48 protein-coding genes and 3 pseudogenes (1 of these 51 only partly in view) are annotated in these 56754 nt (G+C 72.9%); 17 read left to right on the top strand and 34 right to left on the bottom strand.

Annotated elements, in window-relative coordinates; all coding sequences use genetic code 11:
- Positions 1-114 precede the first annotated feature (114 nt).
- Together IG05_RS0123705 and IG05_RS0123700 are read left to right on the top strand one after the other, a co-directional pair.
- On the top strand, positions 115-1557 hold the full coding sequence (locus IG05_RS0123705; protein ID WP_030345558.1) for a PspC domain-containing protein: 1443 nt from the start codon (positions 115-117) through the stop codon (positions 1555-1557).
- Entirely contained in the window at positions 1544-1759 is a 216-nt protein-coding gene (locus tag IG05_RS0123700; RefSeq protein ID WP_030345556.1) for a hypothetical protein, read from the top strand. Before IG05_RS0123705 ends, IG05_RS0123700 begins: the two co-directional genes overlap by 14 nt.
- Here IG05_RS0123700 and IG05_RS0123695 read toward each other — a convergent pair.
- The 3 genes from IG05_RS0123695 to IG05_RS0123685 form a co-directional block, all read right to left on the bottom strand.
- Complete coding sequence (locus tag IG05_RS0123695; RefSeq protein ID WP_078894405.1) at positions 1750-2277, bottom strand: DoxX family protein; 528 nt, start codon at positions 2275-2277, stop codon at positions 1750-1752. The genes IG05_RS0123700 and IG05_RS0123695 overlap by 10 nt on opposite strands.
- Positions 2278-2403: 126 nt before the next feature.
- Positions 2404-3684, bottom strand: coding sequence for a hypothetical protein (locus IG05_RS0123690; RefSeq protein ID WP_030345553.1), 1281 nt, complete (start codon positions 3682-3684; stop codon positions 2404-2406).
- Positions 3685-3933: 249 nt separating this feature from the next.
- A complete protein-coding gene (locus IG05_RS0123685; protein ID WP_030345551.1) occupies positions 3934-4728 on the bottom strand; it encodes a class II aldolase/adducin family protein in 795 nt (264 codons plus the stop codon).
- 139 nt (positions 4729-4867) lie between these two features.
- Between IG05_RS0123685 and IG05_RS0123680 the strand changes: the two genes are divergently transcribed.
- Positions 4868-5335 (top strand): pyridoxamine 5'-phosphate oxidase family protein, encoded by a 468-nt coding sequence (locus IG05_RS0123680; protein WP_030345550.1) that lies wholly within the window; start codon positions 4868-4870, stop codon positions 5333-5335.
- A gap of 3 nt (positions 5336-5338) precedes the next feature.
- On the opposite strand, the gene guaA is transcribed toward IG05_RS0123680, so the two are convergent.
- A complete protein-coding gene (gene guaA, locus IG05_RS0123675; RefSeq protein WP_030345548.1) occupies positions 5339-6919 on the bottom strand; it encodes a glutamine-hydrolyzing GMP synthase in 1581 nt (526 codons plus the stop codon).
- A gap of 282 nt (positions 6920-7201) precedes the next feature.
- Here guaA and IG05_RS0123670 point away from each other — a divergent pair, with 282 nt between their 5' ends.
- Entirely contained in the window at positions 7202-7540 is a 339-nt protein-coding gene (locus IG05_RS0123670; protein ID WP_234335981.1) for a chorismate mutase, read from the top strand.
- Positions 7541-8138: 598 nt separating this feature from the next.
- Here the strand turns inward: IG05_RS0123670 and IG05_RS0123665 are convergent.
- The 7 genes from IG05_RS0123665 to IG05_RS0123635 all read right to left on the bottom strand — a co-directional run bounded on the left by IG05_RS0123665 (position 8139) and on the right by IG05_RS0123635 (position 21479).
- Positions 8139-9944: a GMC oxidoreductase gene (locus tag IG05_RS0123665; protein WP_030345544.1), complete on the bottom strand. Its 1806-nt coding sequence runs from the start codon at positions 9942-9944 to the stop codon at positions 8139-8141.
- Between the two features lie 38 nt (positions 9945-9982).
- Complete coding sequence (locus IG05_RS0123660) at positions 9983-11596, bottom strand: succinic semialdehyde dehydrogenase (protein WP_030345543.1); 1614 nt, start codon at positions 11594-11596, stop codon at positions 9983-9985.
- 135 nt (positions 11597-11731) lie between these two features.
- Positions 11732-12718 carry a serine/threonine-protein kinase gene (locus IG05_RS0123655; RefSeq protein ID WP_030345541.1) on the bottom strand — a complete coding sequence of 329 codons (987 nt, stop codon included), beginning with the start codon at positions 12716-12718 and terminating at the stop codon, positions 11732-11734.
- A gap of 77 nt (positions 12719-12795) precedes the next feature.
- Positions 12796-14496, bottom strand: coding sequence for a serine/threonine-protein kinase (locus tag IG05_RS0123650; protein WP_030345539.1), 1701 nt, complete (start codon positions 14494-14496; stop codon positions 12796-12798).
- Between the two features lie 109 nt (positions 14497-14605).
- A complete protein-coding gene (locus tag IG05_RS0123645; RefSeq protein ID WP_030345538.1) occupies positions 14606-16390 on the bottom strand; it encodes a serine/threonine-protein kinase in 1785 nt (594 codons plus the stop codon).
- A 162-nt stretch (positions 16391-16552) separates the two neighbouring features.
- A complete protein-coding gene (locus IG05_RS0123640; RefSeq protein WP_199808368.1) occupies positions 16553-19273 on the bottom strand; it encodes a protein kinase in 2721 nt (906 codons plus the stop codon).
- A 133-nt stretch (positions 19274-19406) separates the two neighbouring features.
- Positions 19407-21479, bottom strand: coding sequence for a serine/threonine-protein kinase (locus IG05_RS0123635; RefSeq protein ID WP_030345534.1), 2073 nt, complete (start codon positions 21477-21479; stop codon positions 19407-19409).
- 170 nt (positions 21480-21649) lie between these two features.
- Between IG05_RS0123635 and IG05_RS42485 the strand changes: the two are divergent.
- Positions 21650-22704: pseudogene (locus IG05_RS42485) on the top strand (serine hydrolase domain-containing protein).
- Positions 22705-22821: 117 nt separating this feature from the next.
- Here the strand turns inward: IG05_RS42485 and IG05_RS0123625 are convergent.
- Complete coding sequence (locus tag IG05_RS0123625) at positions 22822-24528, bottom strand: glycerol-3-phosphate dehydrogenase/oxidase (RefSeq protein ID WP_030345532.1); 1707 nt, start codon at positions 24526-24528, stop codon at positions 22822-22824.
- A 281-nt stretch (positions 24529-24809) separates the two neighbouring features.
- Between IG05_RS0123625 and IG05_RS0123620 the strand changes: the two genes are divergently transcribed.
- Entirely contained in the window at positions 24810-26018 is a 1209-nt protein-coding gene (locus IG05_RS0123620; RefSeq protein WP_030345530.1) for a nucleotide sugar dehydrogenase, read from the top strand.
- A gap of 165 nt (positions 26019-26183) precedes the next feature.
- Here IG05_RS0123620 and IG05_RS0123615 read toward each other — a convergent pair whose 3' ends face one another.
- The 4 genes from IG05_RS0123615 to IG05_RS0123600 all read right to left on the bottom strand — a co-directional run bounded on the left by IG05_RS0123615 (position 26184) and on the right by IG05_RS0123600 (position 31369).
- Positions 26184-27308 (bottom strand): GuaB3 family IMP dehydrogenase-related protein, encoded by a 1125-nt coding sequence (locus tag IG05_RS0123615; protein ID WP_030345529.1) that lies wholly within the window; start codon positions 27306-27308, stop codon positions 26184-26186.
- 145 nt (positions 27309-27453) lie between these two features.
- The gene (gene guaB, locus IG05_RS0123610; protein WP_030345527.1) at positions 27454-28962 is read right to left on the bottom strand and encodes an IMP dehydrogenase; all 1509 of its coding nucleotides are present in this window, start codon (positions 28960-28962) and stop codon (positions 27454-27456) included.
- Positions 28963-29126: 164 nt separating this feature from the next.
- Positions 29127-29714 (bottom strand): sigma-70 family RNA polymerase sigma factor, encoded by a 588-nt coding sequence (locus tag IG05_RS0123605; RefSeq protein ID WP_030345526.1) that lies wholly within the window; start codon positions 29712-29714, stop codon positions 29127-29129.
- A gap of 1043 nt (positions 29715-30757) precedes the next feature.
- A complete protein-coding gene (locus tag IG05_RS0123600; RefSeq protein ID WP_003948568.1) occupies positions 30758-31369 on the bottom strand; it encodes a response regulator transcription factor in 612 nt (203 codons plus the stop codon).
- Between the two features lie 381 nt (positions 31370-31750).
- Here IG05_RS0123600 and IG05_RS0123595 point away from each other — a divergent pair, with 381 nt between their 5' ends.
- Positions 31751-32080, top strand: a complete 330-nt coding sequence (locus IG05_RS0123595; RefSeq protein ID WP_030345524.1) for a WhiB family transcriptional regulator — start codon at positions 31751-31753, stop codon at positions 32078-32080.
- 126 nt (positions 32081-32206) lie between these two features.
- On the opposite strand, the gene IG05_RS0123590 is transcribed toward IG05_RS0123595, so the two are convergent.
- Complete coding sequence (locus IG05_RS0123590) at positions 32207-33115, bottom strand: LysR family transcriptional regulator (RefSeq protein WP_030345522.1); 909 nt, start codon at positions 33113-33115, stop codon at positions 32207-32209.
- 80 nt (positions 33116-33195) lie between these two features.
- On the opposite strand from IG05_RS0123590, the gene IG05_RS0123585 reads away from it, so the two are divergent.
- From IG05_RS0123585 to IG05_RS50655, 4 genes and pseudogenes are all read left to right on the top strand, one after another.
- The gene (locus IG05_RS0123585; RefSeq protein WP_030345521.1) at positions 33196-33864 is read left to right on the top strand and encodes an MOSC domain-containing protein; all 669 of its coding nucleotides are present in this window, start codon (positions 33196-33198) and stop codon (positions 33862-33864) included.
- Between the two features lie 74 nt (positions 33865-33938).
- Complete coding sequence (locus tag IG05_RS0123580) at positions 33939-34712, top strand: SDR family NAD(P)-dependent oxidoreductase (RefSeq protein ID WP_030345519.1); 774 nt, start codon at positions 33939-33941, stop codon at positions 34710-34712.
- A gap of 73 nt (positions 34713-34785) precedes the next feature.
- Positions 34786-35493 carry an ester cyclase gene (locus IG05_RS0123575; protein ID WP_030345517.1) on the top strand — a complete coding sequence of 236 codons (708 nt, stop codon included), beginning with the start codon at positions 34786-34788 and terminating at the stop codon, positions 35491-35493.
- A 48-nt stretch (positions 35494-35541) separates the two neighbouring features.
- Positions 35542-35895: pseudogene (locus IG05_RS50655) on the top strand (DUF7008 domain-containing protein); the annotation flags it as partial.
- A gap of 49 nt (positions 35896-35944) precedes the next feature.
- On the opposite strand, the gene IG05_RS0123565 reads toward IG05_RS50655, so the two are convergent.
- Positions 35945-36145, bottom strand: a complete 201-nt coding sequence (locus IG05_RS0123565) for a DUF397 domain-containing protein (RefSeq protein WP_030345514.1) — start codon at positions 36143-36145, stop codon at positions 35945-35947.
- Entirely contained in the window at positions 36142-36984 is an 843-nt protein-coding gene (locus IG05_RS0123560; RefSeq protein ID WP_030345512.1) for a helix-turn-helix domain-containing protein, read from the bottom strand. The genes IG05_RS0123565 and IG05_RS0123560 overlap by 4 nt, the downstream gene beginning before the upstream one ends.
- Before the next feature lie 227 nt (positions 36985-37211).
- Here IG05_RS0123560 and IG05_RS49445 point away from each other — a divergent pair, with 227 nt between their 5' ends.
- Entirely contained in the window at positions 37212-37886 is a 675-nt protein-coding gene (locus IG05_RS49445; RefSeq protein ID WP_234335980.1) for a hypothetical protein, read from the top strand.
- A gap of 82 nt (positions 37887-37968) precedes the next feature.
- Here IG05_RS49445 and IG05_RS0123550 read toward each other — a convergent pair whose 3' ends face one another.
- Together IG05_RS0123550 and IG05_RS0123545 are read right to left on the bottom strand one after the other, a co-directional pair.
- Entirely contained in the window at positions 37969-38403 is a 435-nt protein-coding gene (locus tag IG05_RS0123550; protein WP_030345509.1) for a hypothetical protein, read from the bottom strand.
- Between the two features lie 24 nt (positions 38404-38427).
- Positions 38428-40065 (bottom strand): restriction endonuclease fold toxin-2 domain-containing protein, encoded by a 1638-nt coding sequence (locus tag IG05_RS0123545; protein ID WP_030345508.1) that lies wholly within the window; start codon positions 40063-40065, stop codon positions 38428-38430.
- Positions 40066-40283: 218 nt separating this feature from the next.
- Here IG05_RS0123545 and IG05_RS0123540 point away from each other — a divergent pair, with 218 nt between their 5' ends.
- From IG05_RS0123540 to IG05_RS47055, 3 genes are all read left to right on the top strand, one after another.
- Positions 40284-40730: an ATP-binding protein gene (locus IG05_RS0123540; RefSeq protein WP_051790149.1), complete on the top strand. Its 447-nt coding sequence runs from the start codon at positions 40284-40286 to the stop codon at positions 40728-40730.
- Between the two features lie 423 nt (positions 40731-41153).
- Positions 41154-41402, top strand: coding sequence for a hypothetical protein (locus IG05_RS45590; protein WP_078894403.1), 249 nt, complete (start codon positions 41154-41156; stop codon positions 41400-41402).
- Positions 41336-41764, top strand: coding sequence for a hypothetical protein (locus IG05_RS47055; protein ID WP_030345505.1), 429 nt, complete (start codon positions 41336-41338; stop codon positions 41762-41764). Before IG05_RS45590 ends, IG05_RS47055 begins: the two co-directional genes overlap by 67 nt.
- 232 nt (positions 41765-41996) lie before the next feature.
- Here IG05_RS47055 and groL read toward each other — a convergent pair whose 3' ends face one another.
- The 4 genes from groL to IG05_RS0123510 form a co-directional block, all read right to left on the bottom strand.
- On the bottom strand, positions 41997-43619 hold the full coding sequence (groL, locus tag IG05_RS0123525; RefSeq protein WP_030345504.1) for a chaperonin GroEL: 1623 nt from the start codon (positions 43617-43619) through the stop codon (positions 41997-41999).
- A gap of 117 nt (positions 43620-43736) precedes the next feature.
- A complete protein-coding gene (gene groES, locus IG05_RS0123520) occupies positions 43737-44045 on the bottom strand; it encodes a co-chaperone GroES (RefSeq protein ID WP_004955293.1) in 309 nt (102 codons plus the stop codon).
- 245 nt (positions 44046-44290) lie between these two features.
- Positions 44291-45103 (bottom strand): polysaccharide deacetylase family protein, encoded by an 813-nt coding sequence (locus IG05_RS0123515; protein ID WP_030345503.1) that lies wholly within the window; start codon positions 45101-45103, stop codon positions 44291-44293.
- On the bottom strand, positions 45100-46020 hold the full coding sequence (locus IG05_RS0123510; RefSeq protein ID WP_030345502.1) for a polysaccharide deacetylase family protein: 921 nt from the start codon (positions 46018-46020) through the stop codon (positions 45100-45102). The genes IG05_RS0123515 and IG05_RS0123510 overlap by 4 nt, the downstream gene beginning before the upstream one ends.
- A 90-nt stretch (positions 46021-46110) precedes the next feature.
- Between IG05_RS0123510 and IG05_RS0123505 the strand changes: the two genes are divergently transcribed.
- On the top strand, positions 46111-47277 hold the full coding sequence (locus tag IG05_RS0123505) for a THUMP-like domain-containing protein (protein WP_030345500.1): 1167 nt from the start codon (positions 46111-46113) through the stop codon (positions 47275-47277).
- Here IG05_RS0123505 and IG05_RS0123500 read toward each other — a convergent pair.
- The 5 genes and pseudogenes from IG05_RS0123500 to IG05_RS0123485 form a co-directional block, all read right to left on the bottom strand.
- The gene (locus IG05_RS0123500) at positions 47225-48544 is read right to left on the bottom strand and encodes an RNA polymerase sigma factor (protein ID WP_051790146.1); all 1320 of its coding nucleotides are present in this window, start codon (positions 48542-48544) and stop codon (positions 47225-47227) included. The two genes, IG05_RS0123505 and IG05_RS0123500, sit on opposite strands and share 53 nt — an antisense overlap.
- 33 nt (positions 48545-48577) lie before the next feature.
- The gene (locus IG05_RS0123495) at positions 48578-48934 is read right to left on the bottom strand and encodes a YciI family protein (RefSeq protein WP_030345497.1); all 357 of its coding nucleotides are present in this window, start codon (positions 48932-48934) and stop codon (positions 48578-48580) included.
- Between the two features lie 351 nt (positions 48935-49285).
- Positions 49286-49363: pseudogene (locus IG05_RS50650) on the bottom strand (hypothetical protein); the annotation flags it as partial.
- Between the two features lie 247 nt (positions 49364-49610).
- The gene (locus tag IG05_RS0123490; protein WP_030345495.1) at positions 49611-50951 is read right to left on the bottom strand and encodes an endo-1,4-beta-xylanase; all 1341 of its coding nucleotides are present in this window, start codon (positions 50949-50951) and stop codon (positions 49611-49613) included.
- A 90-nt stretch (positions 50952-51041) separates the two neighbouring features.
- The gene (locus tag IG05_RS0123485) at positions 51042-52073 is read right to left on the bottom strand and encodes a LacI family DNA-binding transcriptional regulator (protein WP_030345493.1); all 1032 of its coding nucleotides are present in this window, start codon (positions 52071-52073) and stop codon (positions 51042-51044) included.
- A gap of 138 nt (positions 52074-52211) precedes the next feature.
- On the opposite strand from IG05_RS0123485, the gene IG05_RS0123480 reads away from it, so the two are divergent.
- Positions 52212-54506 carry a glycoside hydrolase family 3 N-terminal domain-containing protein gene (locus tag IG05_RS0123480; protein ID WP_030345490.1) on the top strand — a complete coding sequence of 765 codons (2295 nt, stop codon included), beginning with the start codon at positions 52212-52214 and terminating at the stop codon, positions 54504-54506.
- 253 nt (positions 54507-54759) lie between these two features.
- On the opposite strand, the gene IG05_RS0123470 is transcribed toward IG05_RS0123480, so the two are convergent.
- The 4 genes in view from IG05_RS0123470 to tsaB are tightly spaced (at most 29 nt apart) and all read right to left on the bottom strand, a layout consistent with a single transcriptional unit that may run on beyond the window.
- The gene (locus IG05_RS0123470) at positions 54760-55017 is read right to left on the bottom strand and encodes a hypothetical protein (RefSeq protein ID WP_030345488.1); all 258 of its coding nucleotides are present in this window, start codon (positions 55015-55017) and stop codon (positions 54760-54762) included.
- Positions 55014-56114 carry a tRNA (adenosine(37)-N6)-threonylcarbamoyltransferase complex transferase subunit TsaD gene (gene tsaD, locus IG05_RS0123465; RefSeq protein ID WP_030345486.1) on the bottom strand — a complete coding sequence of 367 codons (1101 nt, stop codon included), beginning with the start codon at positions 56112-56114 and terminating at the stop codon, positions 55014-55016. Before tsaD ends, IG05_RS0123470 begins: the two co-directional genes overlap by 4 nt.
- Positions 56107-56607 carry a ribosomal protein S18-alanine N-acetyltransferase gene (gene rimI, locus IG05_RS0123460; protein WP_030345484.1) on the bottom strand — a complete coding sequence of 167 codons (501 nt, stop codon included), beginning with the start codon at positions 56605-56607 and terminating at the stop codon, positions 56107-56109. The genes tsaD and rimI overlap by 8 nt, the downstream gene beginning before the upstream one ends.
- A 29-nt stretch (positions 56608-56636) precedes the next feature.
- Positions 56637-56754: the 3' portion of a tRNA (adenosine(37)-N6)-threonylcarbamoyltransferase complex dimerization subunit type 1 TsaB gene (gene tsaB, locus IG05_RS0123455; protein ID WP_030345482.1), read on the bottom strand. Its footprint extends 539 nt past the window's final position; only the last 118 of its 657 coding nucleotides appear in the window; its start codon lies off the right edge, out of view; it ends in the stop codon at positions 56637-56639.

Genomic DNA, 56754 nt, shown 5'->3' with positions numbered 1-56754 from the left:
CGGCTGGTACGGGCCGGTCGAACGCTTCCCCGTCTCGTCTCAGGGCCGATTTCAGGGTTCGCCCAGGGTCGTCCCGACTGCCGTCGCGGCGGCCGGGCCGTCACCATGGAACGCATGACGGATCACGAGCACGCCGCGACGGGTCCGGGACCCGGCCCCGGCCCGCGCCCGGCCCCGGGCACCGGGCCGACGGATGCCGCGCCCGCCGCGACGGAGGAGACGGGAGCGGCCGGCGCCGGCACCCACTCCCCCACGGACGAGCCGGCGCAGCAGGAGGGTGCCGGCGGCCCCGGCCGGCTCCGGCGCGACCGCCGGCACAAGATGATCGCGGGCGTGTGCGCGGGGCTGGGCCGGCAGACCGACATGGACCCGGTGATCTTCCGGATCACGCTGGCCGTGCTGTCGGCGACCGGTGGCCTTGGTCTCATCTTCTACGGCTTCGTCTGGCTCCTGGTGCCGTACGAGGACGAGGAGGAGAACGAGCTGCGCAAGCTCTACACGGCCCGGGTCGACGGCCAGGCGCTGGCCGCCGTGCTGTTCACGCTGGTCGGCTGCGGGATCCTCCTGACCCTGCTGAAGAACGGCGGGGTGCTGGCGTTCGCCACGGTGCTCTCGCTGCTGCTCGCGGGCGCGGGGTACTGGTCGCCGCGCCGTGGTGCCCCGGGTCCCGACCCGCTGGCCGCACAGGCCGCCGCCGACGCCCCGCCGGAGGCCCAGGCGCCGCCGGTCGTCACCAGCTACCCCTCGTGGTGGCGGGACCCGATCGTCAAGGACGGCTCGCACGTCGGCGGGACGGGCTATCTGTGGGGGCCGGGCGATGCCCGGGAGCGGGATCTCGTCTCGGTCGTGGACGTCGGCATGGACGCTTCCTGGACGCACCCCGGGGCGATACGGCGGCCGCACACCGCGCCGGAGAGACCGCGCGGCCCGCGCTGGATCGGCGGCTGGGTGTTCCTGCTGGCCCTGCTGGCGGGCGGTGCGGTCACCGGGCTCGGCTGGCACACGCAGCCGCTGGGCACCAGCCTGCAGGCCGGCCTGGCGAGCGCGCTGGCGGTGTTCGGACTGGGCGTCGCGGTCAGCGCGGTCCTGGGCCGGACCGGTGCCGGGACGGTGTTCCTGGCGCTGGTCACGGCGGCGCTGCTCGCCGGGGCGGCGGCCCTGCCCCGGGACATCACCACCGACTGGCGCAAGGCGTCCTGGCAGCCGGCCGCGGCGTCCCGGGTGCGGTCGGGGTACGACCTCGGCACCGGGCGGGGCACCCTGGATCTGACCCGGGTGCACCCGGGCAGGGGGCAGACGGTCTCGACGGACGCCCGGGTGGGGGCGGGAGAGCTGAAGGTGGTCGTGCCGGCGGACGCGACCGTGCGGATGAGCATCGACGTGGGGATGGGCGACATCCGGTTGCCCGGGGACAGCACGCGGGACGTGGACGTGCGTCCGGGCAGGCACAAGGAGCTGACGCTGGCTCCGGCCGAGGGTGCCGGGAAGGCCGGCACGCTGGATCTGACGCTCGGCGTCGGAGTGGGACAGGTGGAGGTCAGCCGTGCTGCGTCATGAGTTCCAGCCCGGGAAGCTGGTCGCCGGGCTCTTCCTCACCGCCACCGCCGCGGTGTACGCGGGGGACGCGGGCGGTCTGTGGGAGGCCCCCTGGTTCGCGGTCGTACCGCTGGTCGTGGGCGGGCTGTGTCTGGCCGGGGCGACGGCCGCGCTGACCCGGGGGATACGCAGACGGAGCAGGGCGGAGGGCGGTCAGAGGTAGCCGTGGGACCTTCGGCGCCGGGCCCGCCAGGCCGCGTCCACCGAGAGGTAGGGGGCGCCGGCGAGGACGAGGGGGATCCAGGCCATCAGGTAGGCGAGGTCGTTGCCGTAGTAGTAGGGGGTGCTGGCCCAGCTCACCGTCAGCCAGAGGCTGAGTGAGATCAGTGCGCCGCCGAGTGCGGCCAGCCGGCCGAACAGTCCGATGAGGGTGCCGATACCGACGGCCAGCTCGCCGAGGGCGATGGCGCAGCCGAAGCCGACCGGGCCCTTCAGGGCCAGGTCGACCAGGGCGGGGATGGCGGCGGAGTCGCGGGCCGCGCGCATGGTCTCGCCGATCGAGCCGGTGCCGGCGGAACGCATGAACGCACTGTCGGTGAGCTTGTCCAGGCCGGCGTAGATGAAGGTGACGCCCAGGAAGAGGCGCAGGGGGAGCAGGGCGTAGTGGGCGGCGGTGTCCCGCCAGGTGCGGGGTCCGTGCAGCCCGGTGGTGTGTGTCTCGGTCCGCATGCCGTGAGTCATCGCCGCAGCCGCCTCTCGCCCGCCGTGCCACCCTCGATTGACCATACGTATGACGAAGGGAGTCGGTTCAATCCTCTCGCGGATGATTTTCCGGATTTCGGGCGCCTGCGCGAGTCCGTCCGGTGCTCACTCCGCCACCTGGAGCGGGTACCGGTTGGTCGCCACACCGGCCGCGGTCACCACCTGGATGTCCACGGCGCCGGGCTCCACGTCCGCGGGTACGGGCACGGTCAGCGCGTGGTCCGTGGGGTTGCGGAAGCCACCGGCGACGGGGACCAGGGGGACGTGGACGTCGACCGCGCCGATCCGGACGACCATGCGGGAGAGCCGGTCGGCGGTCTGGGCTCCGGGCGGGACGAAGCCGCTGCCGCGGATCTCGATGTCGTCGCCGGTGCGGATCGGGCCGTCCAGGTCGCCGGGTTCGCGGGCGCGGACCACCGAGAGGATCACCGGCCGGCCGCCCTCGGCGTACTTGCCGGCCAGGTAGGTCGCGGCGGAGATCAGCACGACCACGGCCAGGCCCCAGGGCAGGTCGGGCAGTCGGTCGGGGCGGCGGGCCAGCCGTACGGCGGCGAACAGCAGGGCGACGGCGCTGATGGCGACGTACTGGATGTCGGCGAAGGCGCCCTTGCCGGAGTCGTCGGTGAGCAGGTCGGCGGCGCGCGGGCGGTGGGCCGACACCTTCTGCAGCCGCTGGCCGAGGACGCGCAGGCCCACCACCCGGCGGACCAGGACGGCGATGCCGCACACCACGGCGAGGACGGTCACCGCGCCCGCGCCGCGCGCCAGATCGAGGCCGGAGATCAGCGCGTCGCGTCCGGCGTGGTCGGAGGCGGCGGCCAGGCGGGCGGCCAGCAGCAGGACGGCGTAACCGACGAACAGGATCCAGCAGGCGGCGACGGTACGGGAGGTGGAGATGCGGTTGTCCTCGCCGATCACCGGGGCGAGCGCTCCGCCGCGCGCCCGGTGCAGGAAGCAGGCGGCGGTCAGCGCGCCGGCGACGGCCAGTGCGGCGAGCAGGGCGGCGGTGCGGGCGCCGGTCCAGCCCGCACCGATCGCGGTGAGCGCCTCGCCGAGCAGCAGCGCGACGACCGCGCCCCACACTGCGTACACCGTGCGCAGCCACAGCCGGGCGAGCCGGGCCGCGCCCTCGGCCCGGCTCTGCTCGGCGACGGCCTCGGCCCGCTGGGTCAGTTCCTCGGAGACCCATTGGCGGGACGCCGAGGCGGAGTGCGCCACGGCCGCCGGCAGTCCCCGGCCGGCGGCGAACTCGTCGCGCCGGCGCAGGAACGCGGCGACGGCCCGCCGGTGTCCCTCCCGGGCGCCGTGCGGGCAGTCCCCGCAGGTGCAGCCGCCCTCGTGGACGCCCTCGGCATCCGTGTCCCCTCTCGCCTCCTGCACCGCCACGCCCGACGCCCGCCTTCCCCACGACCTGCCGGTCCGGCCGCCCGCCCCGGCGGGGCGCACGACGGCCGGGCAACTCCCCGGTGACGAGAGCGAATTGTGCCCTACGGCGGGCCCGTCCGGGCGCCCGGACGGGGTCACCGCGAGGGTGAGGCGAAGACCGCCGTGTTGACCCGGCTGCGAGAATCGCCGTACGGCCGGGCTCATCCAGCGGGACGGGGCCTCGTCTCGGGGACTTCGGCTGCGGCGGGCTCAGCTGAGCAGGTCGGGTTCGCCGCGGCTGATGTCCTGCCACAGCGGCTGGTAGTTGATCCAGGCCACCAGGTCGCCGCCGAGCTGTTCGCGGGTGGCGACGGCGAGCTTGTGGTCGATGAGCACCGGCCGGCCGGCCGCCTTCGCCAGCAGCTGCACCTGGCAGGACCGTTCCAGGGACAGGAACCACCAGGCCGCCGCGTCCACCGAGTCGCCGACGGTGAGCAGGCCGTGGTTGCGCAGGACGAGCGCCTTGCGGGAGCCCAGCGCGGCGGCGATCCGGCGGCCCTCCTCGGCGTCCACGGTGACGCCGGTGTAGGCGTCGTAGAGGGCGAGGTCCTCGTAGAAGGCGCAGCTCTCCTGGGTGAGGGGGTCGATGAGGTCGCCGAGGGCGGCGAGGGCGCGGCCGTGCACGGAGTGGCAGTGCGCGACGGCGACGACGTCGGGCCGGGCGGCGTGCACCTGGGCGTGCACGGTGAACGCGGCCTGGTTGACGTGGTAGCGGCCCTCGACGACCTGGCCGTCCTGGTTGGCGAGGACGAGGTCGCTGACGGTGACGTGCTTGAACGGCATGCCGAACGGGTTGACCCAGAAGCAGTCCGTGAACTCCGGGTCCCGGGCGGTGATGTGTCCTGAGACCCCGTCCTCGAACCCGGCCCGGCCGAAGATCCGCAGGGCGCCCGCGAGCCGTTCCTTGCGGTGCCGGCGTTCGTCCTCGACGGACTCGTGCATCGGCGGCATGGCGAACCGCAGCCGGTCGGTGGGCAGCGGCAGGGGCGGCGTGGGCCCGTGCATAGATCCTCCCGTGCGGGAATTCCGGTACGGCCGGAAGGTACCTTCGGCCGGCGCAAAAGGGCAGTGCTGTTCTGTGAAGATGCCGTGCGTCACGCATACCCGACAGAAGGTGTCGGGATTCCGGGCGAGACTGCCCCGCATGAACTGGGCAGACTTCCGCACCGCCGTACCCGATCTGGCACGGACCGCCGAGGGGCGCTTCGGCGCGTACCGGCACCACGTCCTCGCGACCCTCCGCGGGGACGGCTCGCCCCGCACCTCCGGGATCGAGGTCCGGTTCCTGGGCGGGGAACTGTGGCTCGGCATGATGCCGGGCTCCCGCAAGGCCCTCGACCTGCGCCGCGACCCGCGTTTCACCCTCCAGGCCAACCCCGGCGAGGGGACGGGCATGGGCGGCGGCGACGTCCGGATCGGCGGACGGGCTTACGAGGTCGGGGACGGAGGGGCGAAGGCCGCGTACGTGAAAGAGGTGGAACCGCCGCAGCCGTTCCACCTCTTCCGCACCGAGCTGACGGAGGTCGTACGGACCTGCGTCGAGGACGACACGTATCTGGTCACCCAGGTCTGGAAGCCCGGTGAGCCCCTGCGCACGCTCAGGCGTGCCTAGGACCTACTCCCACTCGATCGTCCCCGGCGGCTTGGAGGTGATGTCCAGGACGACCCGGTTGACGTCCCGGACCTCGTTGGTGATGCGGGTCGAGATGCGGCCGAGGACGTCGTACGGCAGCCGGGACCAGTCGGCGGTCATGGCGTCCTCGGAGGACACCGGGCGCAGGACGATCGGGTGGCCGTAGGTACGGCCGTCGCCCTGGACGCCCACGCTGCGGACGTCGGCGAGCAGGACCACCGGGCACTGCCAGATGTCGCGGTCCAGGCCGGCCGCCGTCAGCTCCTCGCGGGCGATGGCGTCGGCCTCGCGCAGCAGGTCCAGGCGCTCCTTCGTCACCTCGCCGACGATCCGGATGCCGAGGCCGGGGCCGGGGAAGGGCTGGCGCTGGACGATCTCCTCCGGCAGGCCCAGCTCCTGGCCGACCATGCGGACCTCGTCCTTGAACAGCTTGCGCAGCGGCTCGATGAGCTTGAACTCAAGGTCCTCGGGCAGGCCGCCGACGTTGTGGTGCGACTTGATGTTGGCGGTGCCGGTGCCGCCGCCGGACTCGACGACGTCCGGGTACAGGGTGCCCTGGACCAGGAACTCCACGGCCGGGCCCTCGTCGGCGATGATCTCGGCCTGCGCCTGCTCGAAGACGCGGATGAACTCCCGGCCGATGATCTTCCGCTTCTCCTCGGGGTCGGAGACCCCGGCGAGCGCCTTGAGGAAGCGCTCCTCGGCGTCGACGACCTTCAGCTGGACGCCGGTGGCCGCGACGAAGTCCTTCTCGACCTGCTCGGTCTCGCCCTTGCGCATCAGGCCGTGGTCGACGTAGACGCAGGTCAGCTGGGAGCCGATGGCCTTCTGGACCAGGGCGGCGGCCACGGCGGAGTCGACACCGCCGGACAGGCCGCAGATCGCCCGCTTGTCGCCGACCAGTTCGCGGATGGCCGCGACCTGCTCCTCGATCACGTTGCCGGTGGTCCAGTCCGGCTTCAGACCGGCACCGCGGTACAGGAAGTGCTCCAGCACCTGCTGGCCGTGCGTGGAGTGCATGACCTCGGGGTGGTACTGGACGCCGTAGAGCTTCTTGTCGTCGTTCTCGAAGGCGGCGACCGGGACGACGTCCGTGGACGCGGTGACCGAGAAGCCCTCGGGGGCGGCGGAGCAGGCGTCGCCGTGCGACATCCACACGTGCTGCTCGTCCGGGGTGCCCTCGAAGAGGGTGGAGGAGTTCTTGGAGACGTGCAGGTCCGTACGGCCGTACTCGCGGGCGCCGGTGTTGTCGACGGTGCCGCCGAGGGACTGGGCCATGAGCTGGAAGCCGTAGCACATGCCGAAGACGGGGACGCCGGCCTCGAAGATCGCGCGGTCGAGGGTGGGGGCGCCCTCCTCGTAAACGGACGAGGGGCCGCCGGAGAGGATGATCGCCGCGGGGTTCTTGGCGAGCATCTCGGCGACCGGCATGGTGCTGGGCACGATCTCGCTGTAGACCCGCGCCTCGCGGACGCGACGGGCGATGAGCTGGGCGTACTGCGCGCCGAAGTCGACGACCAGGACGGTGTCGGGGGTGGCGGCAGACTGGGTCGCTGATGACACGGGGTGCCTTCTGGTGGTCGGGCGGGGGTCTGTACTACCGATTCTAACGGGGTGGCCGCGGGACCTCCGAGACGAGCCACCGTGGCATACTGGCCAGCATGCGCAAGCACTCGACCTTCGTCTTTACCTATGGCACCCGGCCCGCCGGCTGCCATGGTCGTGCTGCTTGAGCGAACCGCCAAGCGACTTCCCAGGCGCCCCGGGCCGACAAGGCCCGGGGCGCCTGTCGTTTTCCGGGTCCTGTCGTCCCGCGGCGGCCGCCTTCCCGACGAGGAGCCCCGCATGAGCACCACCAGCCCCGAGATGACCACCACCGGCCCGGGAACGACCACCACCAGCCCGGAAACGACCACCACCGGCCCGGAGGCGGCCGCCGGCCCGGAAACGGTCATCGCCGGCGCCCGTGAGCGCATCGACGCGCTCGACGACCGGATCATCGGCCTCATCCAGGAGCGGATGGCCGTCTCCGCCGTCGTCCAGCAGACCCGGATCGCCTCCGGCGGCCGACGGGTGCACCTCTCCCGCGAGATGGAGATCCTCGCCCGCTACCGGGACGCCCTCGGCAAGCCCGGCACCAGCCTCGCCATGACGCTGCTGGAGCTGAGCCGGGGTCGTATCTGAGTTCGGCCCCGCTCTCACCCGTACGGCGCGTGACCGGTCCGCGCACCGCCTCGTTGAGCGGGGTGTCCGTGCCAGCCAGGGGCGGGCCCGAAAGAACCACGCGTGGCTCGCTGGGGCGATGAGGCGTACGGGTCGTGCCGTACGCCGTGGGACCTCGCCCCAGGAAGTGACCGGACGGCAGGGGACAGCAGCCCGGTCACCCAAGAGAACGGCCGGCTCCGGGGACGCCCGGGGCCGGCCGGCGGAAAAACTGAAGACAGGCTCCACAGGGCACACGAACACGCGGCGCAACCCCCCGGCGCCGCTCCCGGGCACCGGCGCTGCCCTGACGCCGGTGCTGACCGAGCGAAGGGCCCCGCGGTCTCACCGTTCCGCGGGGCCCTTCGTCATGCCCGCGGCCGGCCACCCGCGTAATGTGACCCACCTCACACGATGAACCGGGACCTTCGAAGCAACCCTTCTCCCTTTTCGCTGATCAAACCTGCCGGATCAAGAAAAGGTGAGAGGGACCTGCTTTCGGAGGGGGATGCAGGTCCCTCTGTGCCGCCGGGCCACCGTCACCGCGGTGCCGCCCGGGCCGCCGCCGTCACTTCCGCCGTCACTTCTTCGGAGGGACCGCCGGCATCCCCAGGAACGGCAGCCGCAGCGCGCCGAACGCGTCCGCCGGGACCACCGGTGTCTTCGGCTCCACCGGCTTCAGCCGCTCGTACGCCGCACCCGGCGCCGGCCGCGGATCCTCCTCACCCTTGTTCGGCCAGAACGACATCGCCCGCTCGGCCTGCGCGGTGATCGTGAGCGACGGGTTGACCCCCAGGTTCGCCGAGACCGCGGCGCCGTCCACGACCGAGATGCCGGGGTGGCCGTGGAGCCGGTGGTACGGGTCGATCACACCGGTATCCGGGGAGTCGCCGATGGGGCAGCCGCCCAGGAAGTGCGCGGTGAGCGGGGTGCCCATCAGCTCGCCGACGTTGCTGCCGGCGAAGCCGTTTATCTCGGCGGCGAGCGCGGAGGCGGCCTCGGTCGCGGCCCGGATCTGCTTGGGATTGGGAGCGCCGTGCCCCTGCCGCGCGGTGAGCAGGCCCTTGCCGACCCCGTCCGGCTTCAGGTACGTGGTCAGCGAGTTGTCCAGGGACTGCATGACCAGGCCGATGATGGTCCGCTCCGACCAGCGCCGGTTGGACAGCGAGCGGGCGACCAGCACCGGGTGCCGGGCCGCGTTCGCCAGCCAGGCGAGGACGCGCGAGGAGCCCTCGGCGTACGGCACCTGGAGGATCGACAGGCCGCCCATGGAGTTGGAGCCCTTGCCGTAGCGGACCGGCTCGATGTGGGTGTTCTCGTCGGGGTGGATCGAGGAGGTGATGGCGACACCCCGGGTGAAGTCGGCCTTCGGCGCGCCGGTCGCCCTGCGGTACCGGCGGTCGTCGGTCTGCGCGCCGACCAGTGCCTCGGAGTTGGTGCGGGTCAGGTCGCCGAGCCGGGCGGACAGGTACGGCAGCTGGCCGCCGGCCCGCATGCGGTGCAGCAGGGTCTGGGTGCCGTAGGTGCCGGCCGCGAGGACCACCCTGCGGGCGGTGAGGAGCCGGCCCTCACCCTTCTTCCTCCGGTCGGTCGGCAGGGTCGCCACCGCGTAGCCGCCCCGCGAGTCGTCGGTGACGGACACGACCGTGGTCAGGGGGTGGACGACCGCGCCGGCCTTCTCGGCGAGGTAGAGGTAGTTCTCGTTGAGGGTGTTCTTCGCGCCGTGCCGGCAGCCGGTCATGCACTCGCCGCACTCGGTGCAGGCGGTGCGGTCGGGTCCGGCGCCGCCGAAGTAGGGGTCGTTCGTCTTCTCCCCGGGCCGGGCCTTCGCCTTGCCGTCGGCGTCCTTCCCGTCGCCGAAGAACACGCCCACCGGGGCGAGGTGGAAGGTGTCGCCGACACCCATCCGCCGGGCCGCCGCCTTCAGGTGCACGTCGGAGGGGGTCATGGTGGGGTTGAGCCGGACGCCGAGCATGCGCTGGGCCTGGTCGTAGTACGGCTTCAACTCCTCCTGCCAGTCGGTGATGTGGCGCCACTGGGGGTCCTCGAAGAATGCCTTCGGCGGGACGTAGAGGGTGTTGGCGTAGTTGAGGGAGCCGCCGCCGACGCCGGCGCCCGCGAGGACCATGACGTTGCCCAGCAGGTGGATGCGCTGGATGCCGTACATGCCGAGCTTCGGGGCCCACAGGTAGTTCTTCAGGTCCCAGGAGTTCCTGGGCAGCGTGGCGCGGGTGAAGCGGCGCCCGGCTTCCAGGACGCCGACCCGGTATCCCTTCTCGGTGAGCCGGAGGGCGGACACCGAGCCGCCGAACCCCGATCCGACGACGATGACGTCGTAGTCGTACCCGTCCTCGTCCCGGGTCTGGACAGACTTCTCCTGCGACACGTGCTCTCCTCGTTGAGAACGGGGTGCTTCCTGGGCTTCTAGCGGAACCGGAACGCCTTCATCAGCTTCAGACTCGTGCTCATGAAGCGGGCGTAGGACTCGTCGTCCATCCCCAGCGAGGGCGCCATCGGCAGCAGCCGTTGCTGGGCCACCGTCTGCGCCTCCGTGTACTTGAGGATGCCCTCGGAGCCGTGGCGGCGGCCGAGGCCGGAGTCCTTCATGCCGCCCATCGGGGACTGGACGCTGCCGTAGGCGGGCGCGTAGCCCTCGTTGACGTTGACCGTGCCGGTGCGCAGGCGGGCGGCGACGTCCCGGCCGCGGCGGGCGTCGGTCGTCCACACGGAGGCGTTCAGGCCGTAGGGCGTGGCGTTGGCGCGTTCGACGGCCTCGTCGTCGCTCTTGAAGCGGTATACGGAGACGACCGGGCCGAAGGTCTCCTCCTCGCAGACCGCCATGGAGGGGTCGACGCCGTCGAGGACGGTGGGCTCGAAGAAGTACGGGCCGATGTCGGGGCGGGCCACCCCGCCCGCGATCACCCTCGCGCCCTTGGCGACGGCTTCCCGCACATGCCGCTCGACGGTCTCCAGCTGGCGTTCGCCGACCAGCGAGCCCATGTCGGCGCCGTAGGCGAGGGAGTTGCCGAGCCGCATGGCCCGGGTGCGGGCGGCGAACCGCTCCAGGAAGGCGTCGGCGACCGACTCGTGGACGTAGAGCCGCTCGATGGAGATGCACAGCTGGCCGGCGGAGGAGAAGCAGGCCCGTACGGCACCGGCGGCGGCCTTCTCGACGTCGGCGTCCTCCAGTACCAGCATGGCGTTCTTGCCGCCGAGTTCGAGGGAGACGCCGACCAGGCGGGAGGCGGCGCCGACGGCGACCTCGCGGCCGGTGCGGGTGGAGCCCGTGAAGGAGACGTAGTCGGCGTGCCTGACCAGCTCCGGGCCGACGACCGGGCCCTCGCCGAGCACGACCTGGAAGACGCCCTCGGGCAGCCCGGCCTCGATCAGCAGGTCCCGGGCCCACAGCGCGGTGAGGCAGGTCTCGGTGTCCGGCTTCATCACGACGGCGTTGCCGGCGGCGAAGGCGGGCAGGGCGTCGCCGACGGACAGCTCCAGCGGGTAGTTCCAGGGGGCGATCTGGCCCACGACCCCGCGCGGGTGGCGCAGTTCGGTGACCTTCGTCAGGGTCGGTATGGCGCCCGCGTGCCGCTTGGGCTTGAGGTACGCGGCGGCCCGGCGGCCGTAGTGGCGGGCCGCGACGGCGACGGCCTGCACCTCCTCGTGCGCGTGCAGGCGGGCCTTGCCGGTCTCCAGCTGGACCAGGTCGAGGACCTCGCCCTGCCGCTCCAGCAGCAGGTCGTGGAAGCGGAGCAGCACGGCGGCCCGCTGCCGGACCGGGACCTTCGCCCACACGGCCTGGGCGGCGCGGGCCGCCTCGAAGGCCTTGCCGACGTCCTCCGGGGTGGACTCGGGCAGGTCGGCCAGCTTCTCGCCGGTGAACGGGGTGTGGTTGGCGGTGCGGCCGGAGCCGACGACGCCCTTGGCGAGCCGGGCCACCAACTCCGGCGTGACCACGTCGGCGGCGGTGCGGGCGCCTTCCGGGGCGGGCGCGAGCGGGTTGGTACCGGCTATGTCCGGGGCCTGCGTGTCCGTCATGACGCGCAGGGTATGCCGCGGCGGGGGCTTTGTGTACCCGTCGGTAACGGGGATTCACCGACCGCTCACACAGTGCCAGCGATCACTGGCAGAGAACGCGCTGATCAGGGCGTTGAGGGAGACGAGCGGAAACGATCAGTCGACTTCGGTTTTTCTCGACAGGAGCAGGCCGAGCGCGGCCAGCGGCGTGCGGCGGGACGCGGGCGGCCCGGGGTCGGGGGTGACGGACTCGGAGCCGGCGGGGGCGGGGTCCGGGCCGGCGAGGGCGGGCGCGCGGTCGGGGGTGGTGGGCTCGGAGCCGGCGCCGGCGGGCGCGGGGACAGGAGTGGCGGGCTCGGAACCGGCGGGGGCGGGCGCCGGTTGCGGTGCGGCGGTCTCGCCCAGGTGGTCGCGGAGTACGGCCTCGACCTCCGCCGCGTCCGGCCGCGCCGCCGGCTCGTCGGCCGCCAGCCGGTCCAGCAGCGGGCCCAGCGGGCCCAGCGGGCCGGGGTCCGTGTCCCCCACGGCGGCCCGCAGCAACGCGCCCAGGGACCACAGATCGCTCGCCGGGCCGGCCCCGGGACCCGCCGCCCGCTCGGGGGCGGCGAAACCGGCGGGCACGTCCGGCGCGTGCCCGCCGCCGATCCCGAAGTCGGTGACGACGACCCGCCCGGTGCCGGACTCCAGCAGCACGTTGGCCGGCTTGACGTCCCGGTGCACGATGCCGACGGCGTGGGCGGCGCGCAGCGCGCCGAGCACCGCGAGCCCGATCCGCGCGGCCTCGGCGGCCGGGAGCGGCCCGCGCCGCAGCACCTCGCGCAGCGACTCGCCGGACACCAGCTCCATCACGATCCAGGGGATACCGGCCTCGGTGACGACGTCGTACACCGTCACGGCCGAGGGGTGCCGCACCCGGGTGGCGGCCCGGGCCTCGTGGTGCAGCCGGTGCGCGAGGCGCCCGCTGTCCTCGTCGGCGGCCGGATCGCCCGGCAGCAGCGGCTCCTTGAGGGCGACCTCCCCCTCCCCCTGCTCGTCCCGGGCACGCCACACGATCCCGGCCGGGCCGGCCCCGAGACGTCCGGTCAGCCGGTAACGGCCGCCGATCAGACGTGCGTCGGGCGGGTGTTCGCCGTCTTCGGTCATGCCACATGAGTACCGTGCGCGACGGGCCGTTGTCGAAGCGGGGCGTCAGCGGGGCCCGTTGGCGGGCGGCGGGCCGGTCACGCGTCCGGGGCCGAGAAGGTGTCGACCGCCACGTCGAAGTACTCCCGTGCCTCCTGCACCTTCCCGACCGGCGCCGAGACCCACACGTCGTACAGCAGCCCGTTCTGCTCCCAGCACAGGTCGTAGGTGTGCCGGGGGCCCTCGGCCGCGCTGAAGCCGTCCCAGGTGAACTCCCAGAACGCGGCCGGGTGGCCGTCGTGCGTGGTGCGGGTGACCCGGCCGTCGTGGTAGCCGGGGTTGGTGGACGGGCCGGCGGCGGCCGAGCGGTTCATCACGCTCTCGGGGCCGCCCGGCTGGGGCGCGCCGATCCTGACGCCCAGGCGGAAGATCTGGCCCGGCGAGAGGTAGAAGACGCGCTGCCCCTGCGGGCTGCGGGTGAAGTCCTCCGGTACCGCGAGGGAGAAGCCGGCCGGGTCGCGGGCCGTGCGGTAACCGGAGGGCGCGGTGTGCGAGCCGCCGGCACCGGGGGTGGGCGCCGGCGCCGGCCGGGTCCCGGTCGGGGTGGGCGAGCCGGCCGTACCTCCGGTACCGGTCCGGGTGGCCGGGGACGTCGCCGTACCGCCCGGCGTGCCGCCGCCCCCGCCGCCCCGGTGCACCAGCAGCGCGGCTGCCGACACGCCGGCCCCGGCCAGCGCGGCGACGAGCAGCGCCGCCACCAGGACCGCGCGCCGCGACGAGCGGGCCGGGGCCGCGTCCGCGGCCGTGCGGGCCGGGGCGGGCGGTGGCGGCGGCGTGCCGTACGGCAGGTCCGGCTGGGTCGGCGAGTAGGGCGCGGGGGGCTTCGGTGTGCGGCCGGCGCCGATCCGGTGGATGAGCCCGCCGCCGTGCGTCCCCGCGGTGCCCTGGCCGGGCGCGTCCGGCGTCCGGCCGGTCTCCAGGTACGTGCGCAGCATCCGCTCGGCGTCCGCCGCGTCCAGCCGCCGGTCCGGGTCGCGCTCCAGCAGGCCCCGTACGACGGGCAGCAGCGGTTCGGCCTGGGCCGGCGGGCGGATGTCGTCGGTGACGACGGCGTGCAGGATGCCGCCGAGCGAGTCGCGCCGGAACGGCGACTCGCCGCTGAGCGCCGTGCACAGCAGCGCGCCCAGCGACCACAGGTCGGACTCCGGTCCGGTGCGCAGCCCCGACATCCGCTCCGGCGCGGTGTATTCGGGGGAGCCGACGAACGAGCCGGTCTCGGTGAGCGTGGTGGCGCCCTCGACCTGCGCGATCCCGAAGTCGGTGAGGACGACCCGGTCCGTGCCGGACTCGATCAGGACGTTCGCGGGCTTGATGTCCCGGTGCAGCACGCCCGCCTCGTGCGCGGTGCGCACCGCGCTCAGCAGGGCGACACCGATCCGCGCGGCCTCGGCGGCGTCCACCGGGCCCTGCCGGGCGATCCGCTCGGCGAGCGAGCCGCCGTCGATCAACTCCATGATGAGGTAGGGACGTTCGTCCTGCTCGACCACGTCGTGCACGACGATGATGTGCGGGTGCCGTAACTGGCAGACCGCGCGGGCCTCGCGGAACGTGCGGTCACGGCGGCGGCGCGCGTCCTCGTCCGGGAGCGAGTCGTCCGGGAGGAGTTCCTTGACCGCCACCTGACGGCCCAGCACCTGGTCGCCGGCCCGCCACACGACGCCCATGCCGCCGCGCCCGATGCGTTCCTCCAGGCGGTAACGGCCCGCGATCAGCCGGAAGCCGGCTCCCTCGGTCCCCATGAGCCCCATCATGCCGCACCGGATGCCCGCCCTCCGGGGCACCGCCCGGCCAAGACACACCGCACGGCCAGCCATTTTCGGCCGACTCGGGCGCGCCGGGCCGGCCGGCTCAGCCCTCGTCCGGCTCCTGCCAGCCGCGCAGCACCCAGGTGAACTGCTCGCCGACCGTCGCCCAGTCACCGGCCGGCGAGGACATGTAGATCGCGTATTCGGTGCCCTGGCGCGAGAAGTACGTCTCCTCGACCGCGTGGCGCGGACCGGCCACGTACGGCGGGTCCTTCTTCAGCGCGGTCCAGGTGTACTCCCACCGCGCGCCCTTGCGGTCGCGGTAGAGGTTCTCCTCCATCGAGACACGCCGGTAGCCGACCAGCCGGTGGAGCTGCTGTTCCAGGTCCTTCTGGTGGGAGAGGGCGTCGGCGTAGTCCGGTGAGCTGTCGACGGCGATGCGGACGAAGTGCAGGCCCTTGTCGGGTGTGTAGTCGATCTGCTTGAGGTCGCCGTCGATGCCGTACACCTTGCGCTTCCAGCCCTTGGGCAGGGACAGGCTGAAGCCCAGCGGGTCGTGGTACGTGGTCCAGCCGGCCGGCAGCGCGCCGCCGGGCCCGGGCGTGTCGGTGCCGGCGGGCGCCGGGGCCGGGCTCGTCCCGCCGCCGGACCGGCTCTCCATACCGCCCCACTGCCGGATCGCGACCGCGCCGGCACCGCCGAGCACCGCCGCGAGGGCGACGACCAGCACGAGGGTGCGCAGCCGGCGGCGGGGCCGGTTCCGCGCCGGCCCGCCGGCCGCGAACGCGCCGCCCGCCGGCGCCACAGCCGTCGGCCCGGTCGCGGAACGGCCCGCGCCGGGACCGCCCGCCACCACGTCGGGGCCGGGACCGGCCGAACCGTGCCCGGGCACCGGAGTCCCGGAACCGGAGCCGTACTCGACGGCCGCCGTCCCGGAACCGGCGCCGTGCGCGCCGCCCGGGCCGTAGCCGGCGCGCGGGAGTTCACCGGGGGCGGGCGTGTCCGGGCCCGCGCCGGGGGCTGTCCGGACGCCCGAGCCCTGGGTCGGGACGAATGCCTGTGCCGCGCGCGGGCGGCGGCCCTCCGCCGCCTCGGCGAGCATCTGCTCGGTCTCCTCCGCGCCCGGCCGCCGGGCCGGTTCCTTGTGCAGGAGCGCGGCGATGACCGGGGCGAGCGGACCGGCGTGGCGCGGTTCGCCCGCCTCCTCCTCGACGACCGCCTGCATGGTGCCGAGCGGCGAGGTGCGCCGGAACGGCGAGCGCCCCTCGACCGCCGTGAACAGCGTGGCGCCGAGCGCCCACAGGTCGGAGGCCGGGCCGGGATCGTGGCCGCGCACCCGCTCGGGCGCCAGGTAGTCGACCGAGCCGACGACCTCCCCGGTGCGCGTGATGGTGGTGTCGCCCTCGATCTGGGCGATGCCGAAGTCGGTGAGCAGGACCCGGCCGTCCGCGCCGAGCAGCACGTTGCCCGGCTTGACGTCCCGGTGCAGCACCCCGGCGGTGTGCGCGGCGCGCAGCGCCCGCAGCACCCACAGCCCGATCCGCGCGGCCTCCGCCGGCTCCACACGCCCCCGCTCCTTGACCGTGTCGGCCAGCGAGGCGCCCTCGACCAGCTCCATCACGATCCACGGGCGGCCGTCGTGTTCCAGCACGTCGTGCACGGTGACGACGGCGGAGTGGTTGATGCGCGCGGCGGCCCGCGCCTCGGCCCGGGTACGGGCGAGCAGGACGGCCCGGTCGCTGTCGGAGACGTAGAGCGCGGCGGTCAACTCCTTGATGGCGACCTTCCGGTGCAGCACCTCGTCGTGGGCGCGCCACACCCGGCCCATGCCCCCGCTGCCGATGGATTCGGCGAGCCGGTAGCGGCCCGCTATGAGCAGGCCCTGCATCTGATTCACGTTGCCCCGCAATGCTCTTGACAGGGTCAGACTAAGGACCGGCCTGCCCGCAGGGAACCGGCGGGGTGCGAAGGAAACCGCACTGTGACGATAACCATTTCCGCGCGGGAGAGGGAACCGGAAGCACTTCGTCCCACCCCGGCCACACGCTGCTCAACCGGTGTAGCGATACGTCGCCGTGGCCTGTTCGTACAGCCGTGTCACCTCGTCCCGCTCGGCCTCCGGGCCGCGCACCTGGACGATGTGGTACCGCCCGTCCAGCAGCAGCGCCATGTTGCGCACGAACAGGTCCCGGCCCTGCCCGTCGGTCCAGGTGAACTGCCCCTCCGCCATGGTGCGTCCGCCCACTTCGATGGTCCGCAGACCGGAGGCCGTGGCCCAGCTGGAGTCGCGGTACGGCTGGAGTTCGCGCTCCTTGTCCCGCTGGTAGACCATCGGATCGCTGCCGTACGCGGACGTGCCGTCCCGGCCTGGTACGACGATCAGCTCGAAGTTCCCGTGCGCGTACACCACCTGGCCGCTGCTGTTCTTCGGGGTGCGGTCCCAGCCCTCGGCGACGGCGATCCGGAAGCCGTCCGGGTCCTTCCGCAGCGTGAACCCGTCGGGCACGGAGGGGTCACCGCCGGTCTGCGTCTCGGTCGCGGGCGCGGAGGCGGTGGCGTCGCCGCCCGGCGCGCTCGGTCCGCCGGACGGCTGCCCGGTGTGCGAGGGCGCGGTGCTCGCCTGGCCGGCGCCGCCGGTACGGTCGCCGCCCGCCGCGCCGTCCGCACCCTGCTCGGGCATGAACAGCATCGCGTACGCGATCGCGCCGGCCAGCAGGAGCAGGATCAGCAGGAGCAGGGTCCGGCCCAGGCTGCGCGGCGAACGGGCGCCCTCCCTGGCCCGCTTGTGCCGGCCGTGCGGATGGGCCGCGGGCAGCCCGGCGCGCCGCCGGCGCACCAGCTCGCCGCGGCGCCGCACGATCGGCAGCCGGCTCGGGTCGGCGGGCGGCACCGGTACGACATGGGTGCCGGCGTCCGGCTCGGGCGCGGACCGCACCAGCGACCGCAGCCAGCCGCTCAGCTCCTCCACGTCCGGCCGCTCGGTGGGGTCCTGGCGCAGCAGCGACTCCACGACCGGCCGCAGCGGGCCGCACTCCTCGGCGAAGGCGGGCGGCTCGGCGCACACCAGCTGCACCAGCTCGGCCGTCGACTCCTCCGGGTACGGCGCATGCCCCTGCACGGCCCGGAACAGCAGCGCGCCCAGCGCCCACAGGTCGGTGGCCGGACCGATCGGCGCGGCCAGCTGCCAGTTCTCGTGCACGGGACCGGCCTGCTCCGGCGCCCAGCGCTCGGTCACCGGTCCCACCACGGTCATCCGTACCTGCCGCGCCCGCTCGGCGGCCAGCGCGGTCCCGGGCCCCCGGCGTACGGCGCCCGGCTCGTCCCACCGGCCGCCCGCCCGCGCGGGCACGGCGGGACCGGCGCCCTGGCGCCCGGCCCCGGAGGCCGGCTCGGCACCCGGGGCGTGATCCCGTCCCGGCACGGGGGCGTGCCCCTGGCCCGGCACGAGGGTGTGCCCCGGCCGGGGATCCGCCGCCGGCAGCCCCGGCCGGCGCGCACCGCCGCTCAGGGCCGGGGGCGTAGCGCCGGCTCCGGTGCGCGGCCCGGCGCCGTGCCACGGGGCACCGCGCACCCCGTAGGGGTCGGCTGTCCGCCCGGGCGGCCCCGCGCTCCCCGGCTCCGGGGCGTACGGGTACACCGACGCGCCCTCGTCCGGCCCCGCACCGCCGCTGTCCCCCTCGGCGGGCGAACGGGCACCCGGGAGGGCGGCACGCCCGTTCTGCCGGGCCTCACGTATCCGGGAGGAGTACGGGTCCGGCTCGGCGCCGCTGTCACCCTCGGCGAAGGGACGGGCACCCGGCAGGGCCGCGTGCTCGCCCTGCTGGGCCTCGTGCACCCGGGCGGCGGCGCGGGCGCCCGCGCGGTACGCGGCGATGGCCCCGGCCCGGGCGGCCCGGATGTCGGCGCCGCTCTCCAGGGCCGGCTGTCCGGCCGGACCCGACGGCCCGTCCGGGTCCGGCGCCGGGAGCCCGCCGGCCGCGCGCGCCTGGATCGCGGCCCGCCGCGCGGCCTCGGGATCGAGGTCCCCGGCCGGCTCGCCGGGCACTCCGGTGACCCATGTGCCCGGGCCGGACCCGACGGGGCCGCCGGCGGAGTCCGGCTCACCGCCCCCGTCCGGGTCCTCGGGCGCCGGCACCGGGTCGTACCCGCACAGCGCCTCCTCCGCCGCGCCGGCCGCCAGACCGGTGAGCATCACACGGCCGTCGTCGCAGACCAGGACGGTACGGGCGGTGACGTTGCGATGCACCCAGCCGTGGGCGTGCAGCACCCGGAGCGCCATGAGCACATCGGAGGCGACCTCGGCCGCCCGGTACGGCGACAACGGCTGCTGGGCGAGCAGGGCGGCCAGCGGACGCGCGGCCACCCGCTCGCTGACGATCCACAGCGACCCGCCCTCGGCGAACACGTCGAAGACCTGGTCCAGGCGCGGGTGGTCGGGTATGCCGGCCGCGGCCTGTGCGGCCTCGACGGCGCGCCGCACCGCGGGATCGGCCGGCTGCCGGGTGGCGGCCCGGGCCTCGGGCGCCCGGCGGCCGCGCTGCCGTGCGGTGAACCCCTCGGGAAGCCCCTCCGCGTCGAGCACCTCCGCCTCGACCACCTCGGGCAACGGCACCTGCCGGACGATGACTTCCTGACCGCTGTAGGTGTCGAAGGCGCGGGTCTCGGTGAGTTCGTACTCGTCGGACGGCGGCAGTGGCAGGCGGTAGCGGTCGGCGAGCACCCGACCCGCGTAGTCGTCCACTGCGCCTCCCCCGGCCGCCCGGTTGGTCATACCCGATCGCCTCACGGTCCGTTTCGCACACGCATGCGGCTGCGTACGGTCCGCGACCCTTCACGATACGTGCCGGAGGCAACCCGCATTGAGAGGATGACGGATTCTCACGCACCAAACCGGCGCACGGCGCTTATGACTTGGGTTCGAAGGACTTCGTCAGCGTCTTCCAGGTGTCCTTGCGCAGATCGCCGTGCCAGTCGGCGTCCTTCGCCGTGTACATCAGCGCGTAACCGAGGTGGTCGTTCACCACGAAACCCCGGTCGATCGTGCGGTACCCGGTGCCGTCCTCGGTGTAGGTGAACTCCCAGTCGGCGGTGTTCCAGCCGCGGTAGTCCGCCTTCTCGATCCGGATCCGGTGGTACTGGGAGCGCACCATGTAGCGCTCCTGGTTCCGCCAGTCCGCCACCGGGTCGCCCTTGGGCGTGCCGGTCCAGGCGACGAGCAGCTTCTGCCCGCCGGGCCCGGCGTAGCGGTCGCCGGCGCCTCCGGTGGACCGGTACTTCCACCCCTTGGGCAGCCCGATCGAGTAGCCCTGGCCGCTCTTGCGGGTCGAGACCACCGGGGCGCTCCCGCCGTCCTTCGACCCGGAGGTGCCGGACGCGTCGGAGTCGGAGCCGCCGGCGGAGCGGCTCGCCTCGGTCCGCGCGGTGCCGTCCGGTCCGGAACCGTTGCCGGCGGCCGTCGAACTCGCCCCGTCCGTCCGCTTCCCGGTGTCCGTGCCGCTCCCGCTGTCCTTGTCCCGCTTGGCGGACGCGCTCGCGCTGCTCACGGCCTTGGCCCCGCTCTTGCCGCCCTTGCTGTCGTCGCCGCTCAGGGTGATGGCCAGCACGGTCCCGAGCACCGCGAGGGCGACGATCACGGCGATGACGATCAGCGTGCGCCGGGGCACCACATCGGTCAGCGGCGCCCTCGGCACCGGCCGCGGCGGCAGGTCCAGGTCCGGCGGCGGCACCACGGGCCAGCCGGAACTCGTCTTCTTCGCTCCGGAGTTCGGCGCGCCGGCGGCACCGGACACCGGCCCCCCGGGCCGCGCACCGGCCCCGGTCCCCGGCCCGCCGGGAACACCGGGCGCAGCAGGAGCACCGGGCGCACCGGGCCGCGTGCCCCCGGCGACCGCGCCCCCCGCGCCCGGAGTGCGGGTGGCGCCGGGGGCGGCCGGCTCGCTGCCGGTCTTGGTCCGCGCCGACGCGGCGCCGGTGGCCACACCGGCCGCCTTGCGGACCGACCGCAGCGCGCCGCGCAGCTTCTCCCCGGGCACCTCGCCCCGCTTGCCCTCCGGGCCGCCGGGCTGCACCGGCAGCGGGACCACCCGCGTGGCGTCCATCGGCTCCGGCTCGGGCGCGCGTATCACCGCGTTGAGCATGGAGCGGGCCCCGGCGTCGTCGAGCCGCTTGGCCGGATCCTTCGACAGCAGGCCGTAGATGACGTCCCGGAGCGGTCCCGCGTTCTTGGGCTCCTCCAGCGGCTCGGTCATCACCGCGGTGAGCGTGGCGATCGCCGAGCCCTTGTCGTAGGGCGGCGAGCCCTCGACCGCCGCGTACAGCAGACCGCCGAGCGACCAGAGGTCGGCCGCCGGGCCCGGCTTGTGGCCGCGGGCCCGCTCCGGCGAGATGTAGGAAGGGGCGCCGACGAGCATGCCGGTGGAGGTGATGGACGGGTCGCCCTCGACCTGTGCGATACCGAAGTCGGTGAGCACCACCCGGCCGTCCTCGGCGATGAGCACGTTGGACGGCTTCACGTCCCGGTGCAGGATGCCCTCCCGGTGTGCGGAGCGCAGCACGTCGAGGATGGCGAGACCCACCTCGGCGGCACGCTTCGGCTCCAGCACGCCGTCCTCGCGGATGACCTCGGCCAGGGACTTGCCCTCGACCAGCTCCATGACGATCCACGGCCGGTCGTCCTCGTCGACCACGTCGAAGACCGTCACCGCGCTGTTGTTGCGGATCCGGGCGATCGCCTTGGCCTCGCGCAGGGTGCGCGTGATCAGGCGCCGCTTCTCCTCCTCGTCGATGTTCGACGGGAACCGCAGCTCCTTGACGGCGACCGTCCGGCCCAGGGTCTCGTCCTCGGCACGCCAGACCGTGCCCATACCGCCCCGGCCCAGCACGTCTCCCAGCCGGTACCGCCCGGCGAGGAGACGCCGCTCGCTCTTGCCCTGACGAGTCTCCTGACGGGATGCACCCGCCCGCTCCGCCTCCGACATGCGTCCCCTCATACAACCCGCCCTGACAGAGCCTCCATTGTCTCTCACCCGACAAGTGCCCGACGCCCAGGGTGCCACTGGCCCCGGGCCGCCGTCCACGGCCCCCGAACCCTCCTGAAGCGGTGGTTCCGCTTACCGGGATGATGGGTCGTAAGAAGGGAGGAACCGGGATGCCGGCGCTTCGGACACTCCTGTCCATACCGGCATGTCCGGCGCTGCTGCTCGCCCCGGCCGCCTCCCAGGACGCCGCACCGGCCGTCGCCACGGACTCGGTCCTGCCGTTCTTCGTCCACGACGGCGGAGCACCCACCGCGGCCCTGCTGGTCCGGGACGCCGGCACGGACGGGGTGCGCCTGCGCTACGCGGCCGCCGGGCAGGGCATCACCCGCGCCGACCACTTCCGGGCCGGCAGCATCACCAAGACCTTCGTCGCGACGGTGGTGCTCCAGCTGGCCGCGGAGCACCGGCTCTCCCTGTCCGACACCGTGGAGCAGCACCTGCCGGGACTGCTGCGCGGGCGCGGCACCGACGGCCGCCACATCGCCCTGGGGGCCCAGCTCAGCCACACCGCCGGGCTGGCCGACTTCGCCGAAGCCACCGGTGGCACCGTGCCGCTGACTGCGCTTCAGGCGGTACGCATCGCACTCTCCCTCCCTCCGGCCCGCCCGGGCCGTTACTCCTACTCCAGCACCGACTACGTTGTGCTCGGCCTGGTCGTCCGCCAGGTCACCGGTCACTCCTACGCCACCGAGGCCGAGCGCCGTGTCATCGCTCCGCTGGGTCTGACGGGTACCTCCTTTCCCGGGTCCCGCAGGTCTCTGCCCTCGCCGCACGGGCGTGCCTACGCGGCAGACGGCTCCGACGTCACCGAGCTCGACCCGCGCGTGGCCGGCGCGGCGGGTGAGCTGGTGACCACGCTGGCCGACCTCGACCGCTTCTACGCGGCCATGCTCGGCGGCCGGCTGCTGCCCCCGCGCCGGCTGCGCGAGATGCTCGACACCCGTGCCGCACACGGCTCGTACGGCATGGGGCTGTTTCCGGTGAAGCTGCCGTGCGGTACCACCGTGTGGGGCACAACGGCCGGATATCCGGCAGCTACGTGCGCAGCGCGGCCACCGCCGACGGCCGCCGTGTCCTCACCTTCCGGGTGAACACGGACGCGATCGCAGACCCCCGCCTCGAACCGGCCCTGCTCGCCGCCGAGTTCTGCCCTCGCACCCGGTAGAACGGCTGGGCTCCGGGCTGAGATCCCGCCCCACGTCACTCGTCCGGGTGAAGCTGGGAACGGGGACGGGGACGGACCGGGGACGGGACCGGGTCGGGGACGGGACCGGGTCGGTGGTCACAGCGGGACGATGTCCGGGGCTCCCAGCCTCGCCGCGTCCGCCGTCTGGTCGTCCGGCTGGAGCTGGGACTCGCGCTCGGCCTCGACCCGCTTCTCGTAGTGCTCGACCTCGCGCTCGATCTGGTCCTTGTCCCAGCCGAGGACCGGCGCCATCAGCTCGGCGGCCTCGCGGGCGCTGCGGGTGCCGCGGTCGAAGGTCTCGATGGAGATGCGGGTGCGGCGGGTGAGGACGTCGTCCAGGTGCCGGGCGCCCTCGTGCGAGGCGGCGTACACCACCTCGGCACGCAGGTAGTCGTCGGCGGCGTGCAGCGGCTCGCCGAGCGCGGGGTCGGCGGCGATGAGGTCCAGGACCTCCTCGGCCAGGGAGCCGAACCGGTTCAGCAGGTGTTCCACGCGGACCACGTGCAGTCCGGTCCGGGCGGCTATGCGTGCGCGCGCGTTCCACAGCGCCTGGTAGCCCTCCGCTCCGATCAGCGGGGTCTCCTCGGTCACGCAGTCGGCGACGCGCATGTCGAGGCCGTGCACCGCCTCGTCCACGGCGTCCTTGGCCATCACCCGGTAGGTGGTGTACTTGCCACCCGCCACGACGACCAGCCCCGGCGCCGGATGGGCCACCGTGTGCTCGCGCGACAGCTTGCTGGTGGCGTCGGACTCGCCGGCCAGCAGCGGGCGCAGCCCGGCGTACACCCCCTGGACGTCGTCGCGGCTCAGCGGCACGGCGAGCACCGAGTTGACGTGTTCCAGCAGGTAGTCGATGTCGGCGCTGGAGGCGGCCGGGTGGGCCTTGTCCAGGTCCCAGCCGGTGTCGGTGGTGCCGACGATCCAGTGCCGGCCCCAGGGGATGACGAAGAGCACGGACTTCTCGGTGCGCAGGATCAGGCCGGTGGTGGAGTGGATGCGGTCCTTGGGCACGACCAGGTGGATGCCCTTGGAGGCGCGGACGTGGAACTGCCCGCGCTCGCCGACCATGGCCTGCGTGTCGTCGGTCCACACGCCGGTGGCGTTGACGACCTGCTGGGCGCGGATCTCGTACTCCCCGCCGGCCTCCACGTCCTGCACCCGGGCCCCGACGACCCGCTCGCCCTCGCGCAGGAAGCCGGTCACGCGCGCGCGGTTGGCCACCTTCGCGCCGTAGGACGCGGCCGTGCGCACCAGGTTGGCCACGAAACGGGCGTCGTCCACCTGGGCGTCGTAGTACTGCAGGGCGCCGACCAGGGCGTCCTTCCTCAGACAGGGGGCCACGCGCAGGGCGTGACGGCGGGTCAGGTGCCGGTGCAGGGGCAGGCCCCTGCCGTGGCCGCGGGCCATCGACATCGCGTCGTACAGCGCGACGCCCGAGCCGGCGTAGAGCCGCTCCCAGCCCTTGTGCTGGAGCGGGTAGAGGAACGGCACCGGCTTGACCAGGTGCGGGGCGAGCCGCTCCAGCAGCAGGCCGCGCTCCTTGAGGGCCTCGCGGACCAGGGCGAAGTCGAGCATCTCCAGGTAGCGCAGGCCGCCGTGGATCAGTTTGCTGGACCGGCTGGAGGTGCCGGACGCCCAGTCGCGGGCCTCGACCAGGCCGGTGGACAGGCCGCGGGTGACGGCGTCCAGCGCGGTGCCGGCTCCCACCACTCCGCCGCCGACCACCAGCACGTCCAGCTCGCGTTCCGCCATCGCCGCCAGTGCCTCGGCGCGCTGCGCCGGGCCCAGAGTCGCTGTCCTCACCGCTGCCTCCCGCTGTCGCACTCCCGCTCGCGTCGGCCGCACCCGGAGGGCGAAGCCCGGTTCACCCCCTCCTCATGCCCAAATTCTGACGGGGTTGTCCGGTGTCAGCCACCACGGGCTCCCCACCTGTGGACAACTCGCGCACAACCCTTGGAAGACACACAAACACAATCACACATAACGGTCATATGTGTACCTAGTCTGGCAGTGCACTCGCTCATCCTGTCCACAGCGCTTGCGCACCTGTCCCGCTTCGGTTACTGGGAAGGACGGCTCACGCCATGCCCGCAGACCTCGCCGTCATCGGACTCGGTCCCTACGGCTTGCCGCTCGCCCAGGCCGCCGTCGCCGCCGGTGTCTCCACCGTCGGCTATGCCACCGGCCCCGAGGCCGGCTCGCTCAGCCCGGCGGAGCTGCGCCGGATGCACTCCGCCGGCTTCCGGCCGCTGAGCGACCCGGCCCAGCTCGGCCGGGTGCGCACCGCGGTGATCTGCGCGCCCACCCCGCGCGGTACCGACGGCGCGCTCGACCTGGGCCAGGTCGAGGCGGCGGCCCGCACCCTCGCGGCGCGGCTCCGCCCGCACACCACGGTGATCCTGGAGTCGCCGGTGCTGCCCGGGACGACGGAGGAGTTCCTGCGCCCGCTGCTGGAGAAGGGCTCGGGTCTGCGCGCCGGCCGCGACTTCCACCTCGCCTACTCCCCCAGCCGCGTCGACCCCGGCAGCCGGGACCGCACGCCCGCCGGCACCCCCAAGGTGATCGGCGGCCTCACCCCCGCCTGCACGGAGTCGGCCGCCACGTTCTACGGCCGGCTCACCGACAAGGTCGTCCGCGCGCGCGGGCTGCGCGAGGCGGAGACGGTGCAGCTGCTGGAGACCAACTACCGGCACGTCAACATCGCGCTCGTCAACGAGATGGCCGTCCTCTGCCACGAGCTGGGCGTGGACCTGTGGGACGTCATCCGCTGCGCGGAGACGAAGCCGTTCGGTTTCCAGGCGTTCCGGCCGGGCCCCGGGGTCGGCGGACACGGCGCGGCCCAGGACCTCACCGGGCACGCGACCCGCACCCTGCGCATGGTCGAGCTGGCCCAGCAGGTCAACAACCGGATGCCCCGGTACGTCGTCCAGCGCGCGGCCACGCTCCTGAACGAACACGGCAAGTCCGCGCGCGGGGCCCGTGTGCTGCTGCTCGGCGTCACCTACAAGCCCGACATCGCGGATCTGCAGGGCACCCCGGCCCAGGAGATCGCCGTACGGCTGATGGGGCTGGGCGCGGCCGTGAGCTACCACGACCCGTACGTGCCCGCGTGGAGCGTCCTGGACCGCCCGGTCCCCCGTGCGGACTCCCTGTACGAGGCCGCCGCCGAGGCCGACCTCACGATCCTGCTCCAGCAGCACCGCACGTACGACCTGCAGGGCCTGTCGGTGAAGGCCCAGCTGCTGCTGGACACGCGGGGGGCCACGCCCACGGGGGCGGCGCACCGGCTGTGAAACGACGGCAGCGCGCCGGCTGCGAAACAGGGGCAGCGCACCGGCTGTGAAGCGGGCGCGCAGCGCACCGGCTGCGAAGGGCCACGGCCGAAGCCGGCACGCGCAGGGGCCGGTCATCCGCTCGGGATGACCGGCCCCTGCCGTGCCATGGGCGCGTGCCGGTGGTCAGCGGCGGTGCTGGCTGTCCGCGACCGTCACCTCGACGCGCTGGAACTCCTTCAGCTCGCTGTAGCCGGTGGTGGCCATGGCGCGGCGCAGGGCGCCGAAGAAGTTCATGGAGCCGTCCGGGGTGTGGGACGGTCCGGTGAGGATCTCCTCGATCGTGCCGACCGTGCCGAGGTCGACCTTCTGGCCGCGCGGCAGCTCCTCGTTCACCGCCTCCATGCCCCAGTGGTGGCCCTTGCCGGGCGCGTCGGTGCCCCGGGCCAGCGGGGAGCCCATCATGACCGCGTCGGCGCCGCAGGCGATCGCCTTGGGCAGGTCGCCGGACCAGCCGACGCCGCCGTCGGCGATCACGTGCACGTACCGGCCGCCGGACTCGTCCATGTAGTCCCGGCGGGCCGCGGCCACGTCGGCGACGGCCGTGGCCATCGGGACCTGGATGCCGAGGACGTTGCGCGTGGTGTGCGCGGCGCCGCCGCCGAAGCCGACCAGGACGCCGGCCGCGCCGGTGCGCATCAGGTGCAGGGCGGCGGTGTAGGTGGCGCAGCCGCCGACGATCACCGGGACGTCCAGCTCGTAGATGAACTGCTTCAGGTTCAGCGGCTCGTGCGAGGACGACACGTGCTCCGCCGAGACCGTCGTACCGCGGATGACGAAGATGTCCACGCCCGCGTCCACGACCGCCTTGGAGAACTGGGCGGTGCGCTGCGGGGAGAGTGCCGCGGCGGTGACCACGCCGGAGTCGCGGACCTCCTTGATGCGGGCGCCGATCAGCTCCTCCTTGATCGGTGCCGCGTAGATCTCCTGGAGGCGGCGGGTCGCCTGCTCGGCGGGCAGCTCGGCGATCTCGTCCAGCAGCGGCTGCGGGTCCTCGTGCCGCGTCCACAGGCCTTCGAGGTTGAGCACACCGAGGCCGCCCAGCTCGCCGATGCGGATCGCGGTGGCCGGGGAGACCACGGAGTCCATGGGGGCGGCCAGGAAGGGCAGCTCGAAGCGGTAGGCGTCGATCTGCCAGGCGATCGAGACCTCCTTCGGGTCCCGCGTACGGCGGCTGGGGACGACGGCGATGTCGTCGAAGGCGTACGCCCGGCGGCCGCGCTTGCCGCGCCCGATCTCGATCTCAGTCACGTTGGTGGCCTTTCCCTATGCGTTGCAGCGCCTTCCAGTATCGCCGACGGGTACGACAAGGGCGGCCCCGGATGGTCCGGGGCCGCCCTTCGACCGGCTTCACGCGCGCGCGAGAGGCCCGCGCGTGCGACCTGGGAGCTAGGAGCTACCGCTTGCTGCTGTAGTTCGGCGCCTCGACCGTCATCTGGATGTCGTGCGGGTGGCTCTCCTTCAGACCCGCCGAGGTGATCCGCACGAACCGGCCGTTCGCCTGGAGGTCGGGGACGGTCCGGCCGCCGACGTAGAACATCGACTGGCGCAGGCCGCCGACCAGCTGGTGGACGACGGAGGACAGCGGGCCGCGGTAGGGCACCTGGCCCTCGATGCCCTCGGGGATCAGCTGCTCGTCGGAGGCGACGCCCTCCTGGAAGTAACGGTCCTTGGAGAACGACCTGCGGTCGCCGCGGGTCTGCATGGCGCCGAGCGAGCCCATGCCGCGGTACGACTTGAACTGCTTGCCGTTGATGAACAGCAGCTCGCCCGGGGACTCCTCGCAGCCCGCGAGCAGCGAGCCGAGCATCACCGTGTCGGCGCCCGCGACCAGGGCCTTGGCGATGTCGCCGGAGTACTGCAGGCCGCCGTCGCCGATGACCGGGACACCGGCGTCCTTCGCGGCGAGCGCGGCCTCGTAGATCGCGGTGACCTGGGGGACGCCGACGCCGGCGACCACGCGGGTCGTGCAGATGGAGCCCGGTCCGACACCGACCTTGATGCCGTCGGCGCCCGCGTCGACCAGCGCCTGCGCGCCGTCGCGGGTGGCGACGTTGCCGCCGATGACGTCGACGCCGGAGGAGTTCGACTTGATCTTGGCGATCATGTCGCCGACCAGGCGGGAGTGGCCGTGCGCGGTGTCCACGACGATGAAGTCGACGCCCGCCTCGATCAGGGCCTGGGCGCGCTCGAAGGCGTCACCGGCGACACCGACCGCGGCGCCGACCAGCAGGCGGCCCTCGGCGTCCTTGGCGGCGTTCGGGTACTTCTCCGCCTTGACGAAGTCCTTGACCGTGATCAGACCCTTGAGGAGGCCCTCGTCGTCGACCAGCGGCAGCTTCTCGATCTTGTGCTTGCGCAGCAGCTCCATGGCCTCCGGGCCGGAGATGCCGACCTTGCCGGTGACCAGCGGCATCGGGGTCATGACCTCGCGCACGCGGCGGCTGCGGTCGCTCTCGAAGGCCATGTCCCGGTTGGTGACGATGCCGAGCAGCTTCTTGTCGCCGTCGGTCACCGGCACGCCGCTGATGCGGAACTTGGCGCACAGCGCGTCGGCCTCGGCGAGCGTGGCCTCCGGGTGGATGGTGATCGGGTCGGTGACCATGCCCGACTCGGAGCGCTTCACCAGGTCGACCTGGTTGGCCTGGTCCTCGATGGAGAGGTTGCGGTGCAGGACGCCGACGCCGCCCTGGCGGGCCATCGCGATCGCCATGCGGGACTCGGTCACCTTGTCCATGGCGGCGGACAGCAGCGGGATGTTGACCCGCACGTTCTTGGAGACGTACGAGGCGGTGTCGATCTCGTCGGGTGCCATGTCCGACGGGCCCGGCAGCAGCAGCACGTCGTCGTAGGTCAGCCCGAGTGTCGCGAATTTACCGGGCACTCCGTCGACGTTGGCAGTCATGACACCTTCCCCAAATGGCCTTGATCGGTGCGGATGTCCATGCTAACGGGAAGCGTCGCTAGCAAATTCCACGGTAGGGGGTCGCTTCGGGCTTCGTATGTTCGTACGGAACCGATGGCGTACCTGTTCAGCGGAGGACCCACGGGGGCTCTCCGCAGGGGGGATTACTGTTCGGCGAGCGCCCTGAGGCGGCTCAGCGCCCGGTGCTGGGCCACCCGGACCGCGCCGGGTGACATTCCCAACATCTGCCCGGTCTCCTCTGCGGTCAAGCCCACGGCGATGCGCAGCAGGAGCAGCTCGCGCTGGTTCTCAGGCAGGTTGGCCAGCAGTTTCTTGGCCCACTCGGCGTCGCTGCTGAGCAGGGCGCGCTCCTCGGGGCCGAGGGAGTCGTCGGGCCGCTCGGGCATCTCGTCGGACGGCACCGCGGTCGACCCGGGGTGGCGCATCGCCGCGCGCTGGAGGTCGGCGACCTTGTGGGAGGCGATGGCGAAGACGAACGCCTCGAAGGGGCGGCCGGTGTCGCGGTAGCGGGGCAGGGCCAGGAGGACCGCCACGCAGACCTCCTGGGCGAGGTCCTCCACGAAGTGGCGCGCGTCGCCGGGCAGCCGGGACAGCCGGGTGCGGCAGTAGCGCAGCGCCAAGGGGTGGACATGGGCGAGCAGATCGTGCGTGGCCTGCTCGTCCCCGTCGACGGCACGATGCACGAGCGCACCGAACGCCCCAGGGGCCGTGCCCGCCTCGTCGTCGCGCATCGGTCCATGGTGCCCTGAGGCCGCCCGGTCCGTCGCATCGTGTTCGTGGTTGTGCACCGAAGCGTTATGAGCAGGTGCGCCGGCACTCATTCCCTGCGCCCTCCCCTTCCGCTCGACCGACTCGTCCCCGAGAGACTCCACAACTCAAGGATGCGGCATCCGCGCCGAAACGAGCAGCGCGCGTCCGGCGGGCCGACTTGCACGGGCCCCTCCAGGGGGTTCGGGGGTGCAGTACGCCGGCGCGTTCGCGTACCGTGTGGGGCCGCTTTGCGCGCCGGAGCGCTTTGTTTCGCGGGGCGTACCACCAGGCGCCGGTGCGGGGCGCGCTCGCCGGCCTGCGGGTACGGCGGTGTCGTACGGCCGTGCCGACCGGGTGCCGGGCGCGGTGACCTGCCCGTCCCGCCGCCCGCGACGCCGAGGCGTCACGCGCGCACGTCAAGGCGCGACCCGGTCACGGTGCGAGCACCGCGCCCCTGCCGGCCACCGCACGCCACGGCCCGCCCGGGCGCCGCCTCGGCGCGCACGGGCGTGGGAGTACGGCGCGCAGCGGCCCGGGGAGCGCGCGAGCGCCCGAAGCGAGCCGGCGAGCACACCGGCAGGGAAGACGTACGGCGCCTTCCGGCCACCCCGCGCTTCCCCGACGGCGCCATGCAGGAGCACCGGGAGCACCACGCCCCCGGCCCACCGATCCGCCGGACCGACCCGGCCGAGCCTGGCCGTGAGCGGACCGGACGTGCGCGAGCCGGCCGCCGACGGGCCACCCGCCGGCCGGACGCCCGTGGTCGAGTCGGCCTCCGGCGTACGGGACATCAGCTCCGGCGCGCGGGACATCAGCCGGACACCCGTCGGCGAAGCACCCGCCGGCCGGCCGCCCGCCCACGGGCCACCCGCCGACGAACGAACCACCGGCCGGCCACCCGCCGGCGGACGAACCGCCCGCGAGCCACCCGCCGGCAAGCCGACCGACCGCCCGTGCCGATGCCGCACGCGGGAGCCGTACCGGATGGTGACCGGTGTCCGGCGGCCCGCAGGGCCCCGCATCGTTACCTGACCAGTCCCCAGCGGAAGCCGAGGGCCACCGCGTGGGCCCGGTCCGACGCGCCGAGCTTCTTGAACAGGCGCCGGGCGTGCGTCTTGACCGTGTCCTCGGAGAGGAACAGCTCACGGCCGATCTCGGCGTTCGAGCGGCCGTGGCTCATGCCCTCCAGGACCTGGATCTCGCGCGCGGTGAGCGTGGGCGCGGCGCCCATCTCGGCCGAGCGCAGGCGGCGCGGGGCGAGCCGCCAGGTCGGGTCGGCGAGGGCCTGCGTCACCGTGGCGCGCAGCTCCGCGCGCGAGGCGTCCTTGTGCAGGTAGCCACGCGCGCCGGCGGCGACCGCGAGGGCCACGCCGTCGAGGTCCTCGGCGACGGTGAGCATGATGATGCGCGCGCCGGGGTCGGCCGACAGCAGCCGGCGCACGGTCTCGACGCCGCCCAGGCCGGGCATGCGCACGTCCATCAGGATGAGGTCGGAGCGGTCGGCGCCCCAGCGGCGGAGGACTTCCTCGCCGTTGGCCGCCGTCGTCACACGCTCGACACCGGGCACGGTCGCGACCGCGCGTCGCAGCGCTTCTCGGGCAAGCGGGGAGTCGTCGCAGACGAGGACGGATGTCATGACCGCCCTCCGCAGCTGATGCGCGTCACCTTGAGCCTCCAGGCTGGTACGGAATCGTCACCTGTGCGGTCGACCGTCTCGGACGCCTGCCCGAGCCCTTATGTTTTCAACCGCCTCCGCACTCTCAACGACGGTCACTCGAAAGAGTTACGGGGCCGCGTGCCGTCTTCGGCACTCTACGTGAGGGGACCGACACGGTGCAGACATGCCGAACGGACCCACAAGTTTTCATCACAACCTATGCCCCATTTGGCCCTTTTTCTTCCCGTTTTGCAGTGTCCGGGGCTAGATTCGCAATGAGTCATATTTTCATCTCCTTAGACCGGAGATGTACGGTCGTTGGCACCGTATCCGCCCAGAACGGCGACAAGGGGTCACGTAATGGCAGATTTCTCCCGCCTTCCCGGACCGAACGCGGACCTGTGGGACTGGCAGCTGCTCGCTGCCTGCCGCGGGGTGGACAGCTCGCTCTTCTTCCACCCGGAGGGCGAGCGCGGGGCGGCTCGGAGCGCTCGCGAGAACTCGGCCAAAGAGGTCTGCATGAGGTGCCCGGTCCGTGCGGAGTGCGCGGCGCACGCGTTGGCGGTGCGCGAGCCGTACGGGGTCTGGGGCGGACTGACCGAGGACGAGCGTGAGGAGTTGATGGGGCGGGCACGCAACCGCCTGGTGGCGGCGTCCACCACCGGCGGGGACACCGCTTCGAATCACTGAAGGAACGTTTCTTCACCCATATGGGAACCATGACCGGGCACGCACGCGCGTGCCCGTGGCCCGCTCCGCGTGACCCCCGACCCGCACCGGCCCCCGACCCGCACCGGTCCCTGGCCGCACCAGCCCCTAGCCACGCCCGGCCGGACGCGCCGCCCGGGCCAGTTGCTCCAGCGTCGCCGACACGGCCGGCACCTGTGCCAGGTCGGGCAGGGTGAGGGCGACGATCTCCCGCCGTACCGCCGGTTCCAGCCGCACGGTGCGCACGCCCCGGGGCCGTACCGACTCCACGGCCAGCTGGGGCAGTACGGCGACGCCGAGGCCCGCGCCGACCAGGCCGACCACGGCCGGGTAGTCGTCGGTGGCGAAGTCGATGCGCGGGGCGAAACCGGCCCCCTCGCACACCTCGATCAGCTGGCCGCGGCAGCGCGGGCAGCCCGCGATCCAGGGCTCCTGGGCCAGCTCGCCGATCGCGACGGCCTCCGCGCGCGCGAGCCGGTGCCGTTCGGGCACCAGGGCGACCAGGCGGTCGGTGAGCAGGGGGCGTACGACGAGGTCGTCCCACTCCTCCGCGACCGCCGCGCCCTCGTAGCGGAAGGCCAGGGCCAGGTCGCAGTCGCCCTCGCGGAGCAGTTCGACGGACCGCGGGGGCTCGGCCTCCTCCAGGGAGACCCGGGTGCCGGGGTGGGCGGCGCGCAGGGCGGCCAGGGCGGTGGGGACCAGCGTGGAGCTGCCGCTGGGGAAGGAGACCAGCCGGACCCGGCCCGCGCGCAGCCCGGCGATGGCGGCGACCTCCTCCTCGGCGGCGGTGAGCCCCGCGAGGATCCCGGAGGCGTGCCGGACCAGGGCCTCGCCGGCCTGGGTGAGGCGCATCTCGCGCCCGCTGCGCACCAGCAGCGGGGTGCCGACCGAGGTTTCCAGGGCCTTCATCTGCTGGCTGACGGCCGGCTGGGTGCAGCCCAGCTGGCGCCCCGCGGCGGAGAAGGAGCCGGTGGTGGCGACGGCGCGCAGGACGCGGAGATGACGGGCCTCGATCACCTCTTGAGCATAAGGCAGCCTTGGGTGTGGCGCCCGATAATGCGTCGACACTTTGGGGCTCGATCACTTAACGTGCGGGCATGAAGCTTCTCTCCGTCAATCTGGGCAGCCTCCGGCAGGTCGCCTACACCAGCCAGCCGGAGGGCCTGACCGGCATCGACAAGCGCCCGGCCGACGGGCCCGTGCGGGTGGCGGCGCCGGGGCCCAAGGGGATCGGCGCGAGCGGACTCGCCGGGGACGCGGTGTGCGACACGCGCCACCACGGCGGGAACGACCAGGCGGTGTACGCGTACGCCCGCGAGGACCTCGACGTGTGGGAGCGCGAACTGGGCCGGCCGTTGGCCAACGGCTGCTTCGGCGAGAACCTGACGACGGACGGTCTCGACGTCTCCGGGGCGCTGATCGGCGAGCGCTGGCGGATCGGCTCCGAGGTGGTGCTGGAGGTGACCGGGGGCCGCATCCCGTGCAACACGTTCCAGGGCCATCTGGGCGAACGCGGCTGGGTCAGGAGGTTCACACAGAAGGGCGCAACGGGTGCCTACCTCCGGGTGATCGAGCCGGGCGAGATACGGGCCGGTGATCCGGTCGAGATCGTGCACCGCCCGGACCACGGGGTGACGGCGACGATGCAGTTCCGCGCGGTCACCACCGAGCGGGAGCTGCTGCCCCGGCTGCTCGCGGCGGGCGAGGCGCTGCACACCGAGACGCTGGCGCGGGCCCGGGCGTACGTGGCGGAACACGGGGCCTGAGCCGCGTCAGGAGGCGGCCGGACCGGACGAGCCGGTCAGCGGAGGCCGCCGTTCCCGGTCACTACCCTTGGGCCATGACAACGTCTCTGATTACGGGATCGACCGCGGGGATCGGTGCCGCGTTCGCGCGCCGGCTGGCGGCGGACGGGCACGACCTCGTCCTGGTGGCCCGGGACACCAAGCGGCTGCGCGAGCAGGCGACGGAACTGCACGACCGGCACGGCATCGAGGTGGAGGTGCTGACCGCCGACCTGTCCGAGGACAAGGGCATCGAGGCGGTCGCCGACCGGCTCGGCGACCGGAAGAACCCGGTCGACCTGCTGATCAACAACGCCGGCTTCGGCAACAAGGGCCGTTACCTGGACGTGGCGATGGCGGACGAGCTGCGGATGCTCAAGGTGCACTGCGAGGCGGTGCTCCGGCTGACGTCGGCGGCGGCCGGTGCGATGCGCGAGCGCGGCCGGGGCGGGGTGGTGAACGTCGCCTCGGTGGCCGCGTTCGTGCCGCGCGGCACGTACGGCGCCTCCAAGGCCTGGGTCGTGCAGTTCACCCAGGGCGCGGCGAAGGACCTGGCCGGCACCGGGGTCCGGCTGATGGCACTGTGCCCGGGCTTCGTGCGCACCGAGTTCCACCAGCGGGCCGGGATGGGCACGGACAACATCCCGGGCTGGCTGTGGCTGGACGCCGACAAGCTGGTCGCGGCGGCCCTGGCCGACCTCGCGCGCGGCAAGACGCTGTCCATCCCGGATCCCCGCTACAAGGCGCTGATGGGGCTGGTGAAGGTGGCCCCGCGCGGGCTGCTGGGCGGGATCAGCTCCCGGACGGGGCGCAAGTACGGGCCGCAGTAGCGGCGGTGGCGCGGCCGTCCCGGTGGGAAAATGGGCGGGACGGTACCGGACCAGGGGGGCCGGAGGCGGCGCCATGACCTTCGTACAGCTCATCGAGTGCAGGACGAGCCGGCTGGACGAGATGAACCGGCTCATCGACGACTGGGTCGAGCAGACCAAGGGGAAGCGGACGGCGACGCACGCGCTGGTCGGCACGGACCGCTCCGACGCGTCGCACGTCGTGGAAGTGGTGGAGTTCCCGTCGTACGAGGACGCGATGCGGAACTCGAACCTCCCGGAGACCGGCCGGATCTTCCGGAAGATGCTCGCGCTGTGCGACGAGATGCCGACGTTCGTCGATCTGGACGTCGTACGGGACGAGAACCCGGTGGTGGACACCGTCCGGCGGTTCTTCGAGGCGCTCGCGGCCCCGGGCGAGCTGCCGCCGCTCAACGACCTGCTGGACGAGGACGTCCACAGCCACGACCCGGTGAACCCGCAGGACACCATCGGGCTCGACCACGCCCGCGCCGAGTTCCGGATGTGGCGCGGCGCCTTCGACTTCGCGTTCACCGTCGAGGACGTGATCGCCCAGGGCGACCGGGCCTGCGCGCGGTGGACGTGGAACGCGAGGCACACGGGCGACTTCCTGGGAATCGGACCGACCGGCAGGCGCGTCGCCATGACGGGGCTGGCGCTGTTCCGGTTCGCCGACAACGGCAAGATCGCCGACATCTGGTGGCAGCACGACCAGCTGGGACTGATGCAGCAGCTGGGGGCGCTGGACGCGCTGGAGCAGTAGGGGACGTGCGGCGGCCCGACCAGCGGGCTCGGCGTCGAGCGGCCTTCCGGCTACCCCGGCGCCTCCCTGGAGTCGGACGGCTCCCTCCTCCCCGGCTGGGCCGGCTGGAACCACCGCGACCAGGCCGACGCCCTGGTCGGTCTCATCCGGAGCCGGATCGAGGTCGGCGGCTGGGACAAGAAAGACGCCCGGCTCGTGCCCCTGCTCGCCGGGCTCCGGGAAGTGGTGCCCTGGGTCCACCAGTGGTACGGCGAGTACGACGAGGAGTGGGAGGGCCATCCCGCCGAGGAGTTCCAGGCCGCCCTCGACTCGGGCCGCGCGGACGCGGAGGTCTCCGAGGCGGACCTCGTCAAATGGCGTCCGGAGAAGAAGACCGGCGGACGCAAGAAGAAGAGCGAGTAAGCAAGCGCAGAGGGGCGGTCAGCAGCAGACCGCCCCTCCACCGCACCGTTCAGCCGCGCGCGGCCATGCACACGAACGCCGCCCACTCATCGGCGCCGACGGAGAGAAACGCTTCCTCCGGGCGCTTGGAGTCACGCACCAACACGGCCGTACCCGCGTCCGCGACCTCCACGCACTGACCGCCATCACCCGCGCTGTAGCTGCTCTTCACCCAGGTCAGCCCGGCTACCTGATCGGCGTTGGCCTTCACAACTCTCCTAAGAGCTTCTCGATCCAGGCCAGCGATTCCTTGGGGTTCTTGGCTTGCGCCCTCAAAACGCCATACGTCGACTCGAACCCCTGGACCCTCGCCGGTTCCGCGTGCAGGGTGCTGTGGCTCTGCACCTCCGTGTAAGCCATCCTGCGCCCTGAGCGCGTAAGGATCAACGTAAACGGCCCTGCTACCCCGCCGTGCTCATCGCGATCCGTGGGCATGACCTGGATCTCGACGTTTCGTTCGTGGCCCATCATCAGCAGGTGTTCCAACTGGGCCCGGTGCACTTCCTTGCCGCCGAGGGGCCGCAGGAAGACGTGCTCCTCGATGACGAAGCTCAGCAGCGGTTTGGGACGGCGCGAGAGCAGCTTCTGCCGGTCCAAACGAGCGGTCAACCGCTGCTCCACCGTTTCCGCATCCAATAACGGGCGCCACATCTCGAAGACGGCTCGCGCGTACTCCTCGCACTGCAACAGCCCGTTTACCAAGTGCGCGTCGTACACATGCAGTTCGGCTGCCTCGGCCTCATAGCTGACGAACTTGCGGAAGAAAGACGGATACCGCGCCTTGGCCACCTCGTCCTTCATGGCCACCAGCACGCCCCGCGCCCCCACCACCTGGTCCACCGCGTCGATCAGCTCCGGCTTGGGAATCCGCCGCCCCTGCTCCACCGCCGCGATCTGCGCCTCGCCATAGCCGACCTGGCTCCCCAGCTCCGGCTGAGTCAGCCCGGCCGCTTCCCGCAGCAGCTTCATCTGCCGGCCGAAGCAGCGCAGGAACTCGACGTTCGAGTCCGGCTCGGCGCCACCCGTACCCGAATCGGCACCCGTATCCATGACCGCACAGTAGGACGCCAGTACGCCAACCACGCCCCAACAGGAACAAGTTGCCTCGTGTGAGTGAACGCCCCCACGCGAAAGCTTTCTTCACTCAACGCGTCCGCTTGGCCACTTTGCGTGCGCTACCGTCACTCCCAGCAGCACGACATGAATCGGCCCTCGCGACGGCTAGCGACCGTCCGCGAGGGCCTGAACCACCAGTGGAAGTTAGGGCTCCCACAGTGATGTACCGGCACCATATCGCGCCCCCGCGCGCCTACACCCAGTTCTCCCACGACATCATCCGGCACCCCCGGCTCTCCTCCGACGCCGTACGCCTTCTCACCTGGCAACTCTCGCTCCCCCAGGGCGCGCGAGAATCCCTCTCCCGTACGGCTGAACGTGCGAACATCGGCGCCTGCGCCTTCACCCGCGCCAAGCGCCAGCTCAAGGACGAGGGCTTCGTGCATGAGCGGCGCGTCCAGGGGCCCGGCGGTCACTGGGTGACCCAACAACTCGTCTCCAACGTGCCGTTGAGCGAGGCGGAAGCCTCTAAGCTCCTGGGACGGACGCCCGTATCCGCGCACGTCGCACCGAGTCCCCGCAATCCGGCGATCGGTGAGCGGACCGGTCGGCCCACCGACGGTCATCCCTATGGCGACACCTGTGTGAACACCCCCAACCGTCCCCCCAAGCCCCCCGAGGACACCGCCGATGCCTCCGCACCCGCCGAAGCCCCCGAAGCCGCGCACGCCACGGCAGCCCCGCAAGCCGCGCAAGCCCCGGAGGTGGACCGGGAAAGCGAGCGTCCCGATCCCGGCCCTCACCTAGACGCGGCCCGCGCCCTCGCCCACGCCTACCGCGACCTCGACCCTGCCCTGCTTTTAAGGGCGCATTCGACCGCGAAGCCGAAGTGGTAGTCCGCATTGGGCAGCCGCGCGTTGTCCAGGAGGAAGACGGCGTCCCTGAGCGTGTTCGCCACAGGCGACGCCGATCCACGGCTCAGCGTTCGACGACCTGGATGTGATGCTTCAGCTCCTCGGCGATGCTCGCCGTGTCGCCGGCCGCGGGCAGGCGCCAGTCCGTCTCGATGCCCGCCTCCACGGCCGGCTCGGAACTGAAGCGGATCAGATCCGGAGAGGCGACGTAGGAGTCACGGAGCCAGGTGATGAACACAGCCGCCTCTTCCGCGGTGTTGTCCACGAGAACCACCGTGTCCCTGCCTTCGTTGCTGGCGAAGCCGGTGAACTCGGTTCCTTCGGCCGTCACCGCCCAGAAGGACAGGCGCAGTTGCCTGCCCTGCCGGGTCTCGTACCGCACTTCGGGGAACGCGGCTTCGAGGGCGGCGCCGAAGGCAGCCAGGTCCAGGTTCCAGCCGGCGGGGTTCTTGGCGGGCGCGTAGAGCAGGAAGGTCGTCTGGTATTCGTCGAGATCCACAGCAGCGTCCTTCTTCGTCGGGGGTCAGGGCACGTACCGGGAGGTGCCCTTGACCCCCTGTGCCGCCATGAGCGTCTGCCAGTACGCGGCAGCGTCATTGTCGTTGGTGATGATCTCCAGGCCGCGGATCTGCTCGTGCTGCGTCATCGCCTGCCGGTAGTCGTCGAGTTCGTCCTCGTCCTTGCCGACGAGGATGTCCTTCTTGCTCCACTTCTTCTTGCCGTTCTTGTCGTACTTGTCTTCGAGCGCGAAGGTGTCGGGCGTGCGCCACGAGTTCTTCTTGCACTCGTCGTCGGTGTCCTTCACATACTTGGCGTCGATCATGTAACCGTCGGCCGGCCGCATTCCGTCCGCTGCGATGGCTCCCTTACGTGCTTCCGCGGGGAGCGGTATGAGCCGTTCGGGGTACCCGGCGGTCCGCAGCTGGTAGGCGTTGGCGGGGTCGGTCGTGCTGGTGCCCTTCCCGCCGAATCCCATGGGCCGCAGCGTGTTCACCCACGCCTCGAACTCCTTCCGTTCACCGGTGCTGAGCAAGCGGGTGGTTCCCGGCTCCGGCGGCAGGGGGTCCTTGAACGGGAGGCTGGGGTCGGGGTCCCGGTAGACAGCAGGTATGACGCCCGGCAGACCGCCCTTGTACGACGCGAGAGCCAGCGGTACGGGAACGGTCACGGGTTCGGGGACCGGTAGCAGGGGCACGCCCGGGAGGCCGGGCGCGCCGCCGGAACCCTGCGGGAGTTTGACGCGCTTCTCGGATCCGTCGAGGGAATGGGCCACGTCGCCGAGCCGGTGGATCCACGGGTCCCCGAGCACGGCATCGAGGAGGCCGCCGTCGTCACCGTTGCCGCCGAACATGGGTGAGTCCCACGGCATGTCCACGTGGAAGGGGTCCACCCGGTCCTTGGTGATCTGCCTCTTTGCCGCCTCGACATGATCGGCATACCGCTCGCACGCCTTCGCCAATTGGGTGCAGGCCGCCACGAGGTTGGCGACCAGCGGCTCGTCCGGATGGGCTCGCTCCGGCGGGGCCGCGAAGCCGACGAAGCCTTTGAAGTAGCTATGGAACGCGTCCGCGGCCTCCCCGGAATGGGCCTTGTCCGCGGTATGGGCGTACACCTGCGCGTCCTCCAGGAAGCGCGTCATCAGCTTCGCCCCGCGGCGCCAGGTACCGGCCACGTCCCGCAGTTTCTCCGGAGAACCACGAAAGCGGTCGCTCATTCCGGCAGGCGCGTACTGGTCGTACCAGGCGGTCTCGCCGACGACCTCCGAAAGCTCCTGCCCGCGCCCGAGGAAGCTCTCGGAGCAGTCCGCAGCGGGGTCGCCCATCCGGTAGGTCAGGTCCACCTGCCGGCCGAGGATCGCCGAGGCGATGCTGCTCTCCTGCGCCATCAACTCCCGGCAGGTGCGCATCAGCCCCTTGCCCGTCTCGCCCATCACGTAGGCGCTGAAGCCGATCATGTCGAGTGTCGTGGCAGCCGCGGACTCGTACACCTTCGCGAACGCGCGTCCCGCGTCGTCGTCCCCGGCCATGCCGTGCTGCCGGTCGAGTTCGTGGAAGAGCGCGATGGCCGTGTCCCGGGTGCCGACCATGACCGTGTCCACCATGCCCATGGACGCCTTGACCATGCCCTCCACGATCAGCTTCAGGTCTGGTGACAGCCCCACGCGTTCCCCCAGCACTCACTCGCCCGCAAGCAGGATGATCGGATCTCCGTTCCATCGCACAAAGGTCCGGAAGGCAGCGGCGCGGCAAGCCAAAGAGCATCTCTCCAGGAATCGCTCTCCCCGACGACCCCCACACCAAGCCACCACCCCCCTACAACCTGGGGCCGTAGTGCTGTCTTCCCTGGTCAGACGCGTCTGGGAACGAAAACCTTGGGCGCATGACCACCCCTCCCCACAGCATCACTCCAGGGCCGGGCCCCGAGACCGGCTTCACGTTGCGGTTCACGGCGACTCCGCGCGGCGCCCGGCTCGCCCGGCGTCTCGCCTCCCAGCAGATGGACGCCTGGGGCTGGCCCTACGGCACACCCGTGCACGACACGGTCGAGCTGCTCGTCGCCGAGCTGGCCGCCAACGCCGTCACTCACGGACGGGTCCCCGGGCGCGATGCCGAGCTGCGGTTGAGCGCCGAGGCCGGACGGGTGCGGGTGGAGGTGAGCGACACCCGTGGGGAGCGTCTGCCCGTCGCCCGGGACGCCCCCGCCGACGGGGACGGTGGTCGCGGTCTTTTCCTGGTCGCGGCGCTCGCCAAGGAGTGGGGCACGGCACCTCGCGCCGGAGCGCCCGGCAAGACCGTGTGGGCCGTCGTGTCCGGTGAGGCTCGGTGACGGAACCCGGCCGACGTCCCGGCCCGAGGCGCTGGACGCCCGAGCCGGACGGCCGACACGGAGCGCCGGGGCCCTGATCGCCGGCCTCCGGCCCGGCCGCCTACGCTCCCCCGTGCCGCAAGCGCTCACTGTCTCCTCATTGATGGCCAGAGGCGGCGACACCGTCGTACTGAGGGACGTCCTCGACATCAAGGAGGACGTGTACGCCGGCGATTTCAAGGTCGAGCTGTCCCAGGGGTTCGCGGGGAACTCTGCCGGACGGGTCGAGGAGTACGTCGCGGAACCACATGAGCCCGCACCCCCCGTGCCAGGGCGACGCGCAAGCAACAGCCCCAGCCCGAAGGGCTGTTCCCGCAGCCGGGACACAGCACGCGCGGTGAACAGACGGTGCGCAGCAAGCCCTTCGAAACCTAGCGTGAGTTCGTGCGGAACGCGCCCACCAACACGGCCGTGGCCGCAGCCCTCGACGCGTTGATCGAGGCTGGTGACAAGCTGTCCCCGGCCGCCGTCGCGGCGGCCGCCCAGGCCGCCACCGGAAAGTCCGAACGCAACCCGCAGCGGTTCGTCACCATGCTCGAACGGCTGCTCAACGTCGACGGCAGCCCGTGGACGAGGGCGGACGCGCCAAGTGGAGCGGGTTCGGTCCGGACCGCGTCCGTTCCTTCTCACTGACCCGGGCCGCCCGCGAGGTCCTGCTGGGCGCCGATCCCCCGGTGCGGCTCACCCGCCGGGGTGAGGCGAAGCTCGCCGAGGCCCGGGAAGCGCACCTGGCCGTGGTGCACCCGGCAGGGACCGTCATGACCCGCCGCAGTGACGACGACGTGCGCTGGTGGACGTGGGCCGGTCACCGGGCGAATGCCACGCTGGCCGCATCGCTGCCGTCCGTCGTCCTGCGCCACCGTTTCGTCGACGACCGCTTCGTCCGCCTGCGCGACGATGTGACGCGGGAGTCCTGGCGGACGGCCGTCGCGGACGCCGGGCCGGGCCTGGCCTGGCCCTTCCCGAGGTGGACGCCCGTGCGGTCCGGGGCCTGAACGAGGCCCTGCCCCAGCGGCTCGCGGAGGCTACGCTCGCGGCCCGCCTGGCGGACGAGGAGGGAGCCCGAGCGGCGCTCACGGAGCCAGTGCGCTTCCTCCGATCGCCGTGAGTGTTGCCCGGATCCTTCCGGCGAGGATGCGGAGGACCAGCCCAACCCGCCCGGACACGGCAACGCAAGGTGCCCAGCACCCCCGAGGGGGCACTGGGCACCTCAGCTCAGCGCAGCGCTCAGTGCGCGTGGCCGTGGCTGTGGCCGGCGGCCTCCGGCTCCTCTTCCTTCTTCTCGACGACCAGGGTCTCGGTCGTGAGCAGCAGGGAGGCGATGGAGGCGGCGTTCTCCAGGGCGGAGCGGGTGACCTTGACCGGGTCGATGACGCCGGCCTTGATCAGGTCGCCGTACTCGCCGGTGGCGGCGTTGTAGCCCTGTCCCTTGTCCAGGTCCTTGACCTTGGACACGATGACGTAGCCCTCCTGGCCGGCGTTCTCGCCGATCCAGCGCAGCGGCTCGACCACGGCGTTGCGGACGACCGCGACACCGGTGGCCTCGTCGCCGGTCTTGTCGAGGTTGCCCTCGAGGACCTTGGAGGAGTGGACCAGGGCGGAGCCACCACCGGAGACGATGCCCTCCTCGACCGCGGCGCGGGTCGCGGAGATGGCGTCCTCCAGACGGTGCTTCTTCTCCTTCAGCTCCACCTCGGTGGCGGCGCCGACCTTGATCACGCACACGCCGCCGGCCAGCTTCGCGAGGCGCTCCTGGAGCTTCTCGCGGTCCCAGTCGGAGTCGGTGTTCTCGATCTCGGCCTTGATCTGGGCGATGCGGCCCTGCACGTCCTCGGACTTGCCGGCGCCGTCGACGATCGTGGTGTCGTCCTTGGTGACGGTGACGCGGCGGGCGGAGCCGAGCACGTCGATGCCGACCTGGTCGAGCTTGAGGCCGACCTCCTCGGAGATGACGGTGGCGCCGGTGAGGACGGCCATGTCCTGCAGCATCGCCTTGCGGCGGTCGCCGAAGCCGGGGGCCTTCACCGCGACGGCGTTGAAGGTGCCGCGGATCTTGTTGACGACCAGGGTCGACAGGGCCTCGCCCTCAAGGTCCTCGGCGATGATCAGCAGCGGCTTGGAGGAGCCGGCCTGGATGACCTTCTCCAGCAGCGGCAGCAGTTCGGTGATGGCGGAGATCTTGCCCTGGTGGATGAGGATGTACGGGTCCTCCAGGACGGCCTCCATGCGCTCCTGGTCCGTCACGAAGTACGGCGACAGGTAGCCCTTGTCGAAGGCCATGCCCTCGGTGAAGTCCAGCTCGAGGCCGAAGGTGTTGGACTCCTCGACGGTGATGACACCGTCCTTGCCGACCTTGTCCATCGCCTCGGCGATCAGCTCGCCGACCTGCTGGTCCTGGGCGGACAGCGCGGCGACGGCGGCGATGTCGGACTTCTCGTCGATCGGGCGGGCCGAGGCCAGCAGGTCGTCGGAGACGGCCTTGACCGCGGCGTCGATGCCCTTCTTCAGGGCGGCCGGGGAGGCACCGGCGGCGACGTTCTTCAGACCCTCGCGGACCAGCGCCTGGGCGAGGACCGTGGCGGTGGTGGTGCCGTCACCAGCGATGTCGTTGGTCTTGGTCGCCACCTCCTTCACCAGCTGGGCGCCGAGGTTCTCGTACGGGTCCTCGATCTCGACCTCGCGGGCGATCGTGACACCGTCGTTGGTGATGGTCGGGGCGCCGAACTTCTTGTCGATGACGACGTTGCGGCCGCGGGGGCCGATCGTCACCTTGACGGTGTCGGCAAGCTTGTTGACGCCGCGCTCAAGGGCGCGACGGGCGTCCTCGTCGAACTTCAGGATCTTCGCCATGGCAGCGGGAGCCCTCTCGGAAATCTGTGGGTGAAAACGCCGCGCCCCGGGCGCCCGGCTTCATATCGATCGCGGGGGCCAGGGGCGCAGCTTCAAGCAGAGAGTCGCTTGAGGTGATTACTTCTCGATGATCGCGAGGACGTCGCGAGCCGAGAGGACGAGGTACTCGTCACCGTTGTACTTCACCTCGGTGCCGCCGTACTTGCTGTAGAGGACGACGTCGCCGACCTTGACGTCGAGCGGCAGACGCTCGCCGTTCTCGAACCGGCCCGGGCCCACGGCGAGGACGGCGCCCTCCTGGGGCTTCTCCTTCGCGGTGTCCGGGATGACCAGGCCAGAGGCCGTGGTCTGCTCGGCGTCCAGCGGCTGGACCACGATGCGGTCCTCGAGCGGCTTGATGGCAACCTTGGAGCTGGCGGTCGTCACGATCCGACCTCCCCCTTCGGAGATCTCACGGGGTTAACTGTCTGAGGTGGCGACCAGGTCGATCCGTCGTCGCGGGTGCCGGACCTGCCCGTCGCGTTTATCTGGCACTCTCCAGGGGGGAGTGCCAGACCCGAGACTATGACCGGGATTAGCACTCGGTCAAGCGGAGTGCCAGTTGCCGTGTGGCGCGTCGGCCACGGACGGCCCGCGCGAGCGCTCCGGGGCCGTGTCTGCCGGGCCGGGATTCAGAGGTAGTCCTCCAGGCGTCCCACCGTCAGTCCCCTGTCCTGGGCCTGCCGCACCACCTGGACCGTGCGTTCCCGCAGGGAGGGGCCCGTCGACTCGTCCGGACCGACCAGGACGATGTCGCCGGGGCGCAGGTGGTGGGGGCCGTGGGTGTAGGTGAGCCCGGCCGGGGTGAGGGCGGCGCGCCACAGGACGAGGGCGGTGATGCCGCAGCCGGCTGCCGCGCGCCGGGTGGTGCGGTCGTAGGAGCCGTAGGGCGGGCGGAAGAGGCGCGGGGTGACGCCGAGGCGGGTGCGCAGGCGGTCCTGCTGGCCGCAGATCTCGGCGCGCTGGCCGGCGTACGGCAGTCCGGCCGGCGCCCGGTGGTCGACGGTGTGGTTCTCGATGCCGGCGCCGAGCGCGTGCAGGCGGGCGAAGTGGCCGTAGCCGGGGGCGGCGACGCTGTCGGTGAGGAACAGGGTGACCGGGAGCCGGAGGTCGCGGACCATGTCGACGAAGCGGGGGTCGCGTTCGGCGCCGTCGTCGTAGGTGAGGAAGACGACCGGGTCGCGGGTGCGGACGTGGTCGGCGACCGGGGGCAGGGCGAAGGCCCCCGGGTGCTCGGCGAGCGGGCGGGCCGGGTGCGCCGGGGAGCGGGCGAGCGGCCGGGTCAGGCCCCAGTGCCGGTAGCGGGGGCCGGGTGCGGTGGCGTGCGGGCGCACCCCTTCGGCGGCCTTCTTGCCGAGGCGTTCGATGGGGTCGACGGACTGGGCGCAGCCCGTCAGGAGCAGGGCCGGGGCGAGGACCGCGGCCGGGCCCCGCAGGCGCCTCACAGGTAGTCCTCCAGGCGGGCCACGGCGTAGCCCTCGCGCGTGACCTTGTTCAGGAAGCGGCGCATGTCGTCGACCATCGTGCCGTCCCAGTCGTCCCGGCCGCGGAAGTGGGTGAGGACGATGTCGCCGGGGTGCAGGCTGCGGTCCCAGTCGCGGTACTCCCAGTGGTCGACGAAGACCTCCTCGTCCCAGATCGGCGCGTACTTGATCCCGCAGGACTTGGCGGCGCGCAGGGTGTCGCCGTTGTAGTTGCCGTACGGCGGCCGGAACACGGTGGGCGCCTTGCCGAACTGCTTCTTCATGACGGCCTGCATCCCGCAGATCTCGTCCTTCTGCTCCTCGTAGGTCAGGCCGGGCAGGTAGGGATGGGTGAGGGTGTGGTTGTTGAGGGTCACGCCCTGGGCCTGCATCCGGCGGAAGTAGCCGTAGTCGTCCTTGACGAGGTAGTTGCTGAGGAAGGCCGAGTACGGCACCTTCAGCTCGCTCATCATGCGCAGGAAGGCCGGGTCCTTCTCGGCGCCGTCGTCGATGGTGAGGAAGACGACCCGCTGCCTGGTGGGGATCGTGGTGAAGACCGGCGGGAGGCCGTCCTCCTGCTGGCCGTCCACCTCGAAGCCGTCCCGGGGGGTGATCTCCGGTTTCCTCGCCGGCGGTGCGGGGGGTGTGAGCGGGACGCGGTCCAGGCCCCAGCGGCGGGCGGCGGCGGCCAGCCGGGCGTGTTCGGCGGCCGCGCGGGCCCGGGGGTCCACGGCCCGGGCGGGCCCGCCGTGGCCGGCGGTGGGTCCGGTGCCGCCGCCGCAGCCGGAGAGGAGGGCCGCGGCGGCCAGGGTGAGGGCCGCGGAGCCCCCGGCCGTCCTGCGGGAGGTGCTCACGGCGAGCCGCGCCCGCTTTTTGTCATTTTGTACTACTGCTCGCATGCTGCCGGATCCTCGCAGGACCCGGCCCGCGATCCCGGCCGACACCGCCGCGCCGGGCGCACCATCCACCGACTGGCCCACAATGACCCGGTGAACGACCTCGCTCTGCTCCTCAGCCCCGAAGGCCGCGCCCTCCTCGACGAGGTGCGGGACACCGAGCCCGCGCGGGAACTGGCCGTGGCCACCCGGCTGCGCCGCGACCACCCGGCCGAGCTGGTCTCGGCCGCGCTCGGCCAGGCCCGGCTGCGGCAGCGGGCGGTGGCGAAGTTCGGGGCCGAGGACGCCGGGCGGATGTTCTTCACCCCGAACGGGGTCGAGCAGTCGACCCGGGCGAGCGTGGCGGCGTACCGGGCGGGACGGCTGCGGGAGCTGGGCGTGACCTCGGTCGCCGACCTGTGCTGCGGGATCGGCGGGGACGCGATCGCGCTGGCGCGGGCCGGGATCCGGGTACTGGCCGTGGACCGGGACCCGGTCACCGCCGCGACGGCCCGGGCGAACGCCGAGGCGCTGGGGCTGGCCGGGCTCATCGAGGTTCGGGAGGCCGACGTCACGGAGGTGGACACCGCCGGGTACGACGCGGTGTTCGTGGACCCGGCGCGCCGGGGCGGACGCGGCCGGGTGTTCGACCCGGAGGCGTACTCGCCGCCGCTGTCCTGGGCGGTCGGGACCGCGCTCGCGGCGCCCCGGGCCGCGCTGAAGATCGCGCCGGGCATCCCGCACGAGGTGGTCCCGGCGGCGGCGGAGGCCGAGTGGATCTCCGACGGCGGGGACGTGAAGGAGGCGGTGCTGTGGTTCGGGACCGGCGCGCCGGGCGCCGTGCGGGCCACCCTGCTGCCCGGCCCGCGCACCCTGCTCGGCCGCGGGCTGCCCGATCCCGCGGTACGGCCGGTGGGGCGCTACCTGTACGAGCCGGACGGTGCCGTGATCCGCGCCCACCTGGTCGCCGAGGTGGCCGAGGAGGTCGGCGGCGGGCTGCTGGACCCGACCATCGCCTACGTCACGGCCGACGAGCCGCGGACCACGCCGTACGCCACCGGTTACGAGATCACCGACCGGCTCCCGTTCAACGTCAAGAAGCTGAAGGCCCTGCTGCGCGAGCGCGAGGTCGGCACGCTGACCGTGAAGAAGCGCGGCTCGGCGGTGGAGCCGGAGGAACTGCGCCGCAAGGTACGGCCGCAGGGGCCGAACGCGGCCACCGTGTTCCTCACCCGGGTCGCCGGGGCGCCGACGATGCTGATCGGCCGTCCGCTGCGCTGACGCCGGCGCACTCCCCCGCCCTGCGCAGCAGCAGCTGCCGCTCCCGCTCGTTGTGGGTGAGGCCCGCCGCACGGAGGAACTCCGCGCGGGCCTCGGCGGTGCGGCCGAGGCGGGACAGCAGGTCGCCGCGGACGCTGGGCAGCAGGTGGTAGTCGCGCAGCGCGGGATCGGCGGCGAGGGCGTCCACCAGCTCCAGGGCCGCCGCGGGGCCGTCGGCCATCGACACGGCGACCGCGCGGTTCAGCTCGACCACCGGGGACGGCGCGCGGACGGCCAGCAGCCGGTACAGGGTGGCGATGGCGCGCCAGTCGGTCTCCTCGTACGTGTACGCGCGCGCGTGGCAGGCGGCGATGGCGGCCTGGAGGGTGTACGGCCCGGGCGGGCCGCTCGCGGTGGCCCCGGCGCGGTCGAGGGCGTGGACCCCGCGCGCGATGAGCATGCGGTTCCAGCGGCGCCGGTTCTGGTCCTTCAGCAGCACCGGTGCGCCGTCGGGGCCGGTGCGGGCGGCGGCGCGGGACGCCTGGAACTCCAGCAGCGCGGTCAGGCCGTGCACCTCGGGCTCCCCGGGCATCAGCGCGGACAGCACCCGGGCCAGCCGCAGCGCGTCCTCGCACAGGCCGGGACGCAGCCAGTCGTCGCCGGCGGTGGCCGCGTACCCCTCGTTGAAGATCAGGTAGATGACGTCCAGCACGGAGCCGAGGCGGGCCTCGCGGTCGGGTCCGTACGGCACCTCGAAGGCGACGTTCTTCGCGGCCAGGGTGCGCTTGGCGCGGACGATGCGCTGGGCGATCGTCGGCTCCGGCACCAGGCAGGCGCGGGCGATCTCGGCGGTGGTGAGGCCGCCGAGCAGGCGCAGGGTGAGCGCGGTGCGGGCCTGCGGGGACAGCACCGGGTGGCAGGCGGTGAAGACCAGCCGGAGCAGGTCGTCGTCGATGTCGTCCGGGTCGGCGGGTTCGTCGTACGCGGGCGGGGCCGTCTCCAGGTCCCGGCCGATCGCGGCGAGTTTGCGGGCGTAGGTCTCGCGGCGCCGGATCAGGTCGACGGCCCGGTGCCGGGCGGTGGCCATGAGCCAGGCGCCGGGGTTGTCCGGCACCCCGTCCCGGGGCCACCGCTCCAGGGCGGCGACGAGCGCGTCCTGCGCCAGTTCCTCGGCGATGCCGACGTCACGGACGAGCCGGGCGACGCCGGCGATCACACGGGGCGACTCCAGGCGGAAGACGGTCTCGATCGCGTGTGCCGCGGTGGGCTGTGTTTCCACAGCCCACATGCAACACCCCGGGTGCGGGAAGGCCAAGCGGGATCAGCCCTCGGCGATCTCCCGCACCTCGCAGGAGACGGTCCAGTACGGCTCGTGGACTTGGAGGAACCGCTTGGTCCACTCCAGTGCCTCGGCCTTGTCCTTGCACTGCATGAGCGCGTAGCCGCCGATGACCTCCTTGCCCTCGGTGAAGGGCCCGTCGGTGACGGAGAGCCTGCCGCCCTCCCAGCGCACCGTGGTGCCCTGGGCGGAGGGCGTCAGCCCGGCGGTGTCGAGCATGACGCCGGCCTTGGTGATCTCCTCGATCAGTTCACCCATCCGGTCCATCAGCTCCTTGCTGGGGCCGCCGGCGGGGGCGGAGGACTCGTCGATGTGGATGATCGACAGGTAGCGGGGCATGGTGACTCCTTCGGCCGGGCGGCGGGGCCTGTCCCCGCCGCTCACCCCTTGCGTCGAACGGGGGCGGCGCACATCGACACACCCGCCGGATTTTCTTCCGCCCTTCTCCGCAGACTCCTGCCTCAGCCTCAGGCCGAACGACGCCTTCTTGTACGGCGCCCCGAACGCCTTCCCGCCGAAGACCGCGGCGATCAGGTCGGCGTGGCCGTCGGGGTCGACGTCGAGCAGCCGGACCTCGTACCCGAAGGCGTCGTACGGCTCGGCGGTGCCGGGCACGCCCTTGGTGTCCTGGCCGAACGCCTGGGCGCCGGCGCCGGTCAGCCCGGAGCGGCTGCCGCGCAGCACGTCGACCACGCCCTCGCCGTTCTCGTCGGGCGCGCCGACCGCCGCGTCGTCGATGCCGTCCCCGGTGATGTCGCCGACGGCCACCGCCTGGCCGGACTTGTCGTTGGCCTCGCGGCTGCCGGGGACCCCGGGAGTGTCCTGCGTGAACCGCTTCCAGGTGGGCCGGGGTGAGGCCGGCGATCCGCGGCGTTCCCGGTCGCCGGCCCGCTCGTCCGCCCGTGTCGCCTTGCTCCACCTGTGGCGTCACGGCAGGAACGTGTGTCCGAACGATGAGGGGACTGTCAGCGGAAGGTGCCCGAGTCGGTTTCTTCGGGAACTCTCGTCTTCCGGCTCATCCCAGCGTGACGGCGGGTACCGGGTTGCTGCCGCTCCAGGACCCGTTGAACCCGAACGTCACCGAACCGCCGTCCGGCACCGAGCCGTTGTACGGGGCGTTGGTGCAGGAGACGGCCGTGCCGGACTGGGTGCAGGTGGCGTTCCAGGCCTGGGTGATCCGCTGGCCCGCGCCGTAGTCCCAGTTCGCCTTCCACGAGGACAGGGAGGCGCCGGAGCAGGAGATCTTCACCTGGCCGGTGAAGCCGGTGTTCCACTGGCTGGTGACGGAGTAGGCGGCGGTGCAGCCGCCGCTGCCCGGCGGCGGGGTGGTGGGTGATCCGCCCAGCGCCTCGGCGATCGCGTAGTAGGCCGGTTTCGGCTGGTAGTTCTCGTCGTACGGCGTCGCCGCCCCGTAGCCCGGGAAGGTGCTCGGCACCCAGGAGTCGGAGTCGGTGAAGCCCCACACGGTGATGTTGACGCACCGGGTCACGGCCGCGCAGGCGGCCACCACGGACGTGAAGTCGGCCGCCTGCTGGGCGAGTTTGGTGCTGTCGGCGGGCAGCTGCATCCGGACGTCCAGCTCGGTGATCGCCACGTCCACGCCGAGGTCGGCGAAGCGCTGGATGTTCTGCTGGAGCGTCGAGGGCACCTGACCGAGGATCAGGTGGGCCTGGAGGCCGACGCCGTCGATCGGGACGCCCTGCTGCTTCAGGGACCTGACGAGGTTGTACAGGGCGGTGGACTTCGCGTTGACGCCCTCCACGTTGTAGTCGTTGATGTACAGCTTGGCGTCCGGGTCGGCCGCGTGCGCCCAGGTCAGGGCGTTGGCGATGTAGCCGGAGCCGAGGGCGTCGGACCAGAGGGTGGAGCGGTAGGTGCCGTCCTCGTTGAAGGGTTCGTTGACGACGTCCCAGGCGGCGATCTTTCCCTTGTAGCGGCCGACCTCGGTGCTGATGTGGTTCTGCAGCAGGCCGCTCAGCTGGGCGGGGGTCCGGCTGCCGTTCGTCAGCCAGCTCGGGTTCTGGTTGTGCCAGACCAGGGTGTGGCCGCGTACCTGCTGGTGGTGGGCCTGGGCGAAGGCCACGATCTGGTCGGCCTCGGTCCAGTTGAAGCTGCCCTGGGCCGGCTCGACGCTCCCCCACTTCATGGCGTTGCCGGGGGTGACGGCGCTGAACTGGGTACCGGCGATGTCGCCGTAGCGGCCGGTGAGTTCGGAGCCGGTGACGGCGGTGCCGACCACCTTGCCCTGCGCCGCCCCGAGGTCGCGCAGCGGGGTGTCGGCGGCATGGGCCGTACCGGTGGACAGGCCGACGGCGGCGACGAGCGCGGCCACCGCGGCGCATAAGGAGGATCTCATGACAGGCGCCTCCGAAAGTTTCGGTTGAGAAACCGATTGACTTCGGAGCAGTGTGGGGTGACCCCCCGCCCCCGTCAATACACGGACGGCTCAGGCCGCCGGGGGCGCGCCCGTGCTCGACCGCACCACCAGACTCGTCGCCAGCTCCACCCGGGTCGCCGCCCGCTCCCGCTGTTCCCGCCCCAGTTCCAGCACCAGCCGGGCCGCGGCCTCGGCCATCTCGGTGAGCGGCTGCCGTACGGTCGTCAGCGGCGGGCCCACCCAGCGGGCCACCGGCAGATCGTCGAAGCCGACCACGCTCAGGTCCTCCGGGATGCGCAGACCCAGTTCGCGGGCGGCCTCGTACAGGCCGAGCGCCTGCAGGTCGTTGCCCGCGAAGACGGCGGTGGGCCGGTCCGGGCGGCGCAGCAGCTCCAGCCCCAGGCGGTAGCCGGCGTCGTGGTGGAAGTCGCCGGCCACGACGAGCGAGGGGTCGGCCGGCAGTCCGGCCGTCTCCAGGGCGGCCCGGTAGCCGTCGACCCGGGCCCGGCTGCACATCATCCGGGACGGGCCGCTGATCGCGCCGATCCGGGTGTGGCCGAGTTCCACCAGGTGGCGGGTGGCGGCGAGCCCGCCCTGCCAGTTGGTGGCGCCGATGGACGGCACGTCCGGGCCCGGGTCGCCGGCCGGGTCCATCACCACGAACGGGATGGACCGGCTGGTCAGCAGCGCCCGCTGGGACTCGTCCAGGCCGGACAGCACCAGCACCACGCCGTGCGGGCGGCGGGCGGCGACCTGGTCGGCCCAGGTCCGGCCGGGGGTGAGCCGGCCGGCCGACTCGGACAGCACCACGCTCAGCCCGGCGTCCCGGGCGGCGTTCTCCACGCCCCGGATGACCTCCAGCGCCCAGGCGCTCTCCAGTTCGTGGAAGACCAGGTCGATCAGGGGCGAGCGGGACGCCTCGGCGCGCCGGCGCCGGTAGCCGTGGACGCGCAGCAGCTCCTCGACGCGGGTGCGGGTCGCGGGGGCGACGTCGGCACGGCCGTTGAGCACCTTCGAAACAGTCGGAGCGGAGACCCCGGCCTCCCGGGCGATCTCGGCGAGGGTCGCCGTCTGCGTTTCTGGGGACTTCGAAGGCTTCATGCCCGCGATCGTATCCCCGCCGGGCCTCTTGACGAAGGGCCTCGCGCGCCATAGGTTCCCGGAACATTCGACGCATCAGTCGAAACATTCGCGGCCTTCGCGGCCCAGCTTGCGAAGCAGAGTCGAGACGGGAGTTCCATGACCACCGCTCCTTGGCGTGATCCCGCCCTGCCCGCCGACGCCCGGGTGGCCGACCTGCTGTCCCGGATGACCCTGGAGGAGAAGGCCGCCCAGTTGTACGGCGTGTGGGTGGGCGCCGCCACGGACGGCGACGGAGTCGCCCCGCTGCAGCGCGAGATGACCGCCGAGTACGACTGGGACGAGCTGATCACCCGCGGCCTCGGCCAGCTGACCCGCTCCTTCGGCACCGCCCCCGTCGACCCGGACGTCGGCGCGCGGGCGCTGGCCCGGGCGCAGCGCCGGATCGCCGCCGCGAACCGCTTCGGCATCCCGGCGGTCGCGCACGAGGAGTGCCTGGCCGGCTTCACCGCCTGGCGGGCGACCGCCTACCCGGTCCCGCTCGCCTGGGGCGCCTCCTTCGACCCGGAGCTGGTCGAGCAGGTGGGCCGGCGCATCGGCCGGGACCTGCGCGCGGCCGGGGTCCACCAGGGTCTGGCCCCCGTCCTGGACGTCGTCCGCGACCCGCGCTGGGGACGGGTCGAGGAGACGATCGGTGAGGACCCGTACCTGGTCGGCACCGTCGGCACGGCCTACGTGCGCGGTCTGGAGTCGGCCGGCGTGGTCGCCACGCTCAAGCACTTCGCCGGGTACGCCTCCTCGGCGGGCGCCCGGAACCTGGCCCCGGTGCGGGCCGGCGTACGGGAGTTCGCGGACGTCACCCTGCCGCCGTTCGAGATGGCGCTGCGCGAGGGCGGCGCCCGCTCGGTGATGGCGGCCTACACGGAGACCGACGGCGTGCCGGCCTCCGCCGACCCGGGGCTGCTGACCGGGCTGCTGCGCGAGGAGTGGGGGTTCACCGGCACGGTGGTCGCCGACTACTTCGGCATCGCCTTCCTGCGGAGCCTGCACCGGGTCGCGGCGGACGAGGCGGAGGCCGCGCACCGGGCGCTGGCCGCCGGCATCGACGTGGAGCTGCCGACCGTCAACTGCTACGGCAAGCCCCTGGTCGCCGCCGTACGCGAGGGCCGCGTCCCCGAGGCGCTGGTGGACCGCGCGGCCCGCCGCGTCCTGCTGCAGAAGTGCGAGCTGGGCCTGCTGGACGAGGACTGGCGGCCGGAGCCGGAGGGCCCGCTCGACCTGGACTCGGCGGCGAACCGGGCGCTCGCCGGGCGGCTGGCCGAGGAGTCGGTGGTACTGCTGGACAACCCCGACGGGCTGCTCCCGCTGGCCCCGGACACCCGGATCGCGGTCGTCGGCCCGCGCGCGGCGGACGCCCTCGCCATGCTCGGCTGCTACTCCTTCCCCTCCCACGTCCTCACCCACCACCCCGGCATCCCGCCCGGCATCGAGATCTCCACCGTGCTGGACGCCCTGCGCACCGAACTCCCCGACGCCAAGGTGTCGTTCGCGGAGGGCTGCGGGGTCGCCGACCCGGACACCGCCGGCTTCGCGGAGGCGGTGGCCCGGGCGGCGGAGGCGGACGTGTGCGTGGCGGTGCTCGGCGACCGCGCGGGCCTGTTCGGGCGCGGCACCTCGGGCGAGGGCTGCGACGCGGCGGACCTGCGACTGCCGGGCGTGCAGGGCGAGTTGCTCGACGCGCTGGTGGCCACGGGCGTCCCGGTGGTCCTGGTGCTGCTCACCGGCCGCCCCTACGCCCTGGGCCGCTGGCACGGCCGGCTCGGCGCGGTGGTGCAGGCCTTCTTCCCCGGCGAGGAGGGCGGACCGGCCGTCGCCGGGGTGCTGTCCGGCCGGGTGAACCCCTCCGGCAGGCTCCCGGTGAGCGTCCCGCGGCTGCCCGGCGGTCAGCCCTGGACCTACCTCCAGCCGCCGCTGGGCCTGGCCGGCGAGGTCAGCAGCCTGGACCCGACTCCGCTGTACCCGTTCGGGCACGGCCGCTCCTACACCGAGTTCGCCTGGGAGGACTTCGCGGGCTCCGCGGCCGACATCGGCACGGACGGCTCGTACGACCTCTCCCTCACCGTCCGCAACACCGGCGACCGGGCGGGCACCGAGGTCGTCCAGCTCTATCTGCACGACCCGGTGGCCTCGGTGACCCGCCCGGACGTGCGCCTGATCGGCTACCGGCGCCTGGACCTGGCCCCGGGCGCCGCCCGCCGCCTCACCTTCCGCTTCCACGCCGACCTGTCGTCCTTCACGGACCGCACGGGAGCCCGGGTGGTGGAGCCCGGCGAGCTGGAACTGCGCCTCGGCCCGTCGAGCGCGGAGGTACGGCACCGGGCGCGGCTGCGGCTGACCGGGCCGGCGCGGGTGGTCGGGGCCGGACGGAGGCTGCACTGCGAGGTGGTGGCGTAGGCGCTGCGGGGTGGCGGCGCGGGCGTGCCGGGAAGTGGCGGGGCGTGGAACGCCGACACCCCGCCGCCGGGAACCCGGGGGCGGGGTGTCGAGTGGAGCGCCGGGCAGGCCTTGCACCTGCATCTCCCCGCAGGAAGCGGGGCGTCTTTCCTTGGACCACCAACGCACTGCGTCCGGGTCGGTTCCCGATTTCCGGGTCCCTGCCGTTCGCTGTGTGATGATCATAGACCAGGTGGGGGGTGCTCGCGCAACCTCAGTGGTCCGGCACCGCCTCGAACCGCCACCGGTGCACGGCCCGGGTCACCAGCTCGGGTCCCGGCTCGGGCAGTTCCGGCAGCGGGGCGTCGTACGGGGCGTCCCACCAGGTGACGACGAGCACCCGGTCCTGCGGCGCGCGGAAGGTCTCGCGGCGCAACGGCTCGCCGGCGAGGGGCTGTTCCCGCACCCAGGCGAGCAGGTCCGCCCCCCGTCCCCCGGCGGCCCGGGCCTCCCACATCAGCGCGACCGTCACGAGTACAGGTTCTCCTTGCCGACCTCGTGCACGTGGTCGTGGCCGTGGCCCGGGACGTGCGGGTCGGTGACCGGCAGGGAGGAGTCGGCCGACAGGTCCCAGCTCGACGCGGCCCGGTTCCGGGCGACCATCTCGGCGCCGAGCGCGGCCACCATCGCGCCGTTGTCCGTGCACAGCTTGGGGCGCGGCACACGCAGCCGGATGCCGGCCGCCTCGCAGCGTTCCCGGGCGAGCGCGCGCAGCCGGGAGTTGGCCGCCACGCCGCCGCCGATCATCAGGTGGTCCACGCCCTCGTCCTTGCAGGCGCGGACGGCCTTGCGGGTGAGCACGTCGACCACGGCCTCCTGGAAGGACGCGGCCACGTCGCGCACCGGGACCTCCTCGCCGGCCGCCCGCCTGGCCTCGATCCAGCGGGCCACCGCGGTCTTCAGACCGGAGAAGGAGAAGTCGTACGCCGGGTCGCGCGGGCCGGTCAGGCCGCGCGGGAAGGCGATCGCCTCCGGGTCGCCCTCCCTGGCGTACCGGTCGATGACCGGGCCGCCGGGGAAGCCCAGGTTCAGCACGCGGGCGATCTTGTCGAAGGCCTCGCCGGCCGCGTCGTCGATGGTCGAGCCCATCGGGCGGACGTCGGAGGTGATGTCCGACGACAGCAGCAGCGAGGAGTGGCCGCCGCTCACCAGCAGGGCCATGGTCGGCTCGGGCAGCGGGCCGTGCTCCAGCTGGTCCACGCAGATGTGGGAGGCGAGGTGGTTGACGCCGTACAGGGGCTTGCCGAGGGCGTAGGCGTACGCCTTGGCCGCCGAGACGCCGACGAGCAGGGCGCCGGCGAGGCCGGGGCCGGCGGTGACCGCGATGCCGTCCAGGTCCCTGGCGCTGACCCCCGCCTCCTTCAGCGCGCGGTCGATCGTCGGGACCATCGCCTCCAGGTGCGCCCGGGAGGCCACCTCCGGCACGACACCGCCGAAGCGGGCGTGCTCGTCGACGCTGGAGGCGACGGCGTCCGCCAGCAGGGTGGTGCCGCGGACGATGCCGACGCCGGTCTCGTCGCAGGAGGTCTCGATGCCGAGTACGAGAGGCTCGTCGCGTGAGTCAGTCATTGATATCGGTTCCTTGTACTGAGGCGGAGCCCGCGGCGGAGCCGCTGCCGGGTTCCGTGGTCAGGCGCATCACCAGGGCGTCCACGTTGCCCGGCTGGTAGTAGCCGCGCCGGAAGCCGATGGGGACGAAGCCGAAGCGCTCGTAGAGCTTCTGCGCGGGCAGGTTGTCGACCCGGCACTCAAGCATCACCTCGTGGCACTCGAACGCGGTCGCCGCCCGCAGCAGCTCGGTCAGCAGCCGGGCGCCGAGGCCGGTGCCCTGGTGGCCGCGGGCGACGGCGATGGTCTGGATGTCGGCCAGCTCGCCGGCGGCGGCAAGGCCGGCGTACCCGACGACCCGGCCGTCGGCGGACTCGGCGACCAGGTAGCAGCGGGTGGCGCCGGCGCCCCGGGCGTGGGCCAGCTCGGACCAGAACATGCCCCGGGACCAGGCGTCCTCGGGGAACAGGTCCCGCTCCAGCTCCAGGACCGGGTCGATGTCCCACCAGCGCATCTCGCGCAGTCGGGGGAATGCCGGCTGTGTCACTTGGGGGTGACCACCTTGTAGTTCTTGGGGACCTGGGCGTCCGGCCGGCGCAGGTACTGCGGCCGGGGCGCCGGGAGTTCCTCGCCCGCGGCCAGCTTCTGCGCGGCGAGCGAG

This window comes from Streptomyces sp. NRRL S-1022 (assembly GCF_000720135.1).
GTDB lineage: Bacteria > Actinomycetota > Actinomycetes > Streptomycetales > Streptomycetaceae > Streptomyces.
The sequence above is the reverse complement of the archived record's forward strand: the minus strand, read 5'-3'. Positions and strand labels throughout refer to the sequence as shown.

Bases quoted from the DNA above. Each gene is read 5' to 3' on its own strand.
- IG05_RS0123645 (WP_030345538.1), bottom strand. From the start codon at position 16,390: ATGCAGGGCCTGCTCATAGCGGGCCGCTACCGGCTCGCCGAATCCATC.
- IG05_RS0123500 (WP_051790146.1), bottom strand. From the start codon at position 48,544: ATGTGGGCTGTGGAAACACAGCCCACCGCGGCACACGCGATCGAGACC.
- IG05_RS0123585 (WP_030345521.1), top strand. From the start codon at position 33,196: ATGAAGCTTCTCTCCGTCAATCTGGGCAGCCTCCGGCAGGTCGCCTAC.
- IG05_RS0123580 (WP_030345519.1), top strand. From the start codon at position 33,939: ATGACAACGTCTCTGATTACGGGATCGACCGCGGGGATCGGTGCCGCG.
- IG05_RS0123560 (WP_030345512.1), bottom strand. From the start codon at position 36,984: ATGGATACGGGTGCCGATTCGGGTACGGGTGGCGCCGAGCCGGACTCG.
- IG05_RS0123595 (WP_030345524.1), top strand. From the start codon at position 31,751: ATGGCAGATTTCTCCCGCCTTCCCGGACCGAACGCGGACCTGTGGGAC.
- IG05_RS0123635 (WP_030345534.1), bottom strand. From the start codon at position 21,479: ATGTCGGAGGCGGAGCGGGCGGGTGCATCCCGTCAGGAGACTCGTCAG.
- IG05_RS0123480 (WP_030345490.1), top strand. From the start codon at position 52,212: ATGACCACCGCTCCTTGGCGTGATCCCGCCCTGCCCGCCGACGCCCGG.
- IG05_RS0123600 (WP_003948568.1), bottom strand. From the start codon at position 31,369: ATGACATCCGTCCTCGTCTGCGACGACTCCCCGCTTGCCCGAGAAGCG.
- IG05_RS0123670 (WP_234335981.1), top strand. From the start codon at position 7,202: ATGAGCACCACCAGCCCCGAGATGACCACCACCGGCCCGGGAACGACC.
- IG05_RS0123680 (WP_030345550.1), top strand. From the start codon at position 4,868: ATGAACTGGGCAGACTTCCGCACCGCCGTACCCGATCTGGCACGGACC.
- IG05_RS0123490 (WP_030345495.1), bottom strand. From the start codon at position 50,951: ATGAGATCCTCCTTATGCGCCGCGGTGGCCGCGCTCGTCGCCGCCGTC.
- IG05_RS0123485 (WP_030345493.1), bottom strand. From the start codon at position 52,073: ATGAAGCCTTCGAAGTCCCCAGAAACGCAGACGGCGACCCTCGCCGAG.
- rimI (WP_030345484.1), bottom strand. From the start codon at position 56,607: ATGCGCTGGTGGGACATCGACCCGGTCCTGGAGCTGGAGCGGGACCTG.
- IG05_RS0123605 (WP_030345526.1), bottom strand. From the start codon at position 29,714: ATGCGCGACGACGAGGCGGGCACGGCCCCTGGGGCGTTCGGTGCGCTC.
- IG05_RS0123685 (WP_030345551.1), bottom strand. From the start codon at position 4,728: ATGCACGGGCCCACGCCGCCCCTGCCGCTGCCCACCGACCGGCTGCGG.
- groL (WP_030345504.1), bottom strand. From the start codon at position 43,619: ATGGCGAAGATCCTGAAGTTCGACGAGGACGCCCGTCGCGCCCTTGAG.
- IG05_RS0123495 (WP_030345497.1), bottom strand. From the start codon at position 48,934: ATGCCCCGCTACCTGTCGATCATCCACATCGACGAGTCCTCCGCCCCC.
- IG05_RS49445 (WP_234335980.1), top strand. From the start codon at position 37,212: ATGTACCGGCACCATATCGCGCCCCCGCGCGCCTACACCCAGTTCTCC.
- IG05_RS0123650 (WP_030345539.1), bottom strand. From the start codon at position 14,496: ATGGGGACCGAGGGAGCCGGCTTCCGGCTGATCGCGGGCCGTTACCGC.
- IG05_RS0123640 (WP_199808368.1), bottom strand. From the start codon at position 19,273: ATGACCAACCGGGCGGCCGGGGGAGGCGCAGTGGACGACTACGCGGGT.
- IG05_RS0123620 (WP_030345530.1), top strand. From the start codon at position 24,810: ATGCCCGCAGACCTCGCCGTCATCGGACTCGGTCCCTACGGCTTGCCG.
- guaB (WP_030345527.1), bottom strand. From the start codon at position 28,962: ATGACTGCCAACGTCGACGGAGTGCCCGGTAAATTCGCGACACTCGGG.
- tsaD (WP_030345486.1), bottom strand. From the start codon at position 56,114: ATGACTGACTCACGCGACGAGCCTCTCGTACTCGGCATCGAGACCTCC.
- IG05_RS0123660 (WP_030345543.1), bottom strand. From the start codon at position 11,596: ATGACGGACACGCAGGCCCCGGACATAGCCGGTACCAACCCGCTCGCG.
- IG05_RS0123510 (WP_030345502.1), bottom strand. From the start codon at position 46,020: ATGCGAGCAGTAGTACAAAATGACAAAAAGCGGGCGCGGCTCGCCGTG.
- IG05_RS0123575 (WP_030345517.1), top strand. From the start codon at position 34,786: ATGACCTTCGTACAGCTCATCGAGTGCAGGACGAGCCGGCTGGACGAG.
- IG05_RS0123705 (WP_030345558.1), top strand. From the start codon at position 115: ATGACGGATCACGAGCACGCCGCGACGGGTCCGGGACCCGGCCCCGGC.
- IG05_RS0123540 (WP_051790149.1), top strand. From the start codon at position 40,284: ATGACCACCCCTCCCCACAGCATCACTCCAGGGCCGGGCCCCGAGACC.
- IG05_RS0123655 (WP_030345541.1), bottom strand. From the start codon at position 12,718: ATGACCGAAGACGGCGAACACCCGCCCGACGCACGTCTGATCGGCGGC.
- IG05_RS0123695 (WP_078894405.1), bottom strand. From the start codon at position 2,277: ATGACTCACGGCATGCGGACCGAGACACACACCACCGGGCTGCACGGA.